At 70.3% G+C, this 54,708-nt stretch carries 59 protein-coding genes and 4 tRNA genes (2 of these 63 only partly in view); 24 read left to right on the top strand and 39 right to left on the bottom strand.

Annotated features, from left to right (window positions below; genetic code table 11):
* The 11 genes from mpaP to DEJ21_RS01915 all read right to left on the bottom strand — a co-directional run.
* On the bottom strand, nt 1-1,291 hold the 5' portion of the coding sequence (mpaP, locus tag DEJ21_RS01960; RefSeq protein WP_111088282.1) for a daptide biosynthesis intramembrane metalloprotease. It extends 332 nt beyond the left edge of the window; 1,291 of the gene's 1,623 nt are visible here — the first part of the coding sequence; the start codon lies at nt 1,289-1,291; its stop codon lies off the left edge, out of view.
* The gene (locus DEJ21_RS01955; protein WP_146247681.1) at nt 1,288-2,034 is read right to left on the bottom strand and encodes a hypothetical protein; all 747 of its coding nucleotides are present in this window, start codon (nt 2,032-2,034) and stop codon (nt 1,288-1,290) included. Before DEJ21_RS01955 ends, mpaP begins: the two co-directional genes overlap by 4 nt.
* Before the next feature lie 5 nt (nt 2,035-2,039).
* Nucleotides 2,040-2,762, bottom strand: a complete 723-nt coding sequence (locus DEJ21_RS01950; RefSeq protein ID WP_111088280.1) for an ABC transporter ATP-binding protein — start codon at nt 2,760-2,762, stop codon at nt 2,040-2,042.
* Nucleotides 2,763-2,867: 105 nt separating this feature from the next.
* The gene (locus DEJ21_RS18090) at nt 2,868-3,026 is read right to left on the bottom strand and encodes a hypothetical protein (protein ID WP_181433321.1); all 159 of its coding nucleotides are present in this window, start codon (nt 3,024-3,026) and stop codon (nt 2,868-2,870) included.
* Nucleotides 3,027-3,092: 66 nt separating this feature from the next.
* The gene (locus DEJ21_RS18085; protein ID WP_181433320.1) at nt 3,093-3,245 is read right to left on the bottom strand and encodes a hypothetical protein; all 153 of its coding nucleotides are present in this window, start codon (nt 3,243-3,245) and stop codon (nt 3,093-3,095) included.
* A gap of 28 nt (nt 3,246-3,273) precedes the next feature.
* A complete protein-coding gene (locus DEJ21_RS01945) occupies nt 3,274-4,452 on the bottom strand; it encodes an iron-containing alcohol dehydrogenase (RefSeq protein ID WP_111088279.1) in 1,179 nt (392 codons plus the stop codon).
* A complete protein-coding gene (gene mpaD / locus DEJ21_RS01940; RefSeq protein ID WP_111223522.1) occupies nt 4,436-5,707 on the bottom strand; it encodes a daptide-type RiPP biosynthesis aminotransferase in 1,272 nt (423 codons plus the stop codon). Before mpaD ends, DEJ21_RS01945 begins: the two co-directional genes overlap by 17 nt.
* Complete coding sequence (gene mpaM, locus DEJ21_RS01935) at nt 5,700-6,509, bottom strand: daptide-type RiPP biosynthesis methyltransferase (RefSeq protein WP_111088277.1); 810 nt, start codon at nt 6,507-6,509, stop codon at nt 5,700-5,702. The genes mpaD and mpaM overlap by 8 nt, the downstream gene beginning before the upstream one ends.
* Nucleotides 6,506-7,453 (bottom strand): hypothetical protein, encoded by a 948-nt coding sequence (locus DEJ21_RS01930; protein ID WP_146247680.1) that lies wholly within the window; start codon nt 7,451-7,453, stop codon nt 6,506-6,508. The genes mpaM and DEJ21_RS01930 overlap by 4 nt, the downstream gene beginning before the upstream one ends.
* Before the next feature lie 707 nt (nt 7,454-8,160).
* Entirely contained in the window at nt 8,161-8,340 is a 180-nt protein-coding gene (locus DEJ21_RS01920) for a hypothetical protein (RefSeq protein WP_111088274.1), read from the bottom strand.
* Nucleotides 8,341-8,698: 358 nt separating this feature from the next.
* Nucleotides 8,699-8,788: transfer RNA gene (locus DEJ21_RS01915), tRNA-Ser, on the bottom strand.
* 143 nt (nt 8,789-8,931) lie between these two features.
* Between DEJ21_RS01915 and DEJ21_RS01910 the strand changes: the two genes are divergently transcribed.
* Nucleotides 8,932-9,939 carry an SGNH/GDSL hydrolase family protein gene (locus DEJ21_RS01910; RefSeq protein ID WP_111223519.1) on the top strand — a complete coding sequence of 336 codons (1,008 nt, stop codon included), beginning with the start codon at nt 8,932-8,934 and terminating at the stop codon, nt 9,937-9,939.
* Between the two features lie 10 nt (nt 9,940-9,949).
* Nucleotides 9,950-11,311, top strand: coding sequence for a DNA repair protein RadA (gene radA, locus DEJ21_RS01905; protein ID WP_181435751.1), 1,362 nt, complete (start codon nt 9,950-9,952; stop codon nt 11,309-11,311).
* A gap of 4 nt (nt 11,312-11,315) precedes the next feature.
* Here radA and DEJ21_RS01900 read toward each other — a convergent pair whose 3' ends face one another.
* Complete coding sequence (locus DEJ21_RS01900; RefSeq protein WP_111223517.1) at nt 11,316-11,699, bottom strand: SseB family protein; 384 nt, start codon at nt 11,697-11,699, stop codon at nt 11,316-11,318.
* Nucleotides 11,700-11,979: 280 nt separating this feature from the next.
* Here DEJ21_RS01900 and DEJ21_RS01895 point away from each other — a divergent pair, with 280 nt between their 5' ends.
* Nucleotides 11,980-12,189, top strand: a complete 210-nt coding sequence (locus tag DEJ21_RS01895) for a cold-shock protein (protein WP_017887662.1) — start codon at nt 11,980-11,982, stop codon at nt 12,187-12,189.
* A 129-nt stretch (nt 12,190-12,318) separates the two neighbouring features.
* On the opposite strand, the gene DEJ21_RS01890 is transcribed toward DEJ21_RS01895, so the two are convergent.
* Both DEJ21_RS01890 and DEJ21_RS01885 read right to left on the bottom strand, forming a co-directional pair.
* On the bottom strand, nt 12,319-13,005 hold the full coding sequence (locus tag DEJ21_RS01890) for a hypothetical protein (RefSeq protein ID WP_111223516.1): 687 nt from the start codon (nt 13,003-13,005) through the stop codon (nt 12,319-12,321).
* A 64-nt stretch (nt 13,006-13,069) separates the two neighbouring features.
* A complete protein-coding gene (locus tag DEJ21_RS01885) occupies nt 13,070-13,612 on the bottom strand; it encodes an amino-acid N-acetyltransferase (RefSeq protein WP_071245253.1) in 543 nt (180 codons plus the stop codon).
* Nucleotides 13,613-13,689: 77 nt separating this feature from the next.
* On the opposite strand from DEJ21_RS01885, the gene DEJ21_RS01880 reads away from it, so the two are divergent.
* The 5 genes from DEJ21_RS01880 to DEJ21_RS01860 all read left to right on the top strand — a co-directional run bounded on the left by DEJ21_RS01880 (nt 13,690) and on the right by DEJ21_RS01860 (nt 17,204).
* Nucleotides 13,690-14,142 carry an SRPBCC family protein gene (locus DEJ21_RS01880; RefSeq protein WP_027467072.1) on the top strand — a complete coding sequence of 151 codons (453 nt, stop codon included), beginning with the start codon at nt 13,690-13,692 and terminating at the stop codon, nt 14,140-14,142.
* 192 nt (nt 14,143-14,334) lie between these two features.
* Nucleotides 14,335-14,778, top strand: a complete 444-nt coding sequence (locus DEJ21_RS01875; RefSeq protein ID WP_035809351.1) for a hypothetical protein — start codon at nt 14,335-14,337, stop codon at nt 14,776-14,778.
* Entirely contained in the window at nt 14,775-15,230 is a 456-nt protein-coding gene (locus tag DEJ21_RS01870) for a hypothetical protein (RefSeq protein WP_111024020.1), read from the top strand. The genes DEJ21_RS01875 and DEJ21_RS01870 overlap by 4 nt, the downstream gene beginning before the upstream one ends.
* A 4-nt stretch (nt 15,231-15,234) precedes the next feature.
* The gene (locus tag DEJ21_RS01865) at nt 15,235-16,185 is read left to right on the top strand and encodes a hypothetical protein (RefSeq protein WP_111223515.1); all 951 of its coding nucleotides are present in this window, start codon (nt 15,235-15,237) and stop codon (nt 16,183-16,185) included.
* The gene (locus DEJ21_RS01860) at nt 16,182-17,204 is read left to right on the top strand and encodes a hypothetical protein (RefSeq protein WP_111223514.1); all 1,023 of its coding nucleotides are present in this window, start codon (nt 16,182-16,184) and stop codon (nt 17,202-17,204) included. The genes DEJ21_RS01865 and DEJ21_RS01860 overlap by 4 nt, the downstream gene beginning before the upstream one ends.
* 306 nt (nt 17,205-17,510) lie before the next feature.
* Here the strand turns inward: DEJ21_RS01860 and DEJ21_RS01855 are convergent, their stop codons facing one another.
* Nucleotides 17,511-20,030 carry an ATP-dependent Clp protease ATP-binding subunit gene (locus tag DEJ21_RS01855; protein ID WP_027467068.1) on the bottom strand — a complete coding sequence of 840 codons (2,520 nt, stop codon included), beginning with the start codon at nt 20,028-20,030 and terminating at the stop codon, nt 17,511-17,513.
* A gap of 224 nt (nt 20,031-20,254) precedes the next feature.
* A complete protein-coding gene (locus DEJ21_RS01850) occupies nt 20,255-20,731 on the bottom strand; it encodes a Clp protease N-terminal domain-containing protein (RefSeq protein WP_181433073.1) in 477 nt (158 codons plus the stop codon).
* Between the two features lie 70 nt (nt 20,732-20,801).
* Here DEJ21_RS01850 and DEJ21_RS01845 point away from each other — a divergent pair, with 70 nt between their 5' ends.
* Nucleotides 20,802-21,734 carry an NAD(+)/NADH kinase gene (locus DEJ21_RS01845; RefSeq protein ID WP_071404515.1) on the top strand — a complete coding sequence of 311 codons (933 nt, stop codon included), beginning with the start codon at nt 20,802-20,804 and terminating at the stop codon, nt 21,732-21,734.
* A gap of 150 nt (nt 21,735-21,884) precedes the next feature.
* Here DEJ21_RS01845 and DEJ21_RS01840 read toward each other — a convergent pair whose 3' ends face one another.
* From DEJ21_RS01840 to tilS, 15 genes are all read right to left on the bottom strand, one after another.
* On the bottom strand, nt 21,885-22,943 hold the full coding sequence (locus DEJ21_RS01840; RefSeq protein WP_035809350.1) for a sigma-70 family RNA polymerase sigma factor: 1,059 nt from the start codon (nt 22,941-22,943) through the stop codon (nt 21,885-21,887).
* Between the two features lie 353 nt (nt 22,944-23,296).
* Complete coding sequence (locus tag DEJ21_RS18525) at nt 23,297-23,431, bottom strand: hypothetical protein (RefSeq protein ID WP_258320880.1); 135 nt, start codon at nt 23,429-23,431, stop codon at nt 23,297-23,299.
* A gap of 63 nt (nt 23,432-23,494) precedes the next feature.
* A complete protein-coding gene (locus tag DEJ21_RS18080; RefSeq protein WP_181435750.1) occupies nt 23,495-23,656 on the bottom strand; it encodes a hypothetical protein in 162 nt (53 codons plus the stop codon).
* A gap of 58 nt (nt 23,657-23,714) precedes the next feature.
* Nucleotides 23,715-23,918, bottom strand: a complete 204-nt coding sequence (locus DEJ21_RS01830; protein ID WP_071245264.1) for a hypothetical protein — start codon at nt 23,916-23,918, stop codon at nt 23,715-23,717.
* 29 nt (nt 23,919-23,947) lie between these two features.
* On the bottom strand, nt 23,948-25,474 hold the full coding sequence (lysS, locus tag DEJ21_RS01825) for a lysine--tRNA ligase (RefSeq protein ID WP_111223512.1): 1,527 nt from the start codon (nt 25,472-25,474) through the stop codon (nt 23,948-23,950).
* Between the two features lie 71 nt (nt 25,475-25,545).
* Entirely contained in the window at nt 25,546-26,238 is a 693-nt protein-coding gene (locus DEJ21_RS01820) for a Rossmann-like and DUF2520 domain-containing protein (protein ID WP_181435749.1), read from the bottom strand.
* On the bottom strand, nt 26,235-27,995 hold the full coding sequence (locus DEJ21_RS01815; protein ID WP_111223511.1) for a PH domain-containing protein: 1,761 nt from the start codon (nt 27,993-27,995) through the stop codon (nt 26,235-26,237). The genes DEJ21_RS01820 and DEJ21_RS01815 overlap by 4 nt, the downstream gene beginning before the upstream one ends.
* A gap of 9 nt (nt 27,996-28,004) precedes the next feature.
* Nucleotides 28,005-28,526, bottom strand: a complete 522-nt coding sequence (locus DEJ21_RS01810) for a PH domain-containing protein (RefSeq protein ID WP_110863569.1) — start codon at nt 28,524-28,526, stop codon at nt 28,005-28,007.
* 24 nt (nt 28,527-28,550) lie between these two features.
* Nucleotides 28,551-29,042: a DUF3180 domain-containing protein gene (locus tag DEJ21_RS01805; RefSeq protein ID WP_071404509.1), complete on the bottom strand. Its 492-nt coding sequence runs from the start codon at nt 29,040-29,042 to the stop codon at nt 28,551-28,553.
* Complete coding sequence (folK, locus tag DEJ21_RS01800) at nt 29,039-29,593, bottom strand: 2-amino-4-hydroxy-6-hydroxymethyldihydropteridine diphosphokinase (protein WP_111223510.1); 555 nt, start codon at nt 29,591-29,593, stop codon at nt 29,039-29,041. The genes DEJ21_RS01805 and folK overlap by 4 nt, the downstream gene beginning before the upstream one ends.
* Nucleotides 29,590-29,979: a dihydroneopterin aldolase gene (gene folB / locus DEJ21_RS01795; protein WP_220036545.1), complete on the bottom strand. Its 390-nt coding sequence runs from the start codon at nt 29,977-29,979 to the stop codon at nt 29,590-29,592. Before folB ends, folK begins: the two co-directional genes overlap by 4 nt.
* Nucleotides 29,976-30,944 (bottom strand): dihydropteroate synthase, encoded by a 969-nt coding sequence (folP, locus tag DEJ21_RS01790; RefSeq protein ID WP_173032459.1) that lies wholly within the window; start codon nt 30,942-30,944, stop codon nt 29,976-29,978. Before folP ends, folB begins: the two co-directional genes overlap by 4 nt.
* 6 nt (nt 30,945-30,950) lie before the next feature.
* Nucleotides 30,951-32,939 carry an ATP-dependent zinc metalloprotease FtsH gene (gene ftsH, locus DEJ21_RS01785; protein ID WP_111047996.1) on the bottom strand — a complete coding sequence of 663 codons (1,989 nt, stop codon included), beginning with the start codon at nt 32,937-32,939 and terminating at the stop codon, nt 30,951-30,953.
* A gap of 158 nt (nt 32,940-33,097) precedes the next feature.
* Entirely contained in the window at nt 33,098-33,649 is a 552-nt protein-coding gene (gene hpt / locus DEJ21_RS01780; protein WP_017887686.1) for a hypoxanthine phosphoribosyltransferase, read from the bottom strand.
* 9 nt (nt 33,650-33,658) lie between these two features.
* Nucleotides 33,659-34,678: a tRNA lysidine(34) synthetase TilS gene (gene tilS, locus DEJ21_RS01775; protein WP_111032546.1), complete on the bottom strand. Its 1,020-nt coding sequence runs from the start codon at nt 34,676-34,678 to the stop codon at nt 33,659-33,661.
* A 64-nt stretch (nt 34,679-34,742) separates the two neighbouring features.
* Here tilS and DEJ21_RS01770 point away from each other — a divergent pair, with 64 nt between their 5' ends.
* Nucleotides 34,743-35,234 carry an inorganic diphosphatase gene (locus DEJ21_RS01770; RefSeq protein WP_027467055.1) on the top strand — a complete coding sequence of 164 codons (492 nt, stop codon included), beginning with the start codon at nt 34,743-34,745 and terminating at the stop codon, nt 35,232-35,234.
* Nucleotides 35,235-35,501: 267 nt separating this feature from the next.
* On the opposite strand, the gene DEJ21_RS01765 is transcribed toward DEJ21_RS01770, so the two are convergent.
* Both DEJ21_RS01765 and DEJ21_RS01760 read right to left on the bottom strand, forming a co-directional pair.
* Nucleotides 35,502-36,965 (bottom strand): NlpC/P60 family protein, encoded by a 1,464-nt coding sequence (locus DEJ21_RS01765; protein ID WP_111223509.1) that lies wholly within the window; start codon nt 36,963-36,965, stop codon nt 35,502-35,504.
* Nucleotides 36,966-36,999: 34 nt separating this feature from the next.
* Complete coding sequence (locus DEJ21_RS01760; RefSeq protein ID WP_111223508.1) at nt 37,000-38,277, bottom strand: M23 family metallopeptidase; 1,278 nt, start codon at nt 38,275-38,277, stop codon at nt 37,000-37,002.
* A 258-nt stretch (nt 38,278-38,535) separates the two neighbouring features.
* Here DEJ21_RS01760 and DEJ21_RS01755 point away from each other — a divergent pair.
* The 3 genes from DEJ21_RS01755 (at nt 38,536) to DEJ21_RS01745 (ending at nt 38,819) form a co-directional block, all read left to right on the top strand.
* Nucleotides 38,536-38,608 (top strand) — tRNA-Glu (locus DEJ21_RS01755).
* A 60-nt stretch (nt 38,609-38,668) separates the two neighbouring features.
* Nucleotides 38,669-38,745 (top strand) — tRNA-Asp (locus DEJ21_RS01750).
* Nucleotide 38,746: 1 nt separating this feature from the next.
* Nucleotides 38,747-38,819, top strand: a tRNA-Phe gene (locus DEJ21_RS01745).
* A 140-nt stretch (nt 38,820-38,959) separates the two neighbouring features.
* On the opposite strand, the gene DEJ21_RS01740 is transcribed toward DEJ21_RS01745, so the two are convergent.
* Entirely contained in the window at nt 38,960-39,970 is a 1,011-nt protein-coding gene (locus tag DEJ21_RS01740) for an aldo/keto reductase family protein (RefSeq protein ID WP_071404504.1), read from the bottom strand.
* Between the two features lie 205 nt (nt 39,971-40,175).
* Here DEJ21_RS01740 and DEJ21_RS01735 point away from each other — a divergent pair, with 205 nt between their 5' ends.
* Entirely contained in the window at nt 40,176-40,820 is a 645-nt protein-coding gene (locus DEJ21_RS01735) for a hypothetical protein (RefSeq protein WP_111040158.1), read from the top strand.
* Between the two features lie 58 nt (nt 40,821-40,878).
* The gene (locus DEJ21_RS01730; protein ID WP_111223507.1) at nt 40,879-41,871 is read left to right on the top strand and encodes an NAD-dependent epimerase/dehydratase family protein; all 993 of its coding nucleotides are present in this window, start codon (nt 40,879-40,881) and stop codon (nt 41,869-41,871) included.
* 107 nt (nt 41,872-41,978) lie between these two features.
* Here DEJ21_RS01730 and rocD read toward each other — a convergent pair whose 3' ends face one another.
* Together rocD and ddaH are read right to left on the bottom strand one after the other, a co-directional pair.
* Complete coding sequence (gene rocD, locus DEJ21_RS01725) at nt 41,979-43,208, bottom strand: ornithine--oxo-acid transaminase (protein ID WP_111223506.1); 1,230 nt, start codon at nt 43,206-43,208, stop codon at nt 41,979-41,981.
* Nucleotides 43,208-44,116: a dimethylargininase gene (ddaH, locus tag DEJ21_RS01720; protein WP_071245287.1), complete on the bottom strand. Its 909-nt coding sequence runs from the start codon at nt 44,114-44,116 to the stop codon at nt 43,208-43,210. Before ddaH ends, rocD begins: the two co-directional genes overlap by 1 nt.
* A gap of 361 nt (nt 44,117-44,477) precedes the next feature.
* Here ddaH and DEJ21_RS01715 point away from each other — a divergent pair, with 361 nt between their 5' ends.
* The 4 genes from DEJ21_RS01715 to DEJ21_RS01700 are packed head-to-tail and all read left to right on the top strand — an operon-like array spanning nt 44,478 to nt 46,901.
* On the top strand, nt 44,478-44,915 hold the full coding sequence (locus tag DEJ21_RS01715) for an Lrp/AsnC family transcriptional regulator (RefSeq protein WP_017887694.1): 438 nt from the start codon (nt 44,478-44,480) through the stop codon (nt 44,913-44,915).
* Nucleotides 44,916-44,925: 10 nt separating this feature from the next.
* Entirely contained in the window at nt 44,926-45,306 is a 381-nt protein-coding gene (locus tag DEJ21_RS01710) for a hypothetical protein (RefSeq protein WP_111223505.1), read from the top strand.
* 3 nt (nt 45,307-45,309) lie between these two features.
* Nucleotides 45,310-46,143, top strand: a complete 834-nt coding sequence (locus DEJ21_RS01705; protein ID WP_111223504.1) for a nitroreductase family protein — start codon at nt 45,310-45,312, stop codon at nt 46,141-46,143.
* Nucleotides 46,140-46,901: a YqjF family protein gene (locus DEJ21_RS01700; RefSeq protein ID WP_258367223.1), complete on the top strand. Its 762-nt coding sequence runs from the start codon at nt 46,140-46,142 to the stop codon at nt 46,899-46,901. Before DEJ21_RS01705 ends, DEJ21_RS01700 begins: the two co-directional genes overlap by 4 nt.
* On the opposite strand, the gene DEJ21_RS01695 is transcribed toward DEJ21_RS01700, so the two are convergent.
* Entirely contained in the window at nt 46,873-47,586 is a 714-nt protein-coding gene (locus DEJ21_RS01695) for a hypothetical protein (RefSeq protein WP_111223503.1), read from the bottom strand. The genes DEJ21_RS01700 and DEJ21_RS01695 overlap by 29 nt on opposite strands.
* Nucleotides 47,587-47,678: 92 nt before the next feature.
* Between DEJ21_RS01695 and DEJ21_RS01690 the strand changes: the two genes are divergently transcribed.
* The 4 genes from DEJ21_RS01690 to DEJ21_RS01675 are packed head-to-tail and all read left to right on the top strand — an operon-like array spanning nt 47,679 to nt 49,796.
* Complete coding sequence (locus tag DEJ21_RS01690) at nt 47,679-48,674, top strand: SDR family oxidoreductase (protein WP_071249863.1); 996 nt, start codon at nt 47,679-47,681, stop codon at nt 48,672-48,674.
* A 17-nt stretch (nt 48,675-48,691) separates the two neighbouring features.
* On the top strand, nt 48,692-49,012 hold the full coding sequence (locus tag DEJ21_RS01685; protein ID WP_146243388.1) for a hypothetical protein: 321 nt from the start codon (nt 48,692-48,694) through the stop codon (nt 49,010-49,012).
* A gap of 33 nt (nt 49,013-49,045) precedes the next feature.
* Entirely contained in the window at nt 49,046-49,588 is a 543-nt protein-coding gene (locus DEJ21_RS01680; protein ID WP_111022379.1) for a dihydrofolate reductase family protein, read from the top strand.
* A gap of 10 nt (nt 49,589-49,598) precedes the next feature.
* Nucleotides 49,599-49,796, top strand: coding sequence for a hypothetical protein (locus DEJ21_RS01675; RefSeq protein WP_071404495.1), 198 nt, complete (start codon nt 49,599-49,601; stop codon nt 49,794-49,796).
* 93 nt (nt 49,797-49,889) lie between these two features.
* On the opposite strand, the gene DEJ21_RS01670 is transcribed toward DEJ21_RS01675, so the two are convergent.
* Nucleotides 49,890-53,459: a bifunctional proline dehydrogenase/L-glutamate gamma-semialdehyde dehydrogenase gene (locus tag DEJ21_RS01670; RefSeq protein WP_111223502.1), complete on the bottom strand. Its 3,570-nt coding sequence runs from the start codon at nt 53,457-53,459 to the stop codon at nt 49,890-49,892.
* 128 nt (nt 53,460-53,587) lie between these two features.
* Here DEJ21_RS01670 and DEJ21_RS01665 point away from each other — a divergent pair, with 128 nt between their 5' ends.
* A complete protein-coding gene (locus tag DEJ21_RS01665; protein ID WP_071404493.1) occupies nt 53,588-54,067 on the top strand; it encodes a MarR family winged helix-turn-helix transcriptional regulator in 480 nt (159 codons plus the stop codon).
* Here the strand turns inward: DEJ21_RS01665 and DEJ21_RS01660 are convergent.
* On the bottom strand, nt 54,064-54,708 hold the 3' portion of the coding sequence (locus DEJ21_RS01660; RefSeq protein ID WP_071404492.1) for a zf-HC2 domain-containing protein. 63 nt of this gene lie beyond the right edge of the window; the window shows 645 of its 708 coding nt (coding positions 64-708); its start codon lies off the right edge, out of view; the stop codon is at nt 54,064-54,066. The genes DEJ21_RS01665 and DEJ21_RS01660 overlap by 4 nt on opposite strands.

Raw genomic sequence — 54,708 nt, 5'->3', positions numbered from 1 at the left:
CGTCCCGGACGTAGCCGCTCACGGTGACCGTCGGAGTCGTGATGAGGAGCCCCGCTGCCGCCACGACACCAACCAGCAGGACGGACGAAGCCGCCGCACGGGCGATGCCCACGCCGGCGTCCATCGCTGTCCGGAGTACTCGACCCACCTCGCGGGCGATCGCGATGATGAACGCGAGGACAGCTACAAGCCCGATCACGCCGCCGACGGCCCCGAAAGCGCGGAGGTCGCCGACCCACAGCCACATCGCCGAGGCGACCAGATAAGCCGGAAAGAGGATACAGCCGACCCCATACCAGCGGAGCCATCGGGCATCGGGGAACGCATACGCGACCCGTCGGGTGAGGAAGGCACGGGCGAGCAGCCGGCGCCCCTCGGCGATGGCGTCGCGCCGCAGGAAGTTGTGGCCCGTAAGCGCCATGAGGGCGATGTACCCGTCGAACTTCACGAACGGGATGGCGTTGACGAGGGCTGCAAGGAACGAAACGACGCCGAACGCCGCGAGCACCTCCTGCCAGGTCGACCCTGCCGGCAGCAGGGCGGCGACGACCTCGGCCAGCCCGGCGAGTGTGACCTGCACGAGGACGCCGCTCGCCGCGACGAGCGCCCGTTGTCGCCGATCCCCCACCCGCCAGGCATCGGAGACGTCGCAGAAGAAGGCAGGCAGGAGGTAGAAGAGCATCACACCGACGCGGCGAGGGCGGCCGCCGAGGCGTGCGAGCGCGGCGGCGTGCCCGGCTTCGTGCAACGCGGTCGCGACGGTGAGCATCGCCACGAGCACCAGGTACTCGGACAACCCCAACGGATGGGTCACGCTCGTGATCACGACGTCCCGGTTGATGACCGCTGCGACCAGACCCGCGACCACTGCCGACGCCGCGACCGCGAACACCGTCCGAGTACTGACCTTGCCGAGCAGTCGCTGCAGGAGCGAGAAGAGCCGTTCCGGGTTGGCGAGCGTCACCTGCACCGTGAGGGGTGGCACGTACCGGACCCGTCGCTTCTGCGACGCAGCAGACCCGGTCTCGTCGTCGAGGAACCCGAGCTGCGCGAGTTGTCCGCGGGCCGCGGACAGGTCCGCGTCGGTCCACTCCTGACCGGTGTCGGCGCGCAACCGACTCCGAAGTTCCTCGTCCGTCCGGACGCTCGCCAGCGCGATCGCGTACAACGCGATGGCCGGACCGAGCCCGTACGCCTTCCCGTGCGGGTTGACTCCCACCCATCCCTCGGCAGTGTGGTTGACGGACGCAGCGGGAGCGAGGGTCGGGGTCGCGCCGATGGGGTCCGTCAACGAAGGTCCTTCGTGCGGGTCAGTTGGAACGCGCCCAGCCCGAGCACGACGAGCCAACCGACGATCACAGCGCTCGCGCTCGGCACCGACAGCAGGTGCTCCTGTGCGTCGATGTAGACCGATGCCATCGCGTTCGTCATGAAGAACTTCCCGACGCTCGGCAGGAATGCCTGCAGGGCCGGTTCGACGAGCATGCACAGCGCGAACACGACGATGATCGCCACGATCGCGTTGCGGGTCAGGAGGCCGATCAGCGTCCCCCACAGGCCGGCGACGGTGTTGACCACTGCGCAGCCGAGCACGATCAGCCACGCCTCCTTCGACATGTGCAACGCCGAGTCGTTCATCGCCAGCAGAATCGCGGCGAACCCGATGGATGCCGCGGCACCGAGGAGCGCGCCGACGAACCCGGTCGACGCGCCGATCGCAGCCTTCCCGGTGAAGTACGCCGTGCGGCTTCCGAGGGCCGTGATCACCCGGCTCGCCACACCCGAGCTGACCTCGCGTGCAGCGTCGAAGGCCGTCGCCATCCCGATGAACAGGGACAGCGCGAACCAGGTGCGGACCATGGTCACGGTGACGTCGACGTCGCCGTCGGGCGTCCGGAGCTGGTCCGTCACACCCGAGAACGTCCCCGCCGCCGACAATGCGGTGAGCAGGACGCCGAACACCAGGAAGTAGGGGACTGCCCGGCCGAGCCAAGCGCGGCGGACCTCGGAACGGAGCATGGTGGCGGTGGTCATCGTGCTCACCGACCCGATCCGGCCGCAGCGGGCGTCGGGACGAGGTCGAAGAACCTGTCCTCGAGTGATGCCCCGCCGACCGTCAGGTCAGCCAGGGTGCCCGAGTAGCGGACCGTCCGGTCGAGTATGACGACGTCGTCCACCGTGTGTTCGACCTCGGCGAGCATGTGGCTGGAGATCAGCACGCTGTTCCCTTGCTGGGCGTAGTGACGGATGAGTTCCCGGAGCCACCGGATGCCCTGTGGGTCCAGGCCGTTCGTCGGCTCGTCCAGGATGAGGAGGCGAGGTTCGGCGAGCAGCGCGATCGCGAGCGCATGGCGCTGCTTCTGTCCCGTCGACAGCTTCTGGACGCGCGTGCGGCGGTGCTCCGTCATGCCGACGATCTCGAGCAGTGACTCGACACGGTCTCGCGAGGCGCCGACGAGCTCCGCCCACGTCCGCAGGTCATCGCCGACCCGGGCATGCTGCAGGGACTGGACGCCGTCGACGCTGTACCCGACGACCTTCGCGGGCTTCGACAACGTCGAGAACGGCACGCCGTGGACGAGCGCTCGTCCCGACGTCGGTCGGACCAGGCCCAGGAGGCCGCGCAACGCGGTGGACTTGCCAGCACCGTTCTTGCCGAGCAACCCGACGACGCGTCCCTCGGGGACGGCGAACGTCAGGTCGGCGACGACCTGTCTGCCGCCGTAGTTCTTGCTGAAGCCGTCGAACTCGGCCAGGTTCATGATGCGTTCCTCTGGGTACTCGGGCAGAAGGGTAGGCGCTGGAGTGCGCGAATGACTGCGGATCGAGGGGCGATCGGCGTTACGTCGATCGCCCCTCGACGGTCATCAGGTGAGGATCAGGACTCCACCGGCAACCATGCCGGCGCCGACAACGGCACCGGCTGCGAAGCCGGCGGCCGTGTCCCAGAATCCGGGCGCCTCGAGGTCCTCGAGCTCGCTCACGGCGAAGTCGAGGGTGCCCACCGAAGTAATCGTCTCGGTCATGTCACACTCCTTTCAGTTCCTTGTCAGATGGTTGTTTGGCCTGCTCGCCCTTGGAAGGGTCGAGGATCAGGTCAGTGCCACGATCGCGGCTGCTGCACCGGCTGCGGCGATGGCCGAGCCGACGCCGAGCGCGAAGCCGCCCCAGAAGTCCGGTGCCTCCATGTCCTCGAGCTCGGTCGCGCCGAGGTTGAGCATGGTGTTCGTCTTGAGTTCCTGCATGTTTGTCCCTCCCTTCAAACAGTTTCGGTCACACGGTCAGTGCGACCGTTCTTCCTTGAGCGAGTGCTGCGTCGATGACCTCGCGGACATCGTCGCGACCCGCCTCCCCCATGAAGGGAAGTCCAGCGCCCCAACGCGCTGTGATGCGCGCGGCGAGGGCGTCGTCACCGAGTCGGGTGAGCTCGTCGTCCGACGGCCGACGGAGCCGCCCGTCGATGATTTGGTCGAGTGCCTCGGCAGGTGACGTTGCCCGCGGCATCGCCTCTGCCCAGAGCTCGCACAGTCTCCGGTACGACCCGAGCCTGCCGTCGCCGTCGCGCATCACGGACCAGTAGCCCGGCAGCACGAGCGAAGCGGCGACGGCCTTGGTGCACGACCACGCGATGGATGCCTCCGTCGTGATGATCCACGGCAGCGTCACCATCGGCGGTCGATCGCGCCCCAGCCAACCGGTGTGACTGAAGGCGCTGATCGAAGCTATCGCGCGGAGGTCAGCCGGTGCGCGTCCACCGTTACGAAGACGCGGGGCCAGCTCCACGAGCTGCCGGAGGCTGGCCCGCGTGACGACGTCTGCGAACGGAGCGGCCTCGCCCGCGGTGTACACGGTAGTGAGCCGGAGGAGCACCTCGACAAGCCCCTCCGTCATCTGCTCGTCGTCGAGGCTGGCGAGCAGATCCGATCGAGCGAGCACGACGTCGGCGCCGAGCACGGCACCCGAGACCAGCCTCTTCCGTCCCCGGGTCGTGACGCAGGCCGACAACGAGAGCTCCGATCCGGTACCGAACGTCGTCGGGGCCAGGGCGACCCGTGTCGAACGCGGCACGTCGGGCAGCACGACACGACTCGACCGGCCCGGCGATGTGACCCGCCGCATGGCATCAGCATCGAGGCTGACCAGCTTCGCTACATCGAGCGCCACCCCGCCCCCGACCCCGATCACGATGTCCCAGGGTCCGGCATCCGCGATGCTCGTGACGAGCTCCTCGCTGTCGTCGGACGCCGCGTGGAGCTGCGCGCCAAGGCGTTCGACGAGCGTGTCGACGAGGTCGGCGATTGTCGGCACAGACGCGTGGTTCCGGTCCGCGACCAGGCAAACCCGGCCGGTGCCGGTCCATTCCCGAAGACGCTGAACGAAGGCGTCCAGCGCGTCGACGGTGAGCGCACCGGGGTGGACGACCCACCCGACCTCCTCAGCGGAGGTTCGCATCGTCGTACTCCTGGAGGCCGACCCGGACGGCGTCGAACAGGGAGCGCACGTCCTCGTCGGTGTAGGTGAGCGCCGGGACGAGCTGGAACCCGTCCGGACCCGGGTGCACGACCGCCCCCGCGCGACGGATCGACCGGCGGAGCGCGGCGAGCGAGGCGGGGTCCCGCTGCGGTTGGCCGTCCCGATCCGCCACGGCGACGGCGCGGAAGTTCCCGGTTCCCCGGGTCACGAGCACCGAGGGATGCTGCGCGGCCAGGGCGGTGAGCTCGGTCTCGAGGGTCGCGGCGAGCTGCTGCGAGCGCTTGATGGCCGAAAGGCGATCGAACTCGTCGATCGTCGCGCTGATCGCCGCTCCGACTACCGGGGTCCCCGCTTGAGTCTCTGCGTGCACGAACACGCTCTCGTTCCCAGTGAACCGATCGGTGATCCGGGACCCCACCAGGATCGCCGCAGCGGCCTGCGTGCCGTTCGTCAACCCCTTCGACGCGATCAGGATGTCAGGGGCCGACGGCCAGGACTCTGAAGCGAACATCGGGCCGGTCCGACCGAAGCCCGTGGCGACCTCGTCGGCGACGATGAGAAAGCCGTGACGGTTCCGGAGTTCGCAGAGGCGCTGGAGGTACTCGTCGGTGAGGGCGAACGCTCCTGATCCGAGGATCGGCTCGACGATCACCGCCGCGATCCGGTCACCGGTCGCTGCGACCAATCGCTCCAACTCGTCGAGGTCGTTGGGGGTCACGTGACGGACCTGCCGCGAGTCGACTCCGTAGAGCGACTGTCCGAGGTCGTCACCGCTCAGTGCGTGCGCCCCGTAAGTGAGTCCGTGGTAGCTGCCTTTGAGACCTACGACGGTCTTCCGCGACGGTTGGCCGTCGAGGATCGCGAAGTGGCGGGCAAGCTTCATGACGGCGTCGTTCGCAGAGCCACCGGCGGTCGTGAAGAGGACTCGCGCGTACCGGTCGGCGCCCGCGACCTCGCGGAGCCGCACGGCGGCTTGCTCGATGTCCTCGCTCCAGTACCGGAACAGGGACACGTACGACGCCCGGACCATGGCTTCGTGGACGGCGTCCGCGATGCGCTGGTTGCCGTAGCCGAGGTTCACGTTCCACAGCCCGCTCGTTCCGCAGAGGGCCTCGGATCCGTCCGCGAAGGTCAGCGTCGTGCCAGAAGCCGCGACGATCTGCGAGTCGAGGTCGTTGTGCGCCGCGAGTGGCACGAGTGCTGGCCAGACACTGTTCGGCCGCCGGTCAAGCACGCCACACCGCTTCGAGGATGACGATGGGGTGGGCGCCGGGCGGTGTCGCCACTGGTCTGACAGCACGGATGGCCAGGCCAGCGGCGGCGAGCTCCGCCTCCAGGACGAGCGGCGGGATGGCACGGACGTGAGTCAGGAAGACGGTGAGCGATTCGCGGTCCAGATCGTCGAGATCGATCACGCCCACATGCCGGATCGACGCAACTGGGTCGATCTCCTCGAACAGCCGGTAACGCTGGCCCGCCAAGCCGGGGAAGTCCTGGTACCTGCCCGTGGCGTCACCGAGCTTCGTCGTGTCCGTGGTGGACATCAGCAGGACGCCGTCGGCCGCGAGCCAATCAGCCGCGCCGCGGAAGAAACGTGCCCGTTGCACGTCGTCGAGGAGCGAGATGGAGATGCACCCGAGCAGAGCCGTCGAGTAGTGCATCCCGTCGTCGTACGTCGTCATGTCCGACACTGCGGTTCGTACCGACCCACGGAGCGCAGCGTGTCGCCCGGCGAGCTTGCCGTCGAGCAGCGCGACCATCGCCGGTGACAGGTCTACGCCGACGAGCTCGCGGCCCGCGGCGGCCAGCGGCAGGGTGAGGCGCCCGGACCCCGCGGCGAACTCGAGGATCTTGGTGGTGACGCCTCGGGTTGCCCGGATGAGCTCGCGGATCTCGTGGGTGTCGTGGACAGCCGCCGCTTCGTAGACGGTCGAACCCTGGTCGCCGTAGAGGTCGGCGATGTCGACCTGACCGGAGTACCCGTCGAGCAGGCCACGCAGTTCCGTGGGGAGGGCATCGAGCCCGATCGAGCTCACGCGTCAACCCGCTCGGCATCGCGGGTTTGGAGCAGCGGGTCGAGGAACGAGCGCACCTGGGAGAGGGCGGACTCTCGTTCCGGACCGGAGAGGCCGCGGAGCGTGTTCGATTCGTCCGTGTGCTCGAGCGCACGATCGCCGAAGCGGAGCTGGAGTTCGACGAGGGACGCCAGGTCCGGCGTGAGCGAGTAGGTCTTGTGGCGCGCGGAGACGTGGAGCAGCTGCTGCTCACGGTCGAACAGGAGCACCGCGCCGGGAGTCGGCTCCGGACGCTCCGATGCTGGCGAGGTGCCGCTGTCGAGGTAGGCGCCGTACCCCGACACTGACAGCCCGCTGAGGCCGCGGGCGGTGGCGTAGCGAAGCGCTTCCACCGCCTGCAGGAAGTGCAGTGCGCCGTCCGGACCGGACCGTTCCGCCGAATCAGTCTCCGGAGAGAATTCGCCGTCCGCGAGTCGGCCGAACTGCGGACCCCATGGCGACGACGAAACGGTGCCGTCTTCAGCGACGAACACGAAGTCCGGTTCAAGGGGGACGGTCCCGCCCACCCACGCGCACCGGTCGCCGATGACTACCTGCGGGTCCGTGAGGACGTCGGGGAAGACACCGCTGGCACGCGCAGTTGTCAGGTTGGCCGCGAAGGCCTCGAGATCACGACCTGTCTGCGGCACCAGCACGGTCGGCCCCGGAAAGCTCAGGAACTCGGCGACGGCGTAGTTCTGGAACTGGATGATCAGATCGTCGCCGAGTCGGACTTCACCGTCCTCGACGAGCTCGCCGCTGAAGCCCACGATCGGCGCCCCGTCCGTGTCGTGGTCCTCCGCGTCAGATGCGAACACGACATCGAAACCGCGGCCGAATGGCGAGGTCGCGACAGCTTCAGCCAACCCCGCCGACTGCACGAAAGCAACGCGCTGACGCGATCGGGTGGCCTGCGCCCCCTGCATCCAGCTCATCGCGGAACCGTGGATGTCTCCCCCAAGAAAACTCACGCCGTGACTGTAACAGGTTCCACAACGAAACGTTCTACCCCACGGATGGGGTCAAGGAACGAGCCGTGCTCACCGGCGTGTCGCGTGGTCAGGAGCGATCGGGACGGGTCGTGAGAAGTAGACCCACGGGAACGTCCCCCCAGGCACCACGCCCCACCCCTCCTCCAACAGGCGAGACGACTTCCGACTGCCCTGGACCGCCCGTGCGTGCTCCCACGGCTGCGAGTCCTGCACGAGCTCGTGCGACTGGAGGCCTACCCGGGTCGCGTGCCAACCGTCTGCACCGAGCTGGGCAAGCTTGCCCATCTCGTCGAACGCCGTCACAGGGAAGAGCGTCAGCACCGCCGGCTCCAGTGGAACCGATGACGCCTCCGGAGCCGTCCGCGGGGCGCCGTAGAGCTGCTGCGCCGCTTGACGGGACGACCCCAGGATCTTCCCGATCTCAGCCCACGATGCACCGTTCTTCCGAGCGCCATCGACTGCCGACTGCGTGACGGTCCGGAGCGAAGCGCGCATCGACAAGCACAACTCGACGGCTCGGAGCGACTGCTCGCGGGCTTCTTCCGGGGTGAGGTCCGGATCATGGTCACCCACCTCCGGCACGTTGCGCGCGAGCAACTCACGCAACTGCGTGGTGAGGCTGCCCTCTTCACCCAAGGTGCTCAGCGCTGGACTCGTGCCGCGTTCACGGCGAACACGGCGAACACGAGACCGAAGACGATCGCACCGATGGCGGCGGCGAGCAGGCCGCCTTGGCGCCCGACGCTCCATGCGTAGCCGGTACCGATGGCGACGAGCCCGAAAGCGAGGGCGATGAGTCCGAGGATCATGGTGTTCCGCATGCCAACAGGATTCCCCTCCGCAGCGCCCGTGTCAACCGCAGATTGACGCCCGGCATCGACGCCCTACGGGCCACGGGAAGATGCTCCGTGAACGAGATACGGTTCGCGGGCCCCGCCTGCGCCCATCATCGACCGTGGATCGCCCGTTGCCTGAGCTTCGCGAGGCAAGCCCTCCGAACTCGCCTAGCACCAGCACCGCAAGAAGCCGTCGCGCCGCTTCTGGTCCACCCGTCGACCGGAAGCCAGAGCGCGCCGACGAACGCCCGCGGAACGAGAAGAACCCCCGGCCTGAGCCGGGGGTTCTTCTCGTGAGCCGAGTATCACGGACCATTGATGTCAGAAACACAATCGGGCCCTTTGGCGGTACCGGTGGGATTTGAACCCACGGTGGAGTTGCCCCCACACATGTTTTCGAGACATGATCCTTCGGCCGCTCGGACACGGTACCGGGAAAGAGTTTACACGATCCGGGAGGCCCGTGATGACACCCCGGGTCGGCTCCCCCTCCACAGGCGGTCATCTGCAGGGCTCTCCCCACACCCACAGGTCCTCCTCGTCTCCGGCAAGACCGGCGGGCGTACCGTCCACGGCATGAGATCCCGCACGCTCATCGCACTCCTCACCTCCGTCGTCGGCAGCCTCGGCGTCGTCGGCGCCGCAGCCGTCGGTGCCCGCGCCGGCGTGAAGGGCCAACGGGCAGCGGCGCAACGGGTCGTCGACATGCTCCCGATCCACGCCGACTGGTGGCGGGAACGACAGCAGCACGAGGGGCAGCTGCTCTACGTGGCGATCGGTGACTCGGCAGCGCAGGGCGTCGGTGCAACCGCACCCGGCCGTGGCTACGTGGGGCTGCTCGCACGGCGCATCCGGCACCGTTCCCACATGTCGGTGCGGGTGGTGAACCTCAGCGTCTCCGGCTCGACCACGTGGGGCGCAAAACGTGACCAGCTGCCGAAGCTCCGGCACTACGCGCCCGACGTCTGCACGGTGTCGATCGGGGCGAACGACATCGCCGACTTCGATCCGGACAAGTTCGAGCGGAACATCCGGGCGATCTACGGCGCGGTGCCGTCGCACGCCGTGGTGGCCGAGCTGCCGTGCATGTTCGTGCCGGACCGGGAACGCAAGGTGGCGGTGGCCAACGAGGTCGTGCACCGGGTGGCCGACGAGTTCGGGCTGACGGTGGCGCCGCTGCACACCATCACGAAGCGCGTCGGGGTCCGCCGCACCTTCTTCAACAGCTACGGCGACCTGTTCCACCCGAACGACCGCGGCTACGAGGTCTGGGCGAGCGCCTTCGAGCCGGCGGTCGACGCGCGGGTCGACACGGTGGCGGCGATCCGGCACTACCTGTCCGTGCGCGAGGCCGAGAACCTCGGTCGTGAAGCCGGGGCGGTGGCGAACGCCCGCGCCGAGCAGGACACCGACGGCGCCGAGGCACTCGACCACGCCTCGCGCCAGGGTCCGGGGCCGGTCGAGCGCCTGCGCCACCGGATGACCGGGTCGATCGCCGTGCCCGACGAACGAGACCGGTCGGACGAACCAAGCGGACCAGACGAGCCGGGCGACCACGCCGGTGATGTCGGCCGTACGGCCTAGCCTCGACGACATGGCGCGCCCGCAGTCCCTCTACCGTTGCACCGAGTGCGGCTGGACCAGCATCAAGTGGGTCGGCCGGTGCGGTGAGTGCCAGACCTGGGGAACCGTCGAGGACAGCTCCGCGGCGTCAGCGAGCACCCGGGGTACGTCAGCGGTCGCCGTCACCGGTGCCCGGGCCGCGCGACCGATCACCGAAGCCCGCGGCACCTCCGTGCAGCGCTGGCAGACCGGCATCGGCGAGTTCGACCGCGTCCTCGGCGGCGGCGTGGTGCCGGGTGCCGCGGTCCTGCTGAGCGGCGAGCCCGGCGTCGGCAAGTCGACCCTGCTGCTCGAGGTCGCTTCGCGAGCCGCAGCCTCGGGCAAGCGCGTCCTCTACGTCAGCGCAGAAGAGTCCGTCGACCAGGTCCGGCTCCGTGCCGAACGCACCGGGGCGATGCATGACGACCTGTACCTGGCGAGCGAGGTCGACCTCGGCGTGATCATCGGCCAGATCGACCAGGTCCAGCCCGACCTGCTCATCGCCGACTCCGTGCAGACCATCTCGTCGAGCTCGATCGACGGCATCGCGGGTGGCACGTCCCAGGTGCGCGAGGTCGCCTCGACCCTGATCCGCATCGCGAAGGACCGCGCCCTGCCCGTCCTCATCGTCGGCCACGTCACGAAGGACGGCACGATCGCCGGCCCGCGGCTCCTGGAGCACCTGGTCGACGTCGTCTGCCACTTCGAGGGCGACCGGCAGACCGCGCTGCGCTTCGTCCGGGCGCTCAAGAACCGCTTCGGCCCCACCGACGAGGTCGGGTGCTTCGACATGGGCGGCGACGGCATCCACGAGGTCCCCGACCCGAGCGGCCTCTTCATGTCGAAGAACGCCACGCCGGTGTCCGGCACCTGCGTCACCGTCGCACTCGAGGGGCGTCGCGCGCTGCCGGTCGAGGTGCAGGCCCTCATCGTCCCGAGCTCGGCGCCGCAGCCACGCCGGGTCGTGAACGGTGTCGATGCCTCGCGCGTGGCGATGCTGCTCGCGGTGCTCGAACGCCGCGCCGGTCTCAAGCTGTCCGACGCCGACGTCTACGTGTCCACGGTGGGCGGCATGAAGCTCACGGAGCCCGGCGCCGACCTGGCGATCGCACTGGCCCTCGCGAGCGCCGCACGAGACCGTCCGTACCCGCACACGCTGGCGGCCGTCGGCGAGATCAGCCTCGCCGGCGAGATCCGTCCGGCCACGGGCACGAAGCAGCGCGTGAACGAGGCCACCCGCCTCGGGTTCACGACCGTGCTCGGCTCGGACTCCGGGCACCTGCGCGAAGCCCTGCGTGTGGCGTTCTCGATGACGCAGTGCCCGCGCGAACGCGAGCTCGACCGCGCGTTCTGAGCGGCTACGCGCGCAAAGCGGCCAGCAGGTCCGCCGGCGCGGCCTGCATCGTGTGCGGGCCGGCGATGTCGAAGAACACGCCCTCGAGCATGTCGAGGTGGGCGGCCAGGAACTCCTCGAGCCGCGGCCCGTCGTAGACCATGACCTGCCGGATCTTCTCCTCCGGCACCATCGCCGTGTAGGCGTCCGCCGACGAGAACAGCAGCAGGATGCGCTTGTCCGACCCCTCACGGCCGAACACTCGCACCTGCATGTCCTTCTTGCCGGTGACGAGTCGGGGGACGATCACGATGTCGTGGCGGAGCGCGAACGCCACCGCAGCGACGTCCTGCTTCGCGAGGGCTTCCTCGAGTTGTTCGCTCCGGAAGCGCTGTTCCTTGTCTGCCATCAGCTCAATTCCACCAGATTTTCGTCGTTCCGTGACGCACGGGTAGCCAGTCGGCCCAGAGCACGCTAGCCTGATGGAACCGCTTCGGCGGCGCTCAACGTCCGGGCGAGGTGGTTTGCCCCTCAACCCGGGCCCCAGGGTCACTGGCCGACAGGCCTGGCCCCGAACCCGTCCCGCCGGCACCTGCCCGCGTGGCGCATTACCCCCGTCGACGTACGTCGGGGTCTCCGTCGGTGCATTTGCACCTTGGCGGAAGCAAGAAAGCTAAGGAAACGCCATCATGGCATCTACCGGTACCGTCAAGTGGTTCAACAACGAAAAGGGCTTCGGCTTCATCGCCCCGGACGACGGCAGCGCTGACGTCTTCGCGCACTTCTCTGCGATTGCTGGCAACGGCTACAAGTCGCTCGAGGAGAACCAGAAGGTGGAGTTCGACATCACCGAGGGCCGCAAGGGCCCGCAGGCGGAGAACATCACCGTCCTCGGCTGATCACATCAGCTTGAACAGGCCCCGTCGTCTTCGGACGACGGGGCCTGTTGCTGTTCCCCGGCACCTCTGCTCGGCACAGCCCAGCCGGAACGGATCGGAACCGCGCACCGCGAACCGCGCACCCGCCGCCTACTGCAGGATGAACTGCACCGAGGTCTTCGACTCGAGGTTCCCGACGGCGACCTGCAGGTGGTAGCTCGCGCCTCCCGCGGTGACCGCCGGCCGTGACGAGTCGCACGTCGACGTGGACGAGCGGGTGCGGTCCCAGGCGATCGCCGGGGTCGTGAGCGTCTGACCGGACTTGATCGTGACGTCCTGGTTCGTGCCGCCGGTCTGGCAGTCCTTCGACGACCAGTACTGCTCCTGGCCGGAGCTGATCGTCAGCACCTGCTGCGCCGATCCGAGGTCCAGGTGGCAGGAGTTCGTGCCGGAGTTCTTGATCGACATCGCGATCTTCGGGTCCTCGGTGGGGCCGTAGGCCGACTTGTCGAGCACCGGGGTCAGGACGATCTGGTCCTTCGTGCAGGTCGACCCGTCGGCAGCAGCGGGCTTCGACGCAGAAGCCGAGGCAGATGCCGACGGTTTCGGCGCAGCAGACCGCGAGGACCCGGAACCGGCCGCAGACCCGTCCGACGATGCGCCGGCACCAGCAGAGGCCGACGCACTCGGCGCCGCCGACGTGGCCCCGCTCCCCCGCCCGACGACGATGAGCACCACGACCAGGACGACGACCAGCAGCGCCCCGAGCACGAGCGCCCGACGGCGCCAGTAGACGACCGGCTTCTCGGGCCCGACGGGGTGACGCAACGACGACATGCGCACAGGGTAGACAACGGCGCGGGCCGCACACGGCCACCCCGCCGGGCGGCACGGGAAAGCGTCAGAGGTTCTTCAGCATGCGGGTGTTGCCGAGGGTGTTCGGCTTGACCCGGGCGAGGTCGAGGAACTCCGCGACCCCTTCGTCCGACGAGCGGACCAGTTCGGCGTAGACGTCCGGTGACACGACGCTCTCGCCGATCTCCAGGTACCCGTGCTTCGCGAAGAAGTCGACCTCGAAGGTCAGGCAGAAGATCCGGGCGACGCCGAGTTCGCGGGCGTCGTGCTCGAGCGCTTCGAGCATCCGGTGCCCGACGCGCTTGTGGATCCACTGCTCGTCGAGGGCGAGCGTGCGCACCTCGGCGATGTCGTCCCAGAAGACGGCGAGCGCGCCGCACCCGATCGGGGTGCCGTCGGGCCCTTCGGCGATCCGGAACTGCTGGATCGAGCCGTACAGGGCGACGTTCTCCTTGCCGAGCAGGATGCGCCGGTCGACGTAGGGGGCGATGAGCCGCTGGATGTGCGGGACGTCCGAGGCGAGCGCCGGACGCACGAGGATCCCGTGGTCGTCGCGCTCGTGGAACGCGTGCTTGCCGTGCTCTGTCATCCGCCTCACACTACCGGGGTCGCAGGGGGACAGCGCTGCTGAGTGCCGCCCAGGTCGATCGGCCTACCGTCCGTTGCATGCCTCAGATCATCGAAACCGTCGACGTCAACGTCCCCGTCCGCCAGGCCTACGACCAGTGGACCCGTTTCGAGGAGTTCCCGCACTTCCTCGACGAGGTCGAGAAGATCGTCCAGGTGGACGACAAGACCACCGACTGGACCGTGAAGATCGCCGGCCAGGAGCGCGAGTTCCGGGCCCTCATCACGGAGCAGCACCCCGACGAGCGTGTCGCCTGGACCGTGAAGGACGGCGAGACCGACCACGCCGGGGTCGTCACCTTCCACAAGCTCTCCGACGCCGAGACCCGTGTCACCGTGCAGATCGACTGGGAGCCCTCCGGCATCCTCGAGAAGCTCGGCTCCGCCGTGGGCGTCGGCGGCCACGCCGTCAAGAAGGACCTGCAGAACTACAAGGAGCGCGTCGAGAACGCACCGACCCAGCCGGGCTGGCGCGGCGACGTGCAGGCGTAGTCCGCACCACACGACGGACGGGAGGCGCGGTGCCAGCTGGCACCGCGCCTCCCGTTCGTTCGTCCCCCGTTCGGCATCCCCCCATCGAAATGCCGACCTGACGAGCGAGCGCGAGCCTGGCAGAGTGGTGACACCGGCCGACGCGCTGGATCAGTTTTATCATGTCTGAGACAGATGTGAGAGTGGGGACACGTGATCGAGTACAACGACGACGACGCACACCGTCGGGAACTGTCGCGCAAACTGCAGCTCCTGATGGACGTCGTCGAGGCCAACTCGGGCCAGCGACCCCCGTACAAGGAGATCGCCGCCGAGATCGAGGCGCAGGGTGCGTCGATGAGCCGACCGCGCTGGGGCTACATGCTCGGCGGCAACGGTCCGGCCGTCCGCGACCAGCGACTCCTGGCGGCCCTGGCGACCTACTTCGGTGTCCCGGCGGAGTACCTGACCGACGCGGCCGGCAACACGGATGTGCCGGAGCGGGTGCAGGCGCAGCTGGAGCTCGTGCTCGAACTCCGCAAGCGAGAGGTGGTGGCGTTCGCCACCCGGCGTCTGGGCGAGTTCGCCTCGGCGGACGAGATCCGCGACTTCACCGACCACCTGCGTCGCCTGGACGAATCGGGCGGCACCCCGTGAGCGGCTACCGCGACCGCTTCGACGCCCTGCGTCGGCAGACCGAGGCCCGTCGCCGTGTGCAGCGCCTCGGGCTCCCCCGTCGGCTGTCCCTGCCGGAGCTGACCGCCCGTGCCGAGGCGGCGCTCGGCAAGCCGATCCACGTGCGCACCACGGAGCTGCCGGGCGACCTGTCCGCGCGGCTCATCCAGCGCACCGACCACGCCCTGCTCGAGACCCGCCCCGGGCTGTCCGAGCGCTCCCGGGTGGCCTGCGTGCTGCACGAGCTCGCCCACGTGTTCATGGACGACACCGGCTGCGACCACCAGGCGTACACGGGGCTGCTCAGCGGCCGGACGGCGTTCACCCGCTCGCTGGACACCCCGCACGAGCAGGCCGTCGAGCTCGTCGCCGATCAGCTCGCGCTGCGGATCGGGCTGCTCGACCCCGAGGGCCAGCCCGGGATCTTCCGGTGACGCGGTGACGCTGCACGTCTGGGGGTCGATCCCGGTCTGGCTGATCCTGGCGGTCCTGGTCGCCCGGCTGCTCCTGGTGCGCACCCAGTCGGCCAGCGTCACCTGGCTGATGGTCTGCTGCAGCTGCGTCGCCATCGGGCTCACGATCAACCAGCCCGACGTCACGACGTTCCTCGCCGGTGTGACGCACGTGCCCAACATCGCCGACCTGATCGGCCGCTGCCTGATGGTGTGCGGCATGTTCGCCCTCGCGCAGTCGGTCGAGGCTGCGGCACGCTCCGCCAAGCTCCTGCGCGCCAGCCGCATCATCGGCTGCGTGCTCGTGCTCGTCGCGCTCGTCGTGCTGTTCAGCCTCATCGACGCACCAACCCCCACGGCGCAGTTCATGGTGGCCTACGGCGACCAGCTGCCGACCGCGCTCTACTCGGCGGTCGAGATGACCTACATCGCCATCGTGATCGCTCGGTCGGCCGTCGCCGTGCTGCGCGGGTTCCGGAGCGGCGACGGGCTCGGCCGCCTGTACTGGCTCTTCGTCGTCGGTGCCGCCGGCCTCGTGCTGCTCGCCGGCATCGCGATCGCCCTCGACGCCGTCCACGTCGCCGGTGCCGACGGTGCGGTCGGGGTCCTGTCGACGCTCTACACCCCGGTGTTCCTCGGCTCCATGGTCCTGCTCGCCATCGGCGCGGCCGGCGGCGTCCTGCCCGACGCCGCGCGGGAGTTCCGCGACTGGCGGGCCGCCCGACGCCGGTTCCGCGTGCTCGAACCGGAACTCCGGCGGCTCGAGACGGCATCGGGCAACACCGGGCTCTACTTCACGATCGTGTGGCAGCGTCGCCAGTGGCGGAGTCGGCAGCACCGACTGTCCGTCGAGATCGAAGACCGCGCGCGCGAGGCCGGGCAGGACGTCCCGGCCGCTGCGACGCTCACCACGGCACGACTCAGGGAGATCACATGACCGGCGCACGCATCACGGCACTCGGTACCGCGGCAGGAGCGGTCGGCACGCTCGGACTCGGCGCCTTCGTCGCACGACGGTTGCTGTTCCCGACGCCGTACACGGCGACCGCCACGGTCCGCAGCGCCTCGGACACCGAGGTCGAGCTGAACGCCACCCGCGACACCCGCCTGCCGGGCACCTACGACCTGCAGCGCGACGGTACCCGGGTGCAGGTCGGCGCGATCACCACCGCGAGCACGGCGACCGGAGCCAGCAGCGACGGTGACACCGTGCGCCGCAGCGTCACGGCCCGCGTGGCGACCGGTGCGTGGGCCTGGGACGCCCTGCGGTACGACGGACCGGACGACGTGCCCGGCACCGAGCCCGAGGCCGCCACGACCCACGTGGTCCACGTGCACGGCCAGTCCCTCGGCCCGCGCCAGGTCCTGCGCGGTGTCGGGGTCTGGCGTTCGCTCGGCGCCTCGTCCGAGGTCGTCGACACCACCGACCTGCCGCTCCGCTCCCTCGACGCCGGGGCAGCGGACCGCATCGTCGCCGCCGTCAGTGCCGCCCGAGCCCGCGGTGCTCAGCGCGTCGTGCTGCAGGGCTGGTCCGCCGGCGCGCTCGCCTGCTCCGTCGCCGCCGCACGCGTCGACGTCGACGGACTCGTGGCGGTCTCGCCCCTGCTCGACGTCGCCTCGGCACTCCGCGGGGCCGTCCGCGGCGCGCACCTGCCCGCGTTCGTCGGCACCGTCGCCGCCCGCATCGCGACCACGAACGTGCTGTCGCGGCTCGCCGGGGCCCCGACTCGCGTCACGACGACCGCCTGGCAGGACTCGTCGACGCCGACGCTGCTGATCCACTCCGAAGCCGACGCACTGGTCGCCGCCGACGACGTCGCCGCCGTCGCGGCCCGGCAGGGCGCCACCACGGTCACGTTCCGCACGGCACCGCACACGCTCGAGTGGAACGAGGACCCGGAGCGCTGGGAGCGCGCCGTCCGCGACTTCGCCGCACAGCTGCCTGCCGCCGTCTGACACGGCGGACGTCCGCCCGCGCGGCGGACCGGCCCCGAACGAACCACCCCCGGACGTGCAACGGCCCCGGTCTGCGAACAGACCGGGGCCGGCTGCGTCTCGATCCGTTGGGGGGAACCGATCGAGCGCGACGCGCGAGGAGTTGGGGGGAACGTCTCGCGCGTTGTCATCACAGTACCCCCGGACGGGGGTCCGTGGCCGCAAGGACGCGCAGATCGGCGAGGCGGGATCTGAACGCGACCCGGGAACGGACAGGAGGCCCGGTGCCAGCTGGCACCGAGCCTCCTGTCCGTGGGGTGTCAGGTCCTAGGACTCGATCTCACCCTGGGGCGTGTCCGTCGCGGCCTCGACCGCGGCTGCACCGGCGAGGACCTCTTCGCGGCCCGGCTGACGCCCGGTCTCGAAGTGGAACGCACCGTCGACGAAGTCGACCTTCACGTGGTCGCCAGCGTTGAGCTCACCCTGCAGGATGTGCTCGGACAGCTGGTCCTCGACCTCGTGCTGCATCGCGCGACGCAGGGGCCGAGCACCGAGGGACGGGTCGAACCCGACCTTGATGAGCTGCTCCTTGGCCGGCAGCGTGAGCTCGACGGTCATGTCGCGGTCGAGCAGGCGGTCGGCCAGACGCTTCACGAACAGGTCCACGATCTGCAGCAGCTCGGGCTGCGACAGCTGCGGGAACACGATCGTGTCGTCGACGCGGTTCAGGAACTCGGGCTTGAAGTGCTTCTTGAGCTCCTCGTTGACCTTGCCACGCATGCGGTCGTAGCCGACGGCCGAGTCACCCTCGACCTGGAAGCCCACCGGGCCACCGGCGATGCCCTGCGAACCGAGGTTCGTGGTCATGATGATGACGGTGTTCTTGAAGTCGACCACGCGGCCCTGACCGTCGGTGAGACGGCCTTCCTCGAGCACCTGCAGCAGCGAGTTGAAGATGTCCGGGTGGGCCTTCTCGATCTCGTCGAACAGGACCACGGAGAACGGCTTGCGGCGCACCTTCTCGGTGAGCTGGCCGCCCTCCTCGAACCCGACGAACCCGGGAGGGGCACCGAACAGGCGGGACACGGTGTGCTTCTCACCGAACTCCGACATGTCGAGGGAGATCAGCGCACCCTCGTCGTCGAACAGGAACTCGGCGAGGGCCTTGGCGAGCTCGGTCTTCCCGACGCCCGTGGGGCCGGCGAAGATGAACGAGCCGGAGGGACGGTTCGGGTCCTTCAGGCCGGCACGGGTACGGCGGATGGTCTTGGACAGGGCCGAGATGGCCTCTTCCTGACCGATGACGCGCTCGTGCAGTGCCTTCTCCATGAAGACGAGACGCGAGGTCTCCTCTTCGGTGAGCTTGAACACCGGGATGCCCGTGGCCTGGGCCAGGACCTCGGCGATGATGCCCTCGTCGACGGTGCCGGACGCGGCGACGTCACCCGCACGCCACTGCTTCTCGAGGCGGAGACGCTCGCCGAGGAGCTTCTTCTCCTCGTCGCGCAGGCTCGCGGCCTTCTCGAAGTCCTGCTCCTCGATGGCGGCTTCCTTCGACCCGCGGACCGTCGAGATCTTCTCGTCGAACTCGCGGAGCTCCGGCGGTGCCGACAGGATCGACAGACGCAGGCGAGCGCCGGCCTCGTCGATCAGGTCGATGGCCTTGTCCGGCAGGAAGCGGTCCTGCACGTAGCGGTCCGCCAGGTTCGCCGCGGCGACGATCGCGCCGTCGGTGATGGACACCTTGTGGAACGCCTCGTACTTGTCGCGCAGACCCTTGAGGATGTTGATCGCGTGGGGCAGCGACGGCTCGTTGACCTGCACCGGCTGGAAGCGACGCTCGAGTGCGGCGTCCTTCTCGAAGTGCTTGCGGTACTCGTCGAGCGTGGTGGCACCGATGGTCTGGAGCTCACCGCGGGCGAGGAGCGGCTTGAGGATCGAGGCCGCGTCGATCGCGCCCTCGGCTGCACCGGCACCGACGAGCGTGTGGATCTCGTCGATGAAGACGATGATGTCGCCGCGGGTGCGGATCTCCTTCGTGACCTTCTTCAGGCGCTCCTCGAAGTCACCGCGGTAGCGGGACCCGGCGATGAGCGACCCGAGGTCGAGCGAGTAGAGCTGCTTGTCCTTCAGCGTCTCGGGCACGTCGCCCTTGACGATCGCCTGGGCGAGGCCCTCGACGACGGCGGTCTTGCCGACGCCGGGCTCACCGATCAGGACGGGGTTGTTCTTGGAGCGGCGGGAGAGGATCTGCATGACCCGCTCCATCTCCTTCTCGCGCCCGATGACGGGGTCGAGCTTGCCGTCACGCGCGGCCTGGGTGAGGTTCCGACCGAACTGGTCGAGGACCTGCGAACCCTGCTGCGCGTTCTGCTGCTGCTCGCCGCCGACGGCGACCGCTTCCTTGCCCTGGTAGCCGGACAGGAGCTGGATGACCTGCTGGCGCACCCGGTTCAGGTCGGCGCCGAGCTTCACGAGGACCTGGGCTGCGACACCCTCGCCCTCGCGGATCAGGCCGAGCAGGATGTGCTCCGTGCCGATGTAGTTGTGGCCGAGCTGCAGCGCCTCGCGCAGGGACAGCTCGAGCACCTTCTTGGCGCGCGGCGTGAACGGGATGTGCCCGGTCGGCTGCTGCTGGCCCTGCCCGATGATGTCCTGGACCTGCTCGCGCACGGCGTCGAGCGAGATGCCCAGCGACTCCAGCGCCTTGGCGGCGACGCCCTCGCCCTCGTGGATGAGGCCGAGGAGGATGTGCTCGGTGCCGATGTAGTTGTGGTTGAGCATCTTCGCTTCTTCTTGAGCGAGGACGACAACACGACGGGCCCGGTCGGTGAATCTCTCGAACATGTGCTCTCCCTTGGCCCCTGATGAGCGGAGCCGACGCTGTGCCGGTCTCGTGTGAGTCCGGCCAAGTACTTCGAGAGTAACCAGCGCTCCCCCCGGGGGCTGCCCCTGTTCGCCGTGGGCGTGACCAGGGTGCGTCTTGTGCGCAGTGAGCGAACGACGAGACGGACTGGAGGCTCGTGGCCGGGCCGCCACGGGCCTCCAGTCCGCTTGTCGGTCGCGCTGGGTCAGGCGCGCCGCACCGCGCGACGCAGGTCGCGTCGGAAGCGGCGCGCGTCGACGCCCAGGGCGTCGAGGACGTCGTGCGCCGATCCGGCGAGCGGATCGTCGACCGAGTCGAGCACGGCGAGGACGACGTGCGGTGGCCGGATGCGCTCCGAACGGCCGGCGATCGTCGCGGCGCGGGCGAGCACGCGCATCGCGGCGGGCGTGCACGCGACCCGGTCGTGTTCGCCGGGGCAGGTGGTGTGGGCGCCGACGAAGGCGCGGATGCCGGAGCGGACGGTGTCCGGGGTGATCCGGTGGGCGTCGAGGAGGGGGCGGAAGCGGGGCATGCCGGCGCAGAGCGTGACGGCGGCCAGCAGCAGGTGTTCGGCGTCGACGAAGCCGAAGCCGGACTCGTGGGATTCGAGGTCGGCGAGCAGCACGATCTCGCGGCCGTGCCGGACGGAAGGGAGGGCGACGGAGAGTTGAGCGGTCTGCATGTATTCAGAATATCGCATGCCTCTGCGAAGGGACAGCCCGCATCGGAGGTCCGCTCGGTACGATCCGGTCATGGAGCAGCCCGTCGTCGGCCTCGTCGTCCACCCGACCAAGAACGTGCAGGAGTCCGTGACGACCCTGCAGCGCTGGAACGCGTCCGGCCAGGGCGAGCTGCTCGCCCGGCGTGCGGACGCCCAGCGCATCGGCGGCGGGGTCGACGTGGTGGACGACGACGACTTCACCGACCGCGTCGACCTGGTGGTGGCCCTCGGCGGCGACGGCACCATGCTCGGCGCGATGCGGCTCGTGGCCAAGCGCCCGGTGCCCGTCCTCGGCGTGAACTACGGCAACGTCGGGTTCCTGGTCGAGATCGAGCCGCCCGAGCTCGAGAGCGCGCTGGAGCGGTTGTCCGCCGGCGAGTACCAGCTCGAGCCGCACCACGCGCTCGAGGCCCGGTTGTCCTGGGGTGGTGCCCGCACCGACTACCTGGCGTTCAACGACCTGACGATCGTGCGACGGCCGGGCTCCGGGCAGGTGTCGGCCGACCTCAGCGTCGGGGGCCTCGGGTACGGGTACTACCGGGCCGACGCCATCGTGGCTGCCACCCCGGCCGGCTCCACCGCGTACAACTACGCCGCCGGTGGGCCGGTGCTCTCCCCCGCGCTGTCCGGCTCCGTGGTGACGCCGGTCGCGCCGATGGCCGGGATCGACCGCTCCGTGGTGCTCGCCGCGCGGGAGCGCTACCGGTTCGACATCGCCGAGGGCACCAGGAGCGCGGCGCTCGAGGTCGACGGGCTCGTGGTCGGCGAGGTGGCCACCGGGGCGCAGATCGACATGCGGCTCCGGAAGGACGCCGGCAGCGTGGTGCGGCTCGACGCCGAGCGGCACGGGCGCACCGGACGCGTGAAGCTCAGCCTGCTCGACCTGCCGGTGCGGCCCGACCAGCTGGTCGAGCTCATCCCGAGTGACCTGCGGCAGAAGCTCCGGCGCGAGATCGACGACTGACGCCGCTGGCCCTGACCCCGGGAACGTGAATGGCCCGCTCGAGCAGTGCTCGAGCGGGCCGTCCCATCACCCCACCGGATCGTCTTCCCACAGAACGACCCGGTTTCCCCGCGCCGGCACGGGTGAACGTGCCGGCCGAAGTCCACTGACCTAGTCGGTCAGGTACAGCTGCATGTCCTGCGAGACCGCCTTGGCGAACAGCCGCAGCTTGGCACGCGACTCCACCCGGCTGACGGCCTGGCGGGTCGTGTGCACGATCTTCGAGATCTCGTCGAGGGTCATCGGCTTGTCGTCGTCCAGGCCGTAGCGCATGCGGATGACGTTCGCCTCGTCGCTGGGCAGCTCGGCGACGATGGAGCGGATGTCGCGGTGCAGCAGCGTCGTCTCGGTGAGCTCGTTCGGGCTCGCGGCGTCCTCGTCCTCGATGAAGTCACCGAGTTCGCTGTCGTCGGAGTCGCCGACCACGGTGTGGATCGAGACCGGCTCGTGCGAGCGGCCCTTGAGGTCGACGAGTTCCTCGACGCTCATGCTCAGCTCGGCGGCCACTTCCTCCGGCATCGGCGCACGGCCGAGGTCGACGGTGAGGTCACGCTCGGTGCGCGAGATCTTGTTGATGAGCTCGACGGTGTGCACCGGGATGCGGATCGTGCGTGCCTTGTCGGCGAGACCACGCGAAATGGCCTGGCGGATCCACCAGGTGGCGTAGGTCGAGAACTTGTAGCCCTGCGTGAAGTCGAACTTCTCGACCGCACGGACCAGGCCGAGGTTGCCTTCCTGGATGACGTCCATGAAAGGCAGGCCGCGCTGCGAGTACCGCTTGGCGATGCTCACGACGAGGCGGAGGTTCGAGGTGATCATGCGCTCCTTGGCGCGCTCACCGTCGCGGACCAGCCAGCGGAGTTCACGCTGCAGGGTCTTCGCGAGACCCTTCTCGGTGGCGAGCTTCTCTTCGGCGAAGAGCCCGACCTCGATGCGGCGTGCGATCTGCGCTTCTTCCTCGGCGGTGAGGAGCGAGAGACGGCCGATGTGACGGAGGTAGTCGCCGACCTGGTCAACCGAGGCGCCACGGACACCGGCGAGCTGCTCGTCGGCCTCGACCTCGGTGTCGAGGGAGGTGGTGGCGGACTCGGCGGTCGCGGTCTTCGATGCCGATGCCTTCTTGGTGGCGGTGCGGCGGGTGGTGCTGGGTGCAGCCGTTGCGATCGTCATGGTGTTTCTCCCTGCGTTCGACGGTGATGGCTTCGTGGGGCGTTGCCGGGGGGTGCTGATGAGTAAAGCGGCCCGGAGGTGTACCCCACAAATCGTTCGGAGCGATTCTCAGGGTTCTCCGTGCTTCGTCATCGAAAGCGTCCCCCGCGGGGTACAGCCCACCGACAGTCTGGTCCCCCATCCGGCCCCGGATCAAGCCGTCAGCGCCGTGTTTCCGGCGTTGCAGGCGTGTTTCATCAGCGTTTCCAACCCTGTACCCCGAGCGACTGCGTACTCCGGACATGCAAAAGGGGTACGTCCGACCGGATCAGTGCGATCTGGTCGTCGTACCCCGAATACCGAATGGGTGGGGGTCACCAGGAGGGTTCGAGCCACCCGTCCCGGCGCTTGGAGACCTCGAGGTCTGCGTCTCGGTCGAACTCGTCGTACTCGCTCTCGATGTCACCGACGAGGCTGCGGCCCGTGAAGGGATGTGCGGTGGTTGCCATGCGGACGATGCTCACCCCGGCACGCGTCGGCGAGGTGAACGGTGTGTGACGGTCCGTCGGCGCTCAGACGTCGAGGTCGTCGACGTCGCCCTCGTCGCCGAGGGGTCCATCGTCGCTGCCGACGGGCGAGACGGACGCCCCGGACGCCGGGTGTCCGAAGGCGTCCTCCACGTCGAGGTCGTCGAGGTCATCGACGCCGGCGGCGGACTCCGGGATGGTGGGCATGCGCGACAGGATCACACCGCGCGGTGAACACGGGGTGAAGTGGATCGGGCGCGGGCGGCTACTCGGCCGACGTCGGAGCCGGCGCGGGGCGACCGTGCTCACGCTCGAAGCGGGCGCGTTCCTCGGCCTCGACCTTTGCGTACGCGGCACGCTCGGTCCGGTCGGCACGCATGATCGCGCGCATCACGAACCAGAAGATCAGGCCGACGACGATGGTCGGCGTCAGGGCGAAGACGATCCCGCTTACGACTCCTTCAGGCACCCGAGCATCGTACCCCGGTGGACCGGGAGCTACTTGACCAGCGGGAACAGGATCGTCTCGCGGATGCCCAGGCCCGTGATCGCCATGAGCAGGCGGTCGATCCCCATGCCCATGCCGCCCGACGGGGGCATCGCGTGCTCCAGGGCCCGCAGGAAGTCCTCGTCGACGCGCATCGCCTCGAGGTCACCACCGGCCGCGAGCTTCGCCTGCTCGACGAACCGCTCCCGCTGCACGACCGGGTCGACGAGCTCGGAGTACGCCGTGCCGAGCTCGAAGCCGCGGACGTACAGGTCCCACTTCTCGACGACGCCCGGACGGGTGCGGTGCTGCCGGGTGAGCGGCGAGGTGTCGACCGGGAAGTTCATCACGAAGGTCGGACGGTCGAGCGAGTCGATGACGAAGTGCTCCCAGAGCTCCTCGACGTACTTGCCGTGCGTGGCGTGGGCGACCTCGACACCCTCGGCCTCGGCGAGCGCCTGCAGCTCGGACAGCGGAGTCTCGGGGCTGATCGCACGCCCCGCGGCCTCGGACAGCGAGCCGTACATGTCGATGCGGGGCCACTCACCACCCAGGTCGTAGGTGCTGCCGTCGGGCAGGGTGACCTCGAGCGCTCCGCCGGTGACCGCGCGGGTCGCGTTCTGCACGAGCTCCTGCGTCAGGTCGGCCATCTGCTCGTAGTTGCCGTACGCCTGGTACGCCTCGACCATCGCGAACTCGGGCGAGTGCGACGAGTCGGCGCCCTCGTTCCGGAAGTTGCGGTTGATCTCGAACACCCGGTCGATGCCACCGACGACGGCGCGCTTCAGGAACAGCTCGGGTGCGATGCGGAGGAACAGCTCGGTGTCGAAGGCGTTCGAGTGCGTCACGAACGGTCGTGCCGAGGCGCCGCCGTGCTGGGTCTGCAGCATCGGGGTCTCGACCTCGAGGTACTCGTGCGCGGTGAAGGTCTGGCGGAGCGAGGCCATCACGGCGGCGCGGGCACGCACGGTGGCGCGGGCCTCGTCGCGGACGATGAGGTCGAGGTAGCGCTGGCGGACCCGCGTCTCCTCGTTGAGTTCGTTGTGCAGGTTCGGCAGCGGCAGGATCGCCTTCGCCGCGATCGCCCAGTCGTCGACCATGACCGACAGCTCGCCGCGGCGCGAGGAGATCACACGGCCGTGCACGAACACGTGGTCGCCCAGGTCGACGAACTCCTTCCAGCGGGCGAGGGACTCGTCCCCCACCTCGGCCAGGGAGACCATCGCCTGGATACGCGAGCCGTCGCCTGACTGCAGCGACGCGAAGCAGAGCTTGCCGGTGTTGCGCGAGAACACCACGCGACCCGCGATGCCCACGACGTCCTGGGTCTCCTCGCCGGTCTCCAGGTGCGCGTACTGCTCGCGCACGGCCGGGATCGTCGTGGTGATGGGGAGCTCGGCGGGGTACGCCTCGATGCCCGACTCCAGCAGCTTCGCCCGCTTGTCGAGCCGGACCTGTCGCTGCTCGCTGGTCTCCTGCTCGGCCAGTGCGGCGGCGTCGGCGATCGCGGTGTCGGGGGTGACGGTCTCGTCGGTCATGCGGGTGCGGCTCCGATGGTCGTGGGGGTCGGGGGAAATGCTACCCGCGCCGCGGTCCCGCCCCCGAACCGCTAGAGCGTCGACTGCCCGTCGGCGGCGGTGAGCGCGTTGTCGACGGCGGAGCGGACGAGCGCACCGAGGACACGTCCGGGGTGATCGACGCCGATGCCGGACAGGGTGCCCGCCGACTGGTCGACGATCGCGGTCGAGAAGCTCACGGCGGCCCGCACCGCATCGGCGTAGGCGGGCCGGTCCGCCTCGGCGACGACGAACGGTTCGGCGCCCATCTCGACCACGAGCGCCTGCGCGATCGGCAGCACGGGCGCCGGGGCGGTCACCGCGCAGTACGCGTCGCGCAGCCGGGACAGGTCGACGCTCGTGCCTGTGAAGGCCATCGCGGGGTGGATCGCCAACGGGATGGCACCGGCCGCCATCGCCGGGGCGAGGATGCCGACGCCGTGGTCCGGGCTGGTGTGGACGACGAGCTGCCCCGGCTGCCAGATCCCGGCGTCCGCCAGCCCCTGCACGAGCGAGGCGAGCTGGTCGTCCGGCACCGCGAGCAGCACGAGTTCGCTCCGCTCGACCAGGTCCGGCGTCGCGAGCACCGGGGCGCCGGGCAGCATCGCCTCGGCGCGGTCACGGCCCTCGTCGGACACGGCGGTCACCCCGACGACGGCGTGCTCCGCGTTCGCCAGGGCTGCTCCGAGGACGGGTCCGACCCGTCCGGCGCCGACGATGCCGACCCCGAGACGCCCCGCCCTCATCGTGCGGCTCCGGTCGGTGGGACGTCGTCCCAGCCGGCGGGGACGGCGCCGGACCGGTGGTCCGCCGCCTGCCCGGCAGGGGCTCCGGACCCGGGCACGGTGCCGGCCGCAGGGTGCGTGGCGGACGCGGGACGGGCCTCCCGTTCGCGCCAGCGGTGGGTCGTGTCGACCGCGGCCGCCTCGACGGCACGCTGCGTCGTCTCCGACCACAGGCGCTGCGCGTCACGCGCGTCGAGCGCGCCGACGCGGGCCGAGACCGGCCCGGCCACGGTGTGGACGTGGACGGCTGCGAGCCGCAGGGCACGCTCGAGCGGACCCTGCTCGACCTTGACGCTCTGCACCCGGGGAAGCGGCACGATGACGAGCGAACGCCACACGGCCCCGAGCCGCAGCAGCACCGCACCCTGCACGAACCGGTAGCCGTTGCGGCGGAACGCGAACGGACGGAGCCAGGCGCCACGGCGTGGGGAGTGCACGAAGCCACCGCGGTCGCCCGAGGTGGTGAGGCTGTCATCGACGACGTCCACGGCTTCGGCCGCACCCTCGCGCAGGGCTTCCTGCGAGGCCTCGGGGCCCGCGACCACGGTGCCGACGAGCCCGGGCAGGATGATGTCGAGGACCTCGCGGACGTCCGCCGTGGTGCCCACGGGCAGCACGATCGAGGACACCTGCTGGTTGCTCGACGCCCCGTTGCCGGCGCTCGTCGCCCGGTTGATGCGGATGTCCCACCAGCCGAACGGACGCCACAGCAGCGGCTGCGCGACGCTGACGGCGTGGATGCGGCCGGGCGGCAGCGTCTCGTTGGAGGTCGAGACCAGCCCGAAGCCGATCCGGATGCCGTCGCGGGTCTCGGCGATCGTGTACTGCAGCGAACGGGAGAACTTGCGGACGTAGTAACCACCGGCACCGAGGACGGCGGGGAACAGTCCGAACAGCAGGCCGTACTCACCGGTGACGGCGACGCTGACGATCATCGCGGCGATGACGAGCACCAGGAACAGCGTCGTGCCGGACAGCAGCATCGACGCGATGAGGCGACCCGGGCGCACCTTGACGATGCGGGTCGCGTGCACGGCTGCCGGGTCGAGCTCGGGCGAGAACATCTCGTCGACGCGGTCCTGCAGTGCTCCGTGCGACTGCCGCGACGGGCCACCGTGGCCGTCGTCGTCCTTCGCACCGGACGCGAGCACCAGGATCCGCTGCCGCAGGTCGTCGGCGGCGCGGGCCCCGAGGTAGGCGAGCTGCACGTTGGCGTCGTTGCCGGCCTGCGCGATCTCGAGCTTGGCGGTGCCGAACACCCGGGGCACGAGCGGCCGCTGGATGTTGATGCCCTGGATCCGGTCGAGCCGGGCCTTGCGGTGGTTCCGGAACAGCACGCCCGAGCGCACCTCGACGATCTCGCCGGTGACGCGGAACTCGTGCATGCGCCAGGACAGGTAGAACAACCCGATCAGCACCACGAGCAGCACCACGATGCCGAGCAGGACCCAGCCGACGACGCCGTGCTCGTACACGTACCGGACCGGGTCACCGTCCTCCTGCTGCTCGCCCGGGATGAAGAACTCGACGAGCTGGTCACGCAGGCTGTTCAGCACGTAGCCGAGGATGACGATGAGGAAGATCCCGCCCTTGAGCAGCGGGGTCAGCGGGTGCAGGCGGTGCCACTCGCCGTCGGTCAGGGGCGCCGCAGCGGCCGCGTTGCCCCGGGTGGGCGGGGCGGGCGGAGCGGGTGGCGGGGTGCCCGGTCGGAAGGTCACGGACGACCCCTACAGTCCGGCGCGACGGGACTCGGCGAGCTCGACGAGGCGGTCGCGCAGCTCGTCGGCATCCGCAGCCGGGACACCCGGGATCCGGACGTTCGTCGCAGCCGCGGCGGTGACGAACTTCAGCTCGCTCATGCCGAGCGCCCGGTCGAGCGGCCCGCGGGCGACGTCGACGAGCTGCATCCGGCCGTACGGGACCGCCGTGAAGCGCTGCCACATGAGGCCGCGGCGCACGACCAGGTCGTCGTCACGGAGCGCGTAGCCGATGGCCCGGACCCGTCGGGGTGTGAGCGCGGCGGTGATCGCCGTGGTGACCGCGACGACGATGCCGATGGACAGCCAGACCGTGCCGGCCCCGGAACCGAAGCCGTCGGTGACGATCCCGATGAGCACGCAGCCCGCGGTGAGCACGACACCGATCACGAGCGTGGTGATGAGTTCGGTCCACACGAGCTTCGCGGACACCCGCTGCCAGGCGATCCCACCGAGGCCGAGGCCGGGCTCGTCGAGTCGTTCACGCGGCATCGCGGGCCTCCTGGGGTTGCTCGGTCAGTTCACCGTCGTCGAACCGTTGCGGGGATCGTCACGGTCGTCGTCGTCACCCGGGGGTGCGATGCACATGCGCTCCGCCACGAGTGCGCAGACCGTCAGGACGATCCCGCCCCCGACGGCGATCACGTTCGGCAGGGTCGAGCCTAGCGAAGGCGTCGCGGAACGGGTCAGCAGGTACAGCACGAGGCCGAGGGCGAACCCGCCGAGCAGCGTGCCGCAGATGCTGGACGCCTTCGCGAGCACGACGACCCGCGTCGCGTAGAGCGGGTCGACCGGCCGCTGGCGTCCCGCGCCGTCGCGCGCGTGCCGGCGCACCGGGCGTGCCATGAGCACGACGGCGACGCCGATGAACGCGAGCGTGACGCCGAGCGGGATCGAGAACAGGAACGTCGGCAGCTGGCGCGACGCCAGGACGGCGTCGAGTGCGAAGCCGGCGACCACCGTCACGACGGCGATGCTGATCAGCGTGGAGGCACGGGTGGGCTTCATGCGCTGGTCGCGCTCCCCGCCGGCCGGGAGGCCCGTGCCGGCTCCGCGAACAGGCGCGGCTCGTCGACGCGCTCGGTGTCGTCCCCCACGGCGGTGAGCAGGTCGGCCACCGGTCCGGCACCGGGCAGGACGGCCTCGGGGTCCGCGTCGAGCCACGGGGCGAGCACGAACGCGCGCTCCACTGCCCGGGGGTGGGGCACGACCAGGGTGTCCGTGGCGATCCGCAGGTCGTCCACCGCGATGACGTCGAGGTCGAGGGTGCGGTCGCCCCACCGGACCTCGCGCGTGCGGCCGTGGGCGTCCTCGATGCCGTGCAGGGCGTCGAGGAAGGCCTGCGGCTCGAGGTCGGTGTCGACGACCACGACGGCGTTCCGGTAGCGGGGCTTCGACGTGTCGAGGCCGTCGAGGGTCACGGCGACGGACTCGACCTCGCGGCTCGAGGCCACCGGCTCGACCCCGGGCAGGGCGGCGATCGCGGTGGCCGCGGCGCGGAGTGTGCTCCCCCGGTCGCCGAGGTTCGCTCCGAGGGCGACGACGACCCGGTGGGTCATTCTTCTTCCTCGTCCGGCACCGTGGCGCCGCGGGTGCGCCGGATGGTGATCGAGACGTCGGTGAACGGCACGGTGATCGGGGCCTGCGGCTTGTGCACCGTGACCTCGGTCGCGAGTGCGGCTCGGTGGGTCAGCACCGCGGCGGCGATGCGCTCGGCCAGGGTCTCGATCAGGTCGACCGGGTCGCGTTCGATCTCGGCGACGACCTGCTCGGCGAGGACGCCGTAGTGCACGGTGGCGTCGAGGTCGTCGCTGCCCGAGGCGGCGCGGGCGTCGAGCTCCACGGCGACGTCGACGACGAAGTCCTGGCCGTCCTGACGCTCGTGGTCGAAGACGCCGTGGTGTCCGCGGGCGCGGACCCCGGTGAGTCGGATGGTGTCGTTCACGATCGAGCTGCCCTCCAGGCGTCCCAGACGTCGAGCACGGCACGGGTCGGTGCCGGGTCGTGCACGCGCACACCCCACGCGCCGCGTTCGGCGGCGAGCAGGCTGATGGCGGCGGTGGCGAGGTCGCGCTCCCTGGGCGGGGCACCCTCGGGGCTCCCGACACCGTCGAGGAACCGCTTGCGTGAGGCGGCGACGAGCACCGGCAGACCGATCGAGGCGAAGCGCTCGTAACCGGCCAGGATCTCCCAGTTCTGCACGCCGTGCTTGGCGAAGCCGAGGCCCGGGTCGATGACGACCTGCTCCTGCCGGACACCGAGCACGATGAGTTCGGCGACCCGGAGTTCGACCTCGCGCCGGACCTCTTCGACCGCGTGGGTGTACTCGGCGTTGCGGTACATCCGGTCGCTGTGGCCGCGCCAGTGCATGACGACGAACCCGACGCCCGTCGACGCCACGACCCGGGCCATGTCCGGGTCGGCGAGTCCGCCCGAGACGTCGTTGACGATGGCGGCACCGAGGTCGACGGCACGTTCCGCCGTCGCGGCGTTCATGGTGTCGACGCTGACCGGGATGCCCTCGGCGACGAGCTGCTGCACGACGGGCAGCACCCGTTCCTGCTCGACCGGCACGGGCACGCGCTCCGAACCGGGGCGTGTGGACTCGCCACCGACGTCGATGACGTCCGCACCGGCGGCGACGAGGTCCCGTGCGTGCTGCACGGCGGCGTCGTAGGCCTGGTGCAGCCCGCCGTCGCTGAACGAGTCGGGGGTGACGTTGAGGATGCCGAGCACCCGGGTGCGTTCCTCGGCCGGACCACCGCGGTCACGGCGACGGCCGGTCACGACCTCCGGCACCGGCTGGGGTGCACGGAGGTCGATCGCGACCGTCGCCGGTTCGGCGGCGGCGGCGCGGGCACGACTCACCTCGGCGAGTCGACGCTCTCGTCGCGTCGGCAGCTCGGTCATGCCGGCCTACGCGGGGGCGATACCCGGGTTGCCGAACGGGCGACGACGGGTCTTCGAGGTCGACTCGGAGTCCGACGGGTCCGCTGCGGTCGAGGCGGCCTTGCCGGGCACGTCGATCGCGGGCAGGTTGCTGACCGGGCGCTTGTCGCTGGAGAGCCACTGCGGGCGCTCCGGCAGCTTGCGGACGTCCTTGAAGATCTCCACGAGCTCCGGGGCGTCGAGCGTCTCCTTCTCGAGGAGCTCGCCGGCCAGGCGGTCGAGGATGTCGCGGTTGTCGTTGAGCACCTGGTAGGCCTCGTCGTGCGCGGCCTCGAGCAGGGCGCGGGTCTCGGCGTCGACCGTCTGCGCGATGGTCTCCGAGTAGTCGCGACCGGTGCCACCGCTCATGTCGCGGCCGACGAACGGCTCGCTCGAGCCGGACCCGAGCTTGACGGATCCGACGGCCTGGCTCATGCCGTACTCGGTCACCATCTTGCGGGCGGTGCCGGTGGCCTTCTCGATGTCGTTCGAGGCGCCCGTGGTCGGGTCGTGGAAGACGATCTCCTCGGCGACGCGACCACCCATGGCGTAGGTGAGCTGGTCGAGGAGCTCGTTGCGGGTGACCGAGTACTTGTCCTCGAGCGGGAGCACCATCGTGTAGCCGAGGGCACGGCCGCGGGGCAGGATCGTGATCTTCGTGACGGGGTCGGTGTGCCGCATCGCCGCTGCCGCCAGGGCGTGGCCGCCCTCGTGGTACGCGGTGATCAGGCGTTCCTGGTCGGACATGATCCGCGTGCGGCGCTGCGGGCCGGCCATCACACGGTCGACGGCCTCGTCGAGGGCACGGTTGTCGATGAGCTGCGCGTTCGAACGGGCGGTCAGCAGGGCTGCCTCGTTCAGGACGTTCGCCAGGTCGGCACCGGTGAAGCCCGGCGTCTTGCGGGCGAGCAGCTCGAGGTCGACGCTCGCGGCGAGCGGCTTGCCCTTCGCGTGCACCTCGAGGATCTGCTTGCGGCCGGCGAGACCCGGAGCGTCGACACCGATCTGGCGGTCAAAGCGGCCGGGGCGCAGGAGCGCGGGGTCGAGCACGTCGGGACGGTTCGTCGCGGCGATGAGGATGACGTTCGTCTTGCCGTCGAAGCCGTCCATCTCGACGAGGAGCTGGTTCAGCGTCTGCTCGCGCTCGTCGTTGCCACCACCGATGCCGGCACCACGGTGACGACCGACGGCGTCGATCTCGTCGATGAAGACGATGGCCGGCGAGTTCGCCTTGGCCTGCTCGAAGAGGTCACGGACACGGCTCGCACCGACACCGACGAACATCTCGACGAAGTCCGAACCGGAGATCGAGTAGAACGGCACGCCGGCTTCTCCCGCGACGGCGCGGGCGAGCAGGGTCTTGCCGGTTCCGGGAGGGCCGTAGAGCAGCACGCCCTTCGGGATCTTCGCCCCGACGGCCTGGAACTTCGCGGGCTCCTTGAGGAACTCCTTGATCTCGTGGAGTTCTTCGATCGCCTCGTCGGCACCCGCGACGTCGGCGAACGACACCTGCGGGTTCTCCTTGTTGTTGATCTTGGCCTTCGACTTGCCGAACTGCATGACTTTCGAGCCGCCGCCCTGGGCGCTCGAGAGCAGGAACCAGAACAGGGCACCGATGATCAGGAACGGCAGCAGGATGCCGAGCAGCGACAGGAACCAGTTGCCCTGTTGCACGGTGTCGTTGTAGCCGTCCGGCAGGTTGGAGTCGTTGACCGCCTGCACGACCTCTTCGCCGCGCGGCGTGGAGTAGTAGAACTGCTCCTGCTTGTCGCCGTCCTTCAGGACGAGGTCGACCCGCTGCTCGGTGGAGTTGATGGTCACGGACGAGACCTTGTCGTCGGACAGCTGCTCGAGACCCTTCTGGGTGTCGATCTGTTGCGTGCTGCCCTGGCTGATGACGCTCCAGCCGATGAAGATGCCCGCCAGCGCGATCAGCACGTAGAGGTACGGGCCGCGGAAGATGCGCTTGAAGTTCATGTGATCCGGGCGCGAGTGCCCGACACCTTTCTCTGCCGAAGTTGCGTGCAGGTCAGCATACGGCCGCGATTCTGTGGCGAGAATGGGTGTCCTCTGCGGGCGAACTCACCCCCGGGCCAGAGTCGGCCGAGTGCGACCCGAGCGCGGCGGGCCGCCCGTCAGGAGTAGACGTGCGGAGCGAGGACGCCGACGCCGCGCAGGTTGCGGTAGCGCTCGTCGTAGTCCAGGCCGTAGCCGACCACGAACGCGTCGGGGATGTCGAAGCCCACGTACTTCACGTCGACCTCGACCTTGGCGGCCTCGGGCTTGCGCAGCAGGGCGACGATCTCGACGCTCGCGGCACCACGGGACTGCAGGTTCTGCTTGAGCCACGACAGGGTCAGACCGGAGTCGATGATGTCCTCGACGATCAGGACGTCGCGGCCGTGCAGGTCGGTGTCGAGGTCCTTGAGGATCCGCACCACGCCGGACGACTTCGTGCCGGAGCCGTACGACGACACCGCCATCCAGTCCATCCGCGCCTGCATCTTGAGGTGGCGCGAGAAGTCCGCCATCACCATGACGGCACCCTTGAGCACCCCGACGAGCAGCGGGTCGCGGCCCGCGTAGTCGGCGTCGACGACCGCCGCGAGCTCGGCGAGCTTCTCGTCGATCTGCTCGGGGGTGAAGAGCACTTCGGACAGGTCTGCCTGGACGTCGGAGAGTTCCACCACGCCAGCCTAACCGGCGCTGAACTCGATGCGGTCGCCGGTCCGCGTGGCACGGACGCCCGGCAGGTCGATCGGGCCCTGTCCGCTCCAGTCCGTGACGAGCCGGCAGACCTCGAGCGTCTGCACGCGCGACAGCGTCACCCCGAACTCGCTCTCCACCGCGAGGCGCACGAGTCGCTGCCGGAGCGCCGGTGGGTTCGCCCCGAGCGCCCGCACCGACAGCGAGATGCCCGCCTCGGAGTGCTCGGCGATGTCCTCCGCGATCTCCTCGGCGAAGTGGTCCAGAGCAGCGGAGTCCTCGCGCAGCTGGTCGGCCGTCCGGGCCAGGGCCTCGGGCACCCCGGCACCGAGCTCCCGTTCGAGCACCGGCAGCAGGGTGTTCCGCACCCGCACCCGTGCGTACGCGGGATCGTCGTTCTGCGGGTCGTGCCACGGCGCCAGCCCCGCTGCGGCGCACGCCTGCCGGGTCGCGTTGCGCCGGACCGACAGGAGCGGCCGGCCGTAGGCCGGACCGCCGTCGCGGCGGGCGAGCGGCTGCATGCCGGACAGGCTGTCCGGCCCGCTGCCGCGCAGCAGGCCGAGCAGCACGGTCTCGGCCTGGTCGTCCAGGGTGTGGCCCAGCAGCACCAGGGGTGATCCGGTGGCGGCCGCGACCTCGGCGATCGACGCGTGGCGGGCCTCCCGGGCGGCGCCTTCCGGACCACCGTCGGAGCCGACCGTGACCCTGCGGACCGTCACCGGGTCGAGTCCCAGCTCGGATGCCTGCCGGGAGGCGCGGCTCGCGACCGCCTCGGAGCCCGCCTGGAGCGCGTGGTCGACGACCACCGCCCCGGCCCGCAGACCCTGCTTGCCCGCTTCGAACGCGGTGGCCGCCGCCAGGGCGAGGGAGTCCGGTCCGCCGCTCAGTGCGACGAGGACCAGGTCGCCTGCGGCGACCACGCCGTCGTCGACGGCTGCGGCGAGCAGGTCGCGGACGGCCAGGCGGGTCGCGGCGACGGCGGGGTCGAGCCGGGGACGCGGAGAGTTCACCCGGTAACGTTAGCCGCGCTTTCGCAACACACGACAGTCCCCGAAGCAAACACAGGAGCGCAACATGGCCGCGTACGACGTCGTCGTCGAGATCCCCAAGGGCAGCCGCAACAAGTACGAGGTGGACCACGAGACCGGTCGCGTCTACCTCGACCGCGTGCTGTTCACCTCGTTCGTCTACCCCACCGACTACGGGTTCTTCGAGAAGACCCTGGCCGACGACGGTGACCCCGTGGACGCGCTGCTGCTGCTCGAGTTCCCGACGTTCCCCGGCGTCGGCGTCAAGGTTCGCCCCGTCGGCGTCTTCAAGATGAGCGACGAGGCCGGCAACGACGAGAAGGTCCTCGTCGTCCCCGCCAAGGACCCGCGCTGGGCGCACATCCAGGACATCTCGGACGTGCCGGAGCAGACGAAGGCCGAGATCGCGCACTTCTTCGAGCGCTACAAGGACCTCGAGCCGAACAAGTGGGTCAAGGCCGAGGGCTGGGGCGACGCCGCCGAGGCCGAGCGCATCGTGCAGGCCGGTCAGGCCGCGTACGTGCCCGGCTCGCACTGACGATCCCCTGACGACGAACGGCGCCCGCTCTCCTTCCGGAGGGCGGGCGCCGTTCTGTGTCGTGCGTGGTGGGCTGCTGTCGCGCGGGGCGGGGCGTGCGCGGGCGGAGCGTGGCGTGCGGGGGCGCGGCGTGCGGGCGGCGCGCCTGATGGAAACGGGCGTACCGGGTGGAAACGGGCGTACCTGGTGGGTTGATCCGTGCAGGTACGCCCGATCTCGCTTGCTACCGCAGCCGCTCTGGGAAAGAACGGGCGCTCCGGGAGCGGGCTACAGGGAACCGCTCGGGCGGGCGACGTACGGCATGAGCTGGTTCGGCAGCCAGATCGCGCGCTCGACGACGCCGACGCCGGGGCGCGCGGCCTCGACCATGGTGCCGTAGCTCGTCACGATCGAGTCGTGGTACGCCCCCGAGGCGGTGCCGTTCGACGAGTAGAACAGGATGTCGCCGGGCTGGCGCTGGGACAGCGGGACGAGGCGGCCGATCGACTTGAAGTAGTTGTACTGCCAGACCACGTTGTGTCCGCCGGTCGCGATGCCCTGCGAGTTGTAGGCCATCATCACGAGGCCGGAGCAGTCCCAGGTGTTCGGGCCGGCGCCGGTCAGGACGTACGGCTCGCCGAGCTGGGCACGGGCGAACGCGATGGCGCCGGCGGCCTTCGAGGGGCTGCTCGGGGCCGGAGCGGGCGCCGGTGCAGGAGCAGGAGCAGGAGCAGGGGCGGGGGCCGGAGCAGGTGCGGGTGCCGGCTTGCTCGGGGTGCTCGGCTTCGCGGGGGTGCCGGGGTTCGACGGGGTGCTGGGCTTGGACGGCGTGCTCGGCACGGCCGGGGTGGAGGTCCCGCCGCCGGTGCTGCCGGTGCCGCCCGTGTTGCCGGTGTTGCCGGTGTTGCTGCCGCTCGTGCCGCCGCCGGTGGCGTTCCCGGTGCCGGAGCCGTTCCCGGTGCCGGCGTCGTTTGTCTGCTTCGCGATGGCGGCCGCGGCGGCCTTCGCCTGCTGCGCGCTCCAGTACGAGGTCTCCGTCGCGACGCTCGTGCCCTTCAGGTACGCGAGCTGGCGCAGGACCTCGGCCTGCTGGTCCTGTTCCTTCTGCACCCGCGCCTGGGCGCCTGCGGCCACGTCGTTGGCCGTCGCGAAGGTGGTCTTCGTCGCCTCGGTCGCCTTGCGCAGGGCCTTCTCCGCCGCGGACTGCTGCGCGGCCAGGGACTCGACGGTCTTCTGATCGGCGCGTGCTTCGGCCAGGACGGTCGCGGAGCGCTCCGACAGGTGCGACATCGTGCCGACGCGGTAGAGCAGGTCCTTCGAGTCCGACGAGTCCATGAGCATGGTCGTCGACAGGTCACCGCCGCCCGTGCGGGACAGCTCGACCACGAGCCCGGCGACCTGGCCGGCAGAGTCGTCCGCCCGGGCCTTCGCGCGCTTCGACTGCGCGGACAGGTCGGCGAGGGTGTCCTTCGCCTCCTGCTGCTGCGACGCCGCGAGGGCGTACGCCTGCCCGGCCTGCTGCTCGGCGACACCGGCCTGGTCGGCGGCGTCCTGCAGCGTGCCGAGGCGGTCGCTCAGCTCGTCGACCGTCTGCTGGGCGTCGGCCGCATCGGACTTGGCGGCCTTGACGTCGTCCCAGGACGGACCCGAGGGTGCGGCTTGGGCCGGTCCGGCGATGACGACCGAGAGGCCGATGCCGAGCACGGCGATGGTCGCGATCCCGCAGGAGAACGAGCGAGCGGAGGTGGTCATGACGTGGGTCGACGCCTTCTGGTGGCGCTGATGCTCATACCGAGATCCCCCGCGCTGCCATGAAGGGGACCGGGTCGACGGCAGCGCCGTTGATCCGGGTCTCGAAGTGGAGGTGGCACCCGGTCGACCAGCCGGTCGAGCCGATCTTGGCGATCTGCTGTCCCGCGGTGACGTGCTGTCCGGCGGTGACCATGATCCCGCCGTCGACGACGTGGCCGTACGCGGTGGAGATGCCGCCGCCGTTGTCGAGGATGACCTCGTTGCCGTACCCGCCACCGTTGCCGGCGAAGGTGACGGTGCCGTCGTGCGCCGCGTAGATCGGGGCGTAGCAGGCCGGGGCCAGGTCGACGCCGGCGTGCAGGGCGCTGACGTGCGTGTAGGGGTCGACACGGTAGCCGTAGGGGCTGGTCTGGAACCCGCCGGCGGGTCGGACCCACCCGGCCGGGTTGGCGCTGCCGCCACCGGTGCCGCCCTGGCTGGTCGCCGCGGCCTTGGCTGCTGCCTTCGCGGCGGCTGCTGCGAGGCGGGCCTGGCGGGCCTTCTCGGCGGCGACGCCCTTGCGGTAGTCGGCCTCGACGCCGCGCTGCTTCGAGGTGAGCGCGGTCAGCTGTGCCTCGAGCCGGGACTCGTTGTCGTTCTGGGCGTCCACCGCGGTCTGTGCGGCGTCGGCGGCACCCTGGGCCTGCTGCATCTTCGACTGTGCGGCGTCGGCCAGGTCCCCGAGGGCCTGCTTGGCGCGGTCGGCCTTGTCGGCGAGGCCCTGGGCCACACCGCGGTCCTGCGAAGCCTGCGCGTAGATGCCCTCGGACTGCTCGCTGAGCTTCGACATGGCGCCGAGCTCGTAGAGCAGGTCGCCGGAGTCGGACGGGTGCGTGAGGATGTCCGTCGTCACGTCGTCACCGCTGGTGCGACCGAGCTGAGCGGCGAGCTGACCGGCCTGCTCCTCGGACCGTGCGGCGGTCTGCTTGGCCTCATCGGCCTGCGACTGGAACTTCTTCTGCTTGAGCGTCGCCTCGTCGTACTTGTTCTGCGCAGCCTGGTACGCCTCGCCCGCGGCCTGTGCGGCCTTCTGCTTGGCAGCCGCCTCGCTCTTCAGCGACGAGATGAGCGACTTGATCTCGCTGACCTTGGCCTGCTGGGCGCTGGTCGACGACTTCGCCTGCTGCACCTCGTCCCAGCTGGGGTAGCTCGCAGCGCTGGCGGACGACGTCGGGGCGAGGGCCGCGAGCGTGCCGGCCGTGAGCGCGACGGCGACCGCGGCGGCGATCAGGCGGCTGCGGGTGCGGAGGGAGAAGGGAGTGGAGGTCGACATGTATCTCGATTTCGTAACAGCGCGGCAAGGCTCACGCACGTAACACTGTTAACAGGTGCAACAGTAACAACACGGGTCGCAGGCTCGACAGCCCCTCGGACGAGGGGTGCGGCCGCCGACGATGCTCGCACCGACAGCTTCGGAGATCCGTGCGCTGGCGGCGCGACACGCCGGGGATGCACGGTTGGCGGCGTCGGATTTGTGAAACCCGGGGGGCATCCGTATGCTTGTCCATCGGTAGCGCGATGCACTGCTTGCGGCCCTATCGTTTAGTGGCCTAGGACACCGCCCTTTCACGGCGGCAGCACGGGTTCGAATCCCGTTGGGGTCACTCCTTGAGTGAGCGAGCAAGTAGTACTGAGCAACACCACAGCAAGTCACAACACAACATGGCCCTGTAGCGCAGCTGGTTAGCGTGCCGCCCTGTCACGGCGGAGGTCGCGGGTTCAAGTCCCGTCAGGGTCGCCACGGCTGGATAGCTCAGTTGGTAGAGCGTTCGACTGAAAATCGAAAGGTCCACGGATCGATGCCGTGTCCAGCCACCGGTGAAGGCCCCCTGCTTCGGCAGGGGGCCTTTTCCGTTGTCTGGCCGGTGTGACCTGCTCGCAAAACACCGGTGTTCGCGCATGGAGCCGCGGCATGCGCGTGTTCAACGGGCGAACACCGGTGTTTTGCGGACTGCCTACGCCTCGCGGGTCTTCGGGCTGCTGTCGTTCGTCTTCGCGGGGTCGCGCTCGACCACGGCGCCCAGGGCATCGTCGATCCGCGACATGAGCTCCGCGGGGATCGTGACGCCGGCAGCGCCCGCGTTGTCGTGCACCTGCTCCGGACGCGAAGCGCCAATGATCGCCGAGGCGACGTTCTCGTTCTGCAGGACCCAGGCGACCGCGAGCTGCGCCATCGACAGGTTCAGCTCGTCGGCGACCGGCTGCAGCTCCTGCACCGAGGACAGCACCTCGTCGCGCATGAACCGCTTGATCATGTCCGCGCCGCCCTTGTCGTCGGTCGCGCGGGAGCCCTCGGGCAGCGGCTGACCCGGCTTGTACTTGCCGGTGAGCACACCCTGGGCGATCGGTGACCAGACGATCTGCGAGATGCCGAGTTCCTTCGAGGTGGGGACGACCTCGTCCTCGATGACCCGCCACAGTGCCGAGTACTGCGGCTGGTTCGAGATGAGCTGGAAGCCGAGGTCCTTCGCGAGCGCAGCGCCGGCCCGCAGCTGGTCCGCGGTCCACTCGCTGACGCCGACGTACAGGACCTTGCCCTGGCGCACGATGTCCGCGAAGGCCTGCATCGTCTCTTCGAGCGGGGTCTCGTGGTCGTAGCGGTGCGCCTGGTACAGGTCGACGTAGTCCGTCTGCAGCCGCTGCAGCGAGCCGTCGATCGACTCGAGGATGTGCTTGCGGGACAGCCCGGTGTCGTTGTGGCCCTTCGGACCGGTCGGCCCGAACACCTTCGTGGCGATCTCGAGGGACTGGCGCCGCTCCCCCTTGAGCGCTTCGCCGAGGACCGTCTCCGCGCCGGTGTTGGCGTAGACGTCGGCGGTGTCGAACGTCGAGATGCCGACCTCGAGGGCGGCCTTGACGCAGGCGATCGCCGCGTCGTTCTCGACCTGGGATGCGTGGGTGAGCCAGTTGCCGTAGGTGATCTCGGAGACCTTGAGGCCCGAGTTGCCGAGGTAGCGGTACTCCATGTGCGTGTCACTCCTGTCGTGGGGCGCGTCGGTGCGACCCGAACCGTGACGGTAGTCCCGTCGCCCCCAGGAGCACTCGGCCTGCGAGTGCACGCCTGTACGCTGATGTTTCAGAGACGATCGAAAAAGACGAAACCCCGGCGATGTGGCCTGAGCCAGGGATCGTTCCGGGGTCTTCGTGAACAACGTTAGCAGGCGAGGCGGGATGCAGGAAGACGAGCTCGAGCGGCTCATCACAGCCGATCGGCTCCGTTCGTACGCAGGGCGGACGGGGTCGTCGACTGAAGCACTGCGGCTCTACGAGTGGAACATGCGAGCCGCGGCGGCAGTCATGGAGCTCACCGGCGTCGTCGAGGTGTTCGCTCGAAATGCGCTCGACCGTGAACTCTGCGCGTGGGCATCGAGCCGCACCGGGCCGCCCTGGTTCGACATCGCACCACTCGACAGCCGCGGGCGTGCCGACCTCGCGAAGGCACGGGCACGGGCGGGTCGAGAAGGTCGACGTCCCGAAGTACACGGACGGGTCATCGCGGAGCTCAGCTTCGGGTTCTGGCGGTACCTCGTCGAATCGCGGTACCACACCTCGCTCTGGGTGCCTGGCCTGCATCGAGCCTTTCCGCACGGGCCGGACAACCTGCGCATCCGACGGAGCGAGGTGGCGCGACGGCTCCAGCAGCTGCACTTCGTGCGGAACCGCGCCGCGCACCACGAACCCATCCACGCGCGGAACCTGCAGCGGGACCACGACTTCGCACTCGAACTGCTCGGCTGGATCAGTCCACACGCGGCGTCCTGGGCTGAGGGCACCACCTCGATCGAAGCCGTGCTCCGTGCCCGCCCCGACGGGTAGGTGCAGGATCGAAAGGGTTGCGGCACGGAGCGGTGCCGCCGGAAGCGAGGGAGCATCCATGACCGGAGCGAGCGTGTTGTTCATCGGCGGGAGCGGCGTGATCAGCGCCGCCTGCGTCCGGGAAGCCGTCGAGCAGGGTTTCGACGTGACCGTGCTCAACCGGGGGACCACCGGGGGCAGGCCGATCCCGGAGGGTGTGACGCGCCTCCAGGCCGACGTGTCGGACCGCAGCGCACTGGCGGACGCACTCGGCGACCAGCGCTTCGACGTGGTCGTGAACTGGATCGCCTTCACGCCGGACCAGGTGCAGGCCGACGTCGACTTCTTCGCCGGGCGGACGCGGCAGTACGTGTTCATCAGCTCGGCCTCGGCGTACCAGACGCCCGCGACGCACCTGCCGATCACGGAGTCGACGCCGCTGAAGAACCCGTACTGGCAGTACTCGCGCGACAAGATCGCGTGCGAGGAGCTGCTGATGGAGGCGTACCGGGAGCAGGACTTCCCGGTGACGATCGTGCGGCCGTCGCACACCTACGACGAGACGAAGCTGCCGCTGACCGGCGGCTGGACCGCGGTCGCTCGGATGCGTGCCGGCAAGCCGGTCATCATCACCGGCGACGGCACCTCGCTGTGGACCCTGACGCACAGTCGCGACTTCGCGGTCGGGTTCACGGGGCTGCTCGACCGGGCCGAGGCGATCGGTGAGCCCTTCACGATCACGAGCGATGAGGCGCCGACGTGGAACGCCATCGCGCACGAGATCGCGGCGGCGGCCGGGGTCGAGGACCTGCGGATCGTGCACGTGCCGGCGGACGCGATCAACGCCGTCGACCCCGAGTGGGGCGCGGCGCTGCTCGGCGACAAGGCGAACAGCTCGGTGTTCGACAACAGCAAGGTCCGGTCGCTCGTGCCGTGGTACCGGCCGAGCACGACCTACCGGCAGGGTGTGCGCGAGGTCATCGCCTGGTACGAGGCGCACCCCGAGGAGCAGGTCGTCGACGAGCGGCTCGATGCCCTGATGGACGTGCTGGCGGCGCGCTGGGCGGTGTGAGCCGCACTTGGTGACGCGCGCCGGCGCACGCAAGACACCGGTGTTCGCGCTCCGCACCGCGGCATGCGGGGGTTCAACGCGCGAACACCGGTGTTTTGCGGATCAGGTCAGGCACGCGCCGCGAGCACGTCGGCCAGGGTTCCGATCGCGAAACGCAGCTCGTCGTCGGTGACGACCAGGGGCGGCGCGAAGCGGATCGTCGACCCGTGGGTGTCCTTCACCAGGAGCCCGCGGTCGGCGAGGTCCTTCGAGATCGCCTTGCCCGTGCCGAGCGCGGGGTCGATGTCGATCCCCGCCCAGAGTCCGGCGACCCGGTGCGAGACGACACCCTTGCCGAGCAGGTCGTCGAGCAGGCCGCGCAACAGCGGTTCGCCGTCGAGTGCCCGCTGCTGGAACGTGCCCTCACCGAGCATCGCCACGACCTCGGCACCGACGGCTGCGGCGAGCGGGTTGCCGCCGAAGGTGGACCCGTGCTCGCCGGGGCGCAGAACGCCCAGGACATCGCGCGAGCCCACCACCGCGGACACCGGCACGATGCCGCCACCGAGGGCCTTGCCGAGCGTGATCAGGTCGGGACGCACCCCGACGCGCTGCACCGCGAGCGTGTGCCCCGTGCGACCGAGGCCGGACTGGATCTCGTCGGCGATGAACAGCGCACCGAACTCGTCGCAGACCGCGCGGACGTCAGGGAGGTACGACTCCGGCGGGATGACCACGCCGCCCTCGCCCTGGATCGGCTCGAGCAGCACGGCGACGACGGTCTCGTCCATCGCCTCGCGCAGGGCCGCAGCGTCGCCGTACGGCACCGTGCGGAAGCCGGGCGTGAACGGCCCGAAGTCGTCGTGGGCCGAGGGGTCGTCCGAGAACGAGATGATCGTCGTGGTGCGCCCGTGGAAGTTCCCGGACGCGACGATGATCGTCGCCCGCTCGGCCGGCACGCCCTTGACCCGGTAGCCCCAGGCGCGGGACACCTTGATCGCGGACTCGACGGCCTCGGCACCGGTGTTCATCGGCAGGACCATCTCGGTCTCCGTCAACGCCGCCAGTGCTGCCGCGAACGGCCCGAGCTGGTCGTTGACGAACGCGCGGCTGGTCAGCGTCACGCGGTCGAGCTGCGCCCGTGCGGCGTCGAGCAGCCGCGGGTTGCCGTGGCCGAAGTTCACCGCCGAGTACGCGGCGAGGCCGTCCAGGTACTGCTTGCCGTCGACATCGGTGACGGTCGCTCCGGCACCCGACGCGATGACGACGGGCAGCGGGCTGTAGTTGTGCGCGAGGGCGCGGTCCTCGACGGCGAGCGCCGCCGCGGTGTTGACCCCGAGCGGCGCTGCCGCCGACATCAGCTGACCCCGAGCGAACGCGCGACCGAGGTGCCGGTGCCGACCGGGTGCAGGTCGAGCGTGCAGCACTTCACGCCGCCACCGCCGAGCAGCAGCTCGGACAGGTCGACGCCGATCGGGTTGTAGCCCTTCTCGCGCAGCTGCTCGGCGAACCGAACAGCCCGGGCGGCGATCACGACGTTGTACCCGTCGGAGTAGGAGTTCAGGCCGAGGATCGCGGCGTCCTCTTCCGTGGCGATGATCGCGTCCGGGAAGCGCTCGCGCAGGATCGCCAGCGACGGCTCGTCGAAGGCGCTCTCCAGGTACGCGATGTTGCTCGTCCCGTCGACGGCGGGCTCGGGGTCGAGCACGGCGATGGCGGTGTCGAGGTGGTAGAAGCTCGGGTTGATGAGTTTGAGCGTGACGACCTCGCGGCCGTAGATCTTCGCGAGCTCGTCGTGCGAGGTGCTGTCCGACCGGAAGCCGGTGCCGGCGAAGATGGTGTCCCCGATGAGCAGGAAGTCGCCCTCGCCCTCGTTGGTCTGCTCCGGCTCGGCGACGGTCAGACCGGCCTGGCGGAACCAGTCCATGTACGCGGGGCCCTCGGGCTGGCGCTCGGGGTACTGGAACTTCGCGCCGTACGCGATGCCGTCGAGGACGAACCCGCCGTTGGCCGCGTAGACCATGTCCGGCAGGCCGTCGATCGGGTCGATGTACGAGATGTCGAAGCCGAGCTGCTCGTAGACGGCGACGAGCGACTCCCACTGCTCGACGGCCTTCGACGTGTCGGTCGGCTCCTCCGGGTGCATCCACGGGTTGATCCGGTAGCTCACGGTGTAGAAGTCCGGCTTGCACATCAGGATCGTGCGCTTGGTGGCGACACGGGCCGGGGTGGCGACGGACTCGGGGGCGGGTGCGGTGTTCGACATCAGTCCTCCTGGAAGGGACCGGGGCCCGAGCCTGCCAGGAACCGAAACGGAACGAGGAGAAGAGCTCCGGTGAGATGCAGGCTCACTCACCGCAGCGGACCAGGTCGACGCCGAGTCGATCCTTCCACAGACTCACCGCAGCGGAACAGTGACACCCAAGCATCGACGCCGAGTCGGTCCTTCCACAGACTCACCGCAGCGGAACAGTGACACTCAAGCATCGACGCCACTCCGATCCTGACACACACCGTCCGGCAAGTGCAGTACCGGGGCTCTGACGGCTTGACACCCGTTCGGGTGACGCACGTTTCGTGCGCGAGACCCACCAGCCTCGCAACAAGTCCGCGTACGATGGGGACAAATGGATACGCTCGACCACCGCATCCTGGATCAGCTCCGGGACAACGCCCGCGCCGGCTACGGCGACATCGGGTCGGTGGTCGGACTCTCGGCCTCGGCCGTCAAGCGCCGTGTCGACCGGCTGGTCGGTGACGGCGTCATCCAGGGCTTCACGATCAAGGTCGACCCCGCCGTCGAGGACCGCGGGACCGAGGCCTGGGTCGAGCTCTACTGCCGCGGCACCGTCTCGCCCGACGAGCTGCGTGCCCTGCTCGACACCGTCCCCGAGGTCATCGACGCCGGCACGGTCACCGGCAGCGCCGACGCCGTCGTGCACATGCGCTCGAAGGACCTGTCCGCGCTCGAGGAGGCGCTCGACAAGGTCCGCCTCGCACCCCAGGTCGACCACACCCGCTCCGCGATCGTGCTCTCCAAGCTCGTCAGTCGAGAGACCGCGTAACGTCCCACGCATGGGACGGAAGACGGTCTGGAGGCGCGGATCACCGCCCACGGGATCGCGTCCGGCCCGGCAGCTGGCCACCGCTGCGAGCCTCGCCTACGTCGCGAACTGCCTGTGGGGCACCGCGGTCGCCGTGCGGCTGATCCGCACGAAGAAGCTCCGCGTCGTGCACCACGGGCTGTTCGTCGTGACCGCGACCCTGACCGGCGTCGCCGCGACGACCCCCGCGTGGACGCGCGACCGGACCGCACTGTTCCTGCTGCCGGCACTCGTGCCCCTGGCGGTCGCTCCACGCACCGACCCGCGCTCCGGAGCACACTGGAAGGTCGCGGTCGCCGCCGCACCGTCCTACCTGGGGGCCGTGCTCGCTCGCAGGCGATCAGAGAGGTGAGCAGTGGAGCTGTTCGAGGCCATCCGACGACGACGCACGACGAACGGGCCGTTCCTGCCCGATCCGGTGTCGGACGAGCACCAGCGGCTGCTCATGGAGCTCGCCGGCCGGGCACCGTCGCAGCTCAACAGCCAGCCGTGGCGCTTCGTGCTGGTCGAGGAGCGCCAGACGATCGACCGCGTCGCCGAGATCAGCGGCAGCTCGATGACCCGCACCATGGCCGAGGGCACGTTCTTCGAGCGGTACAAGCCGTACTTCCGGTTCTCGAAGGCCGAGATGGACGAGCGGCGCGACGGGATGCTGTTCGACAAGCTCCCCGGGCCGCTTCGGCCGTTCACGAAGCAGGTGTTCACGAAGCGCGGGCAGCTGCTCATGAACACGCTCCGGGTGCCGCAGACCCTGGGTGAGGAGAACCGGAAGCTCGTCGCCGGGTCGCCGCTGCTGCTCGGCGTGCTGCTCGACCGCCACGAGTACCGGAAGGAGGAGCTGTCCGGCTTCTACTCGGTGTTCAGCATGGGCGCGGCGATGGAGAACATCTGGCTCGCGACGACCGAGCTCGGCCTGGGGATCCAGTTCGTGTCCTTCCCGATGGAGACCCCCGGCGCGTGGGAGGAGATCGAGGGACTGCTCCGTGTCCCCGAGTCGCTCGAGCTGATGGCCGTCTACCGGATCGGGTACCTGCCCCCGGAACGACGACGCCCGGCCATCGACTGGACCTCGAGCGAGCGGAAGCGACCCTCGCAGTACGTGTTCCGCGGCACCTGCGACACCCCGCAGAGCGGGTGGGACGACGCACCCGTCGCAGCCCACATCGAACCGGAGGCGACCACATCGTGACCGACACCCGACCCACCCACGTGACCCCGGGCCTCCAGGCCGTCGCCCCCGGCCTGCCGGGCCGCCCCTGGATCTCGCAGGACTGGCTCGACGTCGTCTTCGTGCACTGGCGCGTCGACGTGTCGGCGGTGGCCCCGCTGCTGCCGGCCGGCACCCGGCCCGACACGATGGCGCTCGACGGCACCGACGACGGGGTGACCACCTGGGTGGGCCTCATCGCGTTCCGGTTCGAGGACACGCGGTTCCCGCCGTTCTCGACCGGGAGCATCGGCGACTTCGTCGAGCTGAACGTCCGCGTCTACACGGTCGACGAGCAGGGGCAGCGCGGGGTGGTGTTCCTGTCGCTCGACGCCGGCAAGCTCCTGCCGACCATCGGGGCGCGCGTCGCGACCGGACTGCCGTACCGGTGGGCGGTCGCGGAGTCGCGCAGCGGTGACGGCCGCGTGGGCTACGCGATGCGTCGGCACGGCACCCACCTGCGGTCGATGCTCGACGTCCGGATCGGTGAGGCGCTCGACGAGCCGGGGCCCCTCGAGACGTTCCTGACGGCGCGGTGGGGCATGCACGTGCACCGGGCCGGACGGACACGGTTCTGGCCGAACGAGCACGAGTCGTGGCCGTTGCACCGGGCCTCGGTGGTGTCGCTGCGGGACGACCTGGTCGGAGCAGCCGGACTGCCCTTCGGGCTGACCGAGCTCGAGCCGGACTCGGTGCTCTACTCGCCGGGGGTCACGACGCGGTTCGGTCGGGGGCGCTGAGCGGATCGGTGCCCGGCTCCGGTCCCGGTCGCTGACCCTCGACTGCCTCCGCCCCGTCGAGGTCGGGCTCGGCCGTCCTCGACGCGGCTCGCCAGTTCAGCACCGCGACGACGCCAGCGACCGGGATGACCAGGACGCTCCACCCGATCCACAGCGATGCGTGCGCTTCGTCGACGACCGGGACCGTCAACGCCACGACCGCGAACACGGCCGCCACCACCGCGACGGCCGCCGACGCCACCGCACGACCGCGCCGCTCGAACCGCGTCGGGTCGTCGCGTCGCATCGTGTACAGGCCGGTGGCGGCGACCAGGTACCCGATCAGGAGCGTCCGTGCTCCCACCGCGAAGGCGAACACCGACAACGCGACGCCCACCGCGTTCCACACGAGGACCCGTGTGCGATGCAAGCGCCAAGCCTCCGCCCGACTCGGATACCAGTACGCACGCCGCCCGGCGACCGCGAGCACGAACGCACCGGCCAGAACCACGGCGCCGACCGGGATCACGACGGGCAGGGCGGGACGCTGCAACCAGATGCCGATCGCCACGATCGCCATCACCCCGACTGCCAGAGCCGTCGGCGGACCCCACCACTGCTCGGGGACGATCGGCGTCCGGCGGATCCAGCGCGGCTGCGGCTCCGCGTCCGGCTCGGGTTCCACGGGGTCGTCTCGCGTGTCCACACCACCATCATGCTCGGCCACCGCCCTGAGGCACGGGTCGTCGGGGGACAGCGGCTGAGTGGTGCACGGTCGACCGCAGGTACAAGGGAGCCATGACTCGAGTGGCAGTGGTGACCGGTGGATCCGCAGGACTGGGACGGGCGACCGTCCGGGAGCTCGCCGCGCGGGGGTGGGACGTGGCCGTCCTGGCCCGCGGGCAGGAGGGCGTCGACGCCGCCGTCGCCGAGGTCGAGGCTGCCGGGCGCCGCGGGCTGGCCCTGGTCGCCGACGTCTCCGACCGCGATGCCGTCGAGGCCGCGGCCGACCGGGTCGAGCGTGAACTCGGACCGATCGACCTGTGGGTGAACGGCGTGATGGTCGGGGTGTTCGGGAAGTTCCTCGACACCGCCCCGGAGGACTTCGAGCGGGCGCTGCACGTGACCTACCTCGGCTTCGTGAACGGCACCCGGTCGGCACTGTCGCGGATGGTCCCCCGCGGTCGTGGGCACGTGATCCAGGTCGGCTCGGCGCTCGGGTTCCGCGGGATCCCCCTGCAGGCCGCGTACTGCGGTGCGAAGCACGCGATCGTCGGGTTCACCGAGTCCGTCGTCTCCGAGCTGCGCGAACAGGGCAGCAAGGTCAAGGTGTCCCGCGTGGACATGCCGGCGCTCAACACGATCCAGTTCCAGTGGGTGAAGTCGAAGCTGCCGCACCACCCGCAGCCGGTCGCCCCGATCTACCAGCCCGAGGTCGGCGCCCGCGCCATCGCCGCCGTGGCCGAACGACCGCGCAGCCGCACCTGGGTGGGCGAGTCCACGGTCTACACGATCCTCGGCAACCGGATCAGCGGACGCTTCGCCGACTGGTACGCCGCCAAGACCCTGGTCGACGGGCAGCAGGCACCGGACAAAGACGGCCTCGAGATGCGGGACAACCTGTACGAGCCGGTGCCGGGCGACCACGGTGCGCACGGGGTCTTCGACGAGTCCGCCCACGCCTGGTCGCCGCAGACCTGGTGGGTGGAGCACCGCCGGGTCGGCAACGGCATCATCGGGGCCGTGCTCGGTGCCGCCGGGGCCGTCGCACTCGTCGCGGGACGCCGACGATGAGCCGCCGGTCGTCGACCGTGAGCGGGACAGCCGTCGTCGAGCTGGCCCGGGCCGGGCTCGGCCTGTGGCACCTGAGCCGTGCGGCCCGAGGGTCTGACCAGGCCGTGCTGCACGGCGTGCTCGGGGTCCGGCAACTCGCACAGGCCGTCCTCGTCGCGCGGGTGGGTTCCGGCAACGCGCACACCCTGAGTGCCGTCGTGGACGCCCTGCACGGTGCGACGATGGTGCCGCTCGCCGTCGATCCCCGTCGACGCCGGTTCGCGGTCGACCAGCTCTGGATCGCCGCAGTCCTGGCGATCGCCGAGGCAGCGGTCGTCGGCCGCGGCGGTCGGCGCTGAGCCCTGTCGGGGGTGCTCGGTAGCGTCCCCGGCATGAGCACGATCTACTCCGTCGCGTCCTCGCTGGACGGCTTCGTCGCCGCGCCCGACGACGACCTCGACTGGCTGCTGCAGTTCGGCTTCGAACCGTTCCAGGAGCACCACGACCGGTTCTACGCGGGCGTCGGCGCGATCGCGATGGGGTCGACGACGTACGAGTGGCTGCTCGAGCACGACGACACGTGGGCGTACCCGGACCTGGCCACGTGGGTGTTCACCACGCGAGACCTGCCGGTGCCCGACGGTGCCGACGTGCGCTTCGTCTCGGGCGAGGTCGGCGACCACCAGGCAGACCTCGAGCGCGTGGCCGACGGCCGCGACGTCTGGGTCGTCGGTGGCGGACTGCTCGCGGCGCAGTACCAGCAGGCGGGCATCCTCGACGAGCTGCGGGTCACCGTGATGCCGGTCGCGCTCGGCGCCGGAGCGCCCCTGCTGCCGGTCGCCGCACCGACCCCGGTGTTCGAGCTGGTGGGCACCACGCAGTTCGACGGCGGGGCGGTCGAGCTCCACTACCGTTCCGCAGCAACCGCGGCGTAGCGTCCGGAGCATGAGCGACAACGAGCAGACCGAGCCCGTCATGGACGGTGCCACCGATGCCACGAACCACGAGAAGCTGCAGGGCCTGATCGAGCAGGTCGACCACGACCACGCCGGTGAGGGTGCCGGCGCGATGGCGGACCACCTGCGCGACCGCATGGACGAGACCGGCGTCGAGGACGAAGAAGCGGGTGACGCCGAGGACTGATCCTCGGGGCACTTCGTGAGCAGAAGAGGTCGGGTCCCCACACGGGACCCGACCTCTTCTGCTCACCAAGCGGAACGTACGAAGCGGAAGCGCCTAGACGCGCAGCTCGGAGAAGTCGCTGTCGACGTCGCCGAACCGGTGCGCGGTGATCGACACCGACTGCTCACGCAGGTACGGCAGCATCTCGATCACGCCGGCCTCGACCACGGGGGCGTCGTGGATCGCGACGTCGATGCTCGCACCCAGGGCTTCTTCGAGGGCGAGCGGGTCACCGCCGAGCAACCGGATCCGGGCACCGGGACCACCGAACGCCGTGTGGGCCGGCCGCTCCTGCCCCTGTGAGAGCACGGCCTCGAGCGCGTCGACGGGCTGGTCGTCCTGGTCGGTGGACCAGTCCGCCTGGAACACGGCCCCCGAGGACGCGCGGGCGTGGAACTCCTGGTCGGACTCGACCAGGTGGTCGACGACGTCGAGCGGCGACCGGTTCCCCGCCAGCAGCTGCGTGAGCGGGCCGGGCAGCGGCCGAGCCGTGCTGAGCAGGACGTGCGCACGTGCCGAGGTCGCGGCGACGAGCGTCCGGACGAGGTCCACGGTCGAGGCGTCCTCGGCCTGGCGCACGATGACGGACTGGGGTCGGTGGCGCAGCACGTTCCGCTGCACCACGAGCCCGGACAGGTCCCGCGACCGGAAGAGGGTCTCTCGTGCGTGCACGTCACTCAGGGCTCCGGCGCGGACCCGGTCGAACTCCTCGAACGACAGCCCGCTGCGCGCGGCCTCGATCACCGCGGTGACGCGCGGGGGCAGGCCGTGCAGCTGGATGCTCTTGTGCACGGTGCGGGGCGTGGGCAGCCAGCGGCCGAGGGTCGCGACGTACATGGGCCCGCCGGCCTTGGTGCCGGTGCCGACCGAGGAGCCCTTCCAGCCGCCGAACGGCTGGCGTCCCACGACGGCACCGGTGATGCCGCGGTTGACGGACAGGTTGCCGGCTCGGACCCGGGCCAGCCACTCGGACACCTCGTCGACATCGAGCGAGTGGATGCCCGCCGTCAGCCCGAAGTCGGTGCCGTTCTGGATGGCGATGGCCTGCTCGAGGGTCTCGGCGCGCATGATGCCGAGTACCGGGCCGGCGTACTCGGTCTGGTGGAAGTCGCTGCCGGGCCGGACGCCGTCGCGGATGCCCGGCGACCAGAGCCGGCCGGAGTCGTCGACCGCCTCGGGCTGCACGAGCCAGGACTCCCCCGGCCCGAGCTCGGTCAGTCCCTGGCGGAGCCGGCCCTGCGGTTCGGCGACGAGCGGGCCGACCTGCGCCGTGGGGTCGTCGGGCCACGCGACCCGGAGCGTGCGGGTGGCGTCGACGAGCTGCCGCTGGAAGCGCCCGCTCTCCCCCACCGACCCGACCAGGATCACGAGGGACGCCGCCGAGCACTGCTGTCCGGCGTGCCCGAAGGCGGACTGCACGATGTCCTGCACCGCCAGGTCGAGGTCGGCGCTCGGCGTGACGACGATGGCGTTCTTGCCGCTCGTCCCGGCGGTGAGCGGCAGGCCCGCGCGCCACCAGCGGAACGAGCGGGCGGTGTCGGACGAGCCGGTCAGGATGATGCGGTCGACCGTGGGGTGGCCGATGAGGTCGCGGCCGAGTTCGTCCTCGGCCAGGTCGACGAGCTGCAGCAGCGAGTGCGGCACCCCGGCGTCCCAGAGCACGTCGGCGAGCACGGCACCGGAGCGCTTCGCCTCGGGCGCGGGCTTGAGCACGACACCGCTGCCCGCGGCGAGCGCCGCCAGCACGCCGCCGGCGGGGATCGCGACGGGGGAGCTCCACGGCGGCACGACGACGGTCAGCCGCGGCGGCACGTACTGCGCGCCCTCGACGTCACCGAGGCGGCGGGCGCTCTCGGCGTAGTAGTGGGCGGCGTCGACGGCCTCGGTCACCTCGGCGTCGGCCTCGGCGAAGGTCATGCCGGTCTCGGCGGCCATCACCTCGATCAGGTCGGCGCGGCGGGTGTCGAGTTCGTGCCCGATGAGGTCGAGGAGCTCGGCACGGTCGGACGGGTCCTGCCGCCCCCAGTTCACGCCGGCCTGGGCGGTGCGCGCCATGATCCGCTCGAGCTTGGAGCGGTCGGCGACCTTCGCACCGCGGATCGTCTGCGCGCCGAGCTGCGAGCGCGGCACCCGACGCAGGACGTCGAGCGCCCAGGCCCGGTTCGCGGCGATGGACGGGTCGGTGTCGGGGGCGTTGCGGAACGCGTCGCGCAGGACGGGTTCGCCGAGGGCACGGTGGCGGTCCTGCGTGCGGTGGGTGGCAGGGACGGGCTCGTCGAGTGCGGCGACGGACGCCAGGAACCGGCTGTGCTCCCGCTCGAAGACGCTGGCGTCGTGGTCGATGTCGGACGCGGCGGCGATGAAGTTCTCGGGGCTCGCGCTCTCCTGCAGGCGACGAGCCAGGTACGCGATGGCCGAGTCGAACTCGTCCGGCTGCACGACGGGTGTGTAGAGCAGGATCTGCCCGACGTCGGCCCGGACGGCCTGGGCGTGGGTGGACGCCATGCCGAGCAGCATCTCGACGTCGACGGCGTCGGTGACCCCGCGGCGCTGCGCGAGCACCCACGCGGTGGCGAGGTCGAACAGGTTGTGCCCGGCGACCCCGATCCGCACGGCGTCGGTGCGCTCCGGCGTCAGTGCGGCGTCGAGCAGCCGCAGGTAGGCGGTGTCGGTCTCGCGCTTGCTGCCCCAGGTGGCGAGGGGCCACCCGTGCAGGATCGCGTCGACGTGCTCCATGGCGAGGTTCGCGCCCTTGACGAGCCGCACCGTGATCGGGGCGCCGCCGCGCGCCCGGCGTTCCTGTGCCCACTCGGTCAGCGCGTCGAGTGCTCCCGCGGCGTCGGGCAGGTAGGCCTGCAGCACGATGCCGGCCTGCAGGTCGGCGAACTCGTCACGGTCGAGCAGCGTCCGGAACACGGCGAGGGTGACGTCGAGGTCGCGGTGGTCCTCGATGTCGAGGTTGATGAACTTGGCCGGGCGTCCGGAGGCCGTCGGCGCCGCGGCCAGGCGGTAGAGCGGGACGAGGCGGTCGACGACGCGCTCGACCGTCTGGTCGAAGGCCCACGGCGAGGTCTGCGGCACGACGGCGCTCACCTTGATCGACACGTGGTCGACGTCGTCGCGGGCGAGCAGGTCCATGGTGCCCTGCAGGCGTCGGTCGCTCTCGGCGCTGCCGAGGACGGCTTCGCCGAGCAGGTTCACGTTCAGTCGCGTCCCCGGACCGCGGACCTTGGCGAGGGCCGGGCCGAGCTTGCTCGTGCTCGCGTCGATGACCAGGTGCCCGGTCATCCGGCGCAGGATCCGGCGCGCGGTCGGGATCACGGCCCACGGCGCCATGGTGGCGAACCCGCCGCCGAGCGTCACCGCCCCGCGCAGGTACCAGGCGAGGAAGTCGGGGACGTCGCGGCTCAGCTGCTCGAGGTTCCGTGCCGCCACCCGGGGGTCTTCGGGGCGGATGACCTTGTCCACGAACCCCCGCGTGAAGTCGAGACCCTGCTCGTCGCGCAGGACCTCGGCCAGACGGACCGCACCCGGGTCGGGCTTCACCCCGGCGGACGCCGCCAGCCACCGGCGCACGAGCGCGACGGCGTCATCGGTGGTGTCCTGGAGGCGAGCGCTCGGCATCCCCCGATCGTATGCCGCACGTCCGACGCGACCTCGGAGCACGCCGTACGTCGGCCAGGAGTCATCCGAGCGGATGAAAGGGCTCGCGGCGCGGTCCGATCGTCCGCCCGGTGGATACGCTGGTCGGCATGTCGACGGAGGGCAACGGTGGCCACGACTGGGCCACCTGGGACGCGTACCACGACGCCTGGCGACGACTCGACCGGGCGCTCGACCGGGCCGTCCAGGCGGGCGCCGGCATCTCCGTCCCCGAGTTCGAGATCCTGATCGGCCTGCACCGCGACCCCGACCACCGTCTGCGCGTCCGGGACATCGCCGCGGGGATCGGGTGGGAGAAGTCGCGCGTCAGCCACCAGGTCACGCGGATGGTCTCCCGCGGCCTGGTCGAGCGGGCGGACTGCCCGAGCGACGCCCGCGGCAGCTGGGTGGTGATGACCGCGGACGGCCGTCGCGCGGTGCTCGCCGGCATCCGCGCACACACCGGTGCGCTCGAGGACCTGTTCTGGAGGCCCGTGGGGACCGACGCCGAGACGCTGCGGTCCGTCAGTGCGCGCGTCCAGGACGCCATCGGCCCCGACGACGCCTCGGACGAGGCCGACGTCGGCTAGAGCGTGACGACGGCGAGCGCGCCGCGCTCACCGCGCAGCCGGACCTGCACGCTCTTGATCTCGTCCCGCGGGATGTCCGTCGACGCCGACAGTCCGCGCGCATCGGCACCGGCAGCCGTCCACGAGCCCACGGTCTGCGTCGTGCCGTCGGTCCGGACGACGACGAGGTCGTAGAGGATCGACCCGTCCGGCGACCACTCCTTGCCGCCGTACGAGCAGCCCCAGTCGAAGCGGGTGCCCCACTGCTCGCCGCTGATGGCGAGCTGGACGTCGAGTCCCTGCACGCCGGTCATGTCGTAGCGGTCGGCGGTGGCAGCCGCCGTCGGAGCGGCACCGGCCTGCACCGTGGTGCGCTCCCCCGCGGCGCCGACCGCGAGCCCGCCCAGGACGGCGGCGACCACCGCGAGCCCCGCGGTTGCGGCGACCCAGACCCGGCGACGGCGGCGACGGTGTCGGACGCGGTGTGCAACGGAGGCGAGGTCGCTCTCGGAACGGGTGTCGGGCCTCCCGTCCGGCTCTGCGATCTCGATCGCCTGGTCAGCGGGCAGCTTGCCCAGCAGCCCCGGCAGACCGACCAGCTCCGCGACGGCGGCCGCACAGCGGTCGCACGTCTCGAGGTGCCGTTCGTACTCCAGACGTTC

This window comes from Curtobacterium sp. MCSS17_006 (assembly GCF_003234215.1).
GTDB lineage: Bacteria > Actinomycetota > Actinomycetes > Actinomycetales > Microbacteriaceae > Curtobacterium > Curtobacterium flaccumfaciens.
Note: the sequence above shows the minus strand (reverse complement) of the source record. Positions and strands in the feature narration are given on the sequence as shown.

Bases quoted from the DNA above. Each gene is read 5' to 3' on its own strand.
- DEJ21_RS01955 (WP_146247681.1), bottom strand. From the start codon at position 2,034: ATGACCACCGCCACCATGCTCCGTTCCGAGGTCCGCCGCGCTTGGCTC.
- DEJ21_RS01950 (WP_111088280.1), bottom strand. From the start codon at position 2,762: ATGAACCTGGCCGAGTTCGACGGCTTCAGCAAGAACTACGGCGGCAGA.
- DEJ21_RS18090 (WP_181433321.1), bottom strand. From the start codon at position 3,026: ATGACCGAGACGATTACTTCGGTGGGCACCCTCGACTTCGCCGTGAGC.
- DEJ21_RS18085 (WP_181433320.1), bottom strand. From the start codon at position 3,245: ATGCAGGAACTCAAGACGAACACCATGCTCAACCTCGGCGCGACCGAG.
- DEJ21_RS01945 (WP_111088279.1), bottom strand. From the start codon at position 4,452: ATGCGAACCTCCGCTGAGGAGGTCGGGTGGGTCGTCCACCCCGGTGCG.
- DEJ21_RS01930 (WP_146247680.1), bottom strand. From the start codon at position 7,453: ATGCAGGGGGCGCAGGCCACCCGATCGCGTCAGCGCGTTGCTTTCGTG.
- DEJ21_RS01920 (WP_111088274.1), bottom strand. From the start codon at position 8,340: ATGCGGAACACCATGATCCTCGGACTCATCGCCCTCGCTTTCGGGCTC.
- DEJ21_RS01910 (WP_111223519.1), top strand. From the start codon at position 8,932: ATGAGATCCCGCACGCTCATCGCACTCCTCACCTCCGTCGTCGGCAGC.
- radA (WP_181435751.1), top strand. From the start codon at position 9,950: ATGGCGCGCCCGCAGTCCCTCTACCGTTGCACCGAGTGCGGCTGGACC.
- DEJ21_RS01900 (WP_111223517.1), bottom strand. From the start codon at position 11,699: ATGGCAGACAAGGAACAGCGCTTCCGGAGCGAACAACTCGAGGAAGCC.
- DEJ21_RS01895 (WP_017887662.1), top strand. From the start codon at position 11,980: ATGGCATCTACCGGTACCGTCAAGTGGTTCAACAACGAAAAGGGCTTC.
- DEJ21_RS01890 (WP_111223516.1), bottom strand. From the start codon at position 13,005: ATGTCGTCGTTGCGTCACCCCGTCGGGCCCGAGAAGCCGGTCGTCTAC.
- DEJ21_RS01885 (WP_071245253.1), bottom strand. From the start codon at position 13,612: ATGACAGAGCACGGCAAGCACGCGTTCCACGAGCGCGACGACCACGGG.
- DEJ21_RS01880 (WP_027467072.1), top strand. From the start codon at position 13,690: ATGCCTCAGATCATCGAAACCGTCGACGTCAACGTCCCCGTCCGCCAG.
- DEJ21_RS01860 (WP_111223514.1), top strand. From the start codon at position 16,182: ATGACCGGCGCACGCATCACGGCACTCGGTACCGCGGCAGGAGCGGTC.
- DEJ21_RS01855 (WP_027467068.1), bottom strand. From the start codon at position 20,030: ATGTTCGAGAGATTCACCGACCGGGCCCGTCGTGTTGTCGTCCTCGCT.
- DEJ21_RS01850 (WP_181433073.1), bottom strand. From the start codon at position 20,731: ATGCAGACCGCTCAACTCTCCGTCGCCCTCCCTTCCGTCCGGCACGGC.
- DEJ21_RS01845 (WP_071404515.1), top strand. From the start codon at position 20,802: ATGGAGCAGCCCGTCGTCGGCCTCGTCGTCCACCCGACCAAGAACGTG.
- DEJ21_RS01840 (WP_035809350.1), bottom strand. From the start codon at position 22,943: ATGACGATCGCAACGGCTGCACCCAGCACCACCCGCCGCACCGCCACC.
- DEJ21_RS18525 (WP_258320880.1), bottom strand. From the start codon at position 23,431: ATGGCAACCACCGCACATCCCTTCACGGGCCGCAGCCTCGTCGGTGAC.
- DEJ21_RS18080 (WP_181435750.1), bottom strand. From the start codon at position 23,656: ATGCCCACCATCCCGGAGTCCGCCGCCGGCGTCGATGACCTCGACGAC.
- lysS (WP_111223512.1), bottom strand. From the start codon at position 25,474: ATGACCGACGAGACCGTCACCCCCGACACCGCGATCGCCGACGCCGCC.
- DEJ21_RS01820 (WP_181435749.1), bottom strand. From the start codon at position 26,238: ATGAGGGCGGGGCGTCTCGGGGTCGGCATCGTCGGCGCCGGACGGGTC.
- DEJ21_RS01810 (WP_110863569.1), bottom strand. From the start codon at position 28,526: ATGCCGCGTGAACGACTCGACGAGCCCGGCCTCGGCCTCGGTGGGATC.
- DEJ21_RS01805 (WP_071404509.1), bottom strand. From the start codon at position 29,042: ATGAAGCCCACCCGTGCCTCCACGCTGATCAGCATCGCCGTCGTGACG.
- folK (WP_111223510.1), bottom strand. From the start codon at position 29,593: ATGACCCACCGGGTCGTCGTCGCCCTCGGAGCGAACCTCGGCGACCGG.
- folP (WP_173032459.1), bottom strand. From the start codon at position 30,944: ATGACCGAGCTGCCGACGCGACGAGAGCGTCGACTCGCCGAGGTGAGT.
- ftsH (WP_111047996.1), bottom strand. From the start codon at position 32,939: ATGAACTTCAAGCGCATCTTCCGCGGCCCGTACCTCTACGTGCTGATC.
- DEJ21_RS01770 (WP_027467055.1), top strand. From the start codon at position 34,743: ATGGCCGCGTACGACGTCGTCGTCGAGATCCCCAAGGGCAGCCGCAAC.
- DEJ21_RS01765 (WP_111223509.1), bottom strand. From the start codon at position 36,965: ATGACCACCTCCGCTCGCTCGTTCTCCTGCGGGATCGCGACCATCGCC.
- DEJ21_RS01760 (WP_111223508.1), bottom strand. From the start codon at position 38,277: ATGTCGACCTCCACTCCCTTCTCCCTCCGCACCCGCAGCCGCCTGATC.
- DEJ21_RS01740 (WP_071404504.1), bottom strand. From the start codon at position 39,970: ATGGAGTACCGCTACCTCGGCAACTCGGGCCTCAAGGTCTCCGAGATC.
- DEJ21_RS01735 (WP_111040158.1), top strand. From the start codon at position 40,176: ATGCAGGAAGACGAGCTCGAGCGGCTCATCACAGCCGATCGGCTCCGT.
- DEJ21_RS01730 (WP_111223507.1), top strand. From the start codon at position 40,879: ATGACCGGAGCGAGCGTGTTGTTCATCGGCGGGAGCGGCGTGATCAGC.
- rocD (WP_111223506.1), bottom strand. From the start codon at position 43,208: ATGTCGGCGGCAGCGCCGCTCGGGGTCAACACCGCGGCGGCGCTCGCC.
- ddaH (WP_071245287.1), bottom strand. From the start codon at position 44,116: ATGTCGAACACCGCACCCGCCCCCGAGTCCGTCGCCACCCCGGCCCGT.
- DEJ21_RS01715 (WP_017887694.1), top strand. From the start codon at position 44,478: ATGGATACGCTCGACCACCGCATCCTGGATCAGCTCCGGGACAACGCC.
- DEJ21_RS01710 (WP_111223505.1), top strand. From the start codon at position 44,926: ATGGGACGGAAGACGGTCTGGAGGCGCGGATCACCGCCCACGGGATCG.
- DEJ21_RS01690 (WP_071249863.1), top strand. From the start codon at position 47,679: ATGACTCGAGTGGCAGTGGTGACCGGTGGATCCGCAGGACTGGGACGG.
- DEJ21_RS01680 (WP_111022379.1), top strand. From the start codon at position 49,046: ATGAGCACGATCTACTCCGTCGCGTCCTCGCTGGACGGCTTCGTCGCC.
- DEJ21_RS01675 (WP_071404495.1), top strand. From the start codon at position 49,599: ATGAGCGACAACGAGCAGACCGAGCCCGTCATGGACGGTGCCACCGAT.
- DEJ21_RS01670 (WP_111223502.1), bottom strand. From the start codon at position 53,459: ATGCCGAGCGCTCGCCTCCAGGACACCACCGATGACGCCGTCGCGCTC.
- DEJ21_RS01665 (WP_071404493.1), top strand. From the start codon at position 53,588: ATGTCGACGGAGGGCAACGGTGGCCACGACTGGGCCACCTGGGACGCG.